Source organism: Rosenbergiella collisarenosi (assembly GCF_018494085.1).
GTDB classification, from domain to species: Bacteria; Pseudomonadota; Gammaproteobacteria; order Enterobacterales; family Enterobacteriaceae; genus Rosenbergiella; species Rosenbergiella collisarenosi.
Genome location: NZ_JABBFP010000010.1, coordinates 1 through 57671 on the forward strand (window position 1 = coordinate 1; position 57671 = coordinate 57671).

Genomic DNA, 57671 nt, shown 5'->3' on the forward strand with positions numbered 1-57671 from the left:
GTAGCCGCTGACGGGACGTTCACTGCGACATTAGAACCTGCACAAACCAACGGCCACACCGTAAGTGCTACGACAACCGATGCGGCGAACAACACGTCTTCAGTCGCCACGACTACAGCACCAGATACCACTGCACCTGCCGCACCAACTAATGTTCAAGTGAGTGGTGATGGTGAAACAGTAACTGGTAAAGCTGAAGCAGGCTCAACAGTTGCTATCAAGGATGCCAACGGCACTACGCTCGGCAGTACAACGGTTGGCAGTGATGGCGCTTTCAGCGTTACTCTTACTCCTGTACAAACTAACGGCCAAACCTTAAGTGCTACGGCAACAGATGCTGCAGGTAATACATCCTCAGCGGCATCAGCCACGGCACCAGATACGACAGCACCTACCGCGCCGACTGATGTTGTTGTCAGCGATGACGGTGTAACGGTAACCGGTAAGGCGGAAGCGGGATCCACGGTTGCTATTAAAGATGCCGCTGGCAACACGTTAGGTGGTGCAACGGTAGCCGCTGACGGGACGTTCACTGCGACATTAGAACCTGCACAAACCAACGGCCAGACCTTAAGTGCTACGGCAACAGATGCTGCGAACAACACGTCTTCGGCAACAACGACAACAGCACCAGATACCACAGCGCCAGCCGCACCAACTGATGTTCAAGTGAGTGGTGATGGTGAGACGGTAACTGGTAAGGCCGAAGTAGGCTCCACGGTTACTATCAAGGATGCCAACGGCACAACTCTCGGCAGTACAACAGTAGCGGCGGATGGTTCCTTCAAGGCAACGTTAGATCCGGCACAAACCAACGGCCAAACCTTAAGTGCTACGGCAACGGATGCTGCGAACAACACGTCTTCGGCAACAACGACTACGGCACCAGATACCACCGTGCCAGCCACACCAACTGATGTTGTTGTCAGTGATGATGGTGAAACAGTAACCGGTAAAGCCGAAGCTGGTTCAACTGTTGCTATCAAGGATGCCAACGGCACAACTCTTGGCAGTACAACGGTTGGCAGTGATGGCGCTTTCAGCGTTACTCTTACTCCTGTACAAACTAACGGCCAAACCTTAAGTGCTACGGCAACCGATGCTGCGAACAACACGTCTTCGGCAACAACGACAACGGCTCCAGATACCACAGCGCCTGCCGCACCAACTGATGTTCAAGTGAGTGGCGATGGTGAGACGGTAACTGGTAAGGCCGAAGTAGGCTCCACGGTTACTATCAAGGATGCCAACGGCACAACTCTCGGCAGTACAACAGTAGCGGCGGATGGTTCCTTCAAGGCAACGTTAGATCCGGCACAAACCAACGGCCAAACCTTAAGTGCTACGGCAACGGATGCTGCGAACAACACGTCTTCGGCAACAACGACTACGGCACCAGATACCACCGTGCCAGCCACACCAACTGATGTTGTTGTCAGTGATGATGGTGTAACAGTAACCGGTAAAGCCGAAGCAGGCTCCACGGTTGCTATCAAGGATGTCAACGGCACAACTCTCGGTAGTGCAACGGTAGACGCAGATGGTTCATTCACTGCGACCTTAAGCCCGGCACAAACTAACGGCCAGACCTTAAATGCTACGACAACCGATGCTGCAGGTAATACATCCTCAGCGGCATCAGCCACGGCACCAGATACGACAGCGCCAGCCGCACCAACTGATGTACAAGTGAGTGGTGATGGTGAAACAGTAACTGGTAAGGCGGAAGCGGGCTCAACAGTCGCTATCAAAGATGCCAATGGCACAACTCTCGGTAGTGCAACGGTAGCTGCTGACGGAACGTTTACTGCTACCTTAAGCCCGGCTCAAACTAATGGTCAGACCGTAAGCGCTACGGCAACAGATGCTGCAGGTAATACATCCTCAGCGGCATCAGCCACGGCACCAGATACGACAGCGCCAGCCGCACCGACTGATGTTCAAGTCAGTGATGACGGTGTGACGGTAATTGGTAAAGCTGAAGCAGGCTCAACGGTTGCTATTAAAGATGCCGCTGGCAACACGTTAGGCGGTGCAACGGTAGCCGCTGACGGGACGTTCACTGCGACATTAGAACCTGCACAAACCAACGGCCAGACCTTAAGTGCTACGGCAACGGATGCCGCGAACAACACGTCTTCAGTCGCCACGACTACAGCACCAGATACCACTGCACCTGCCGCACCAACTAATGTTCAAGTGAGTGGTGATGGTGAAACAGTAACCGGTAAGGCGGAAGCAGGCTCAACAGTTGCTATCAAGGATGCCAACGGCACAACTCTCGGTAGTGCAACGGTAGGCGCAGATGGTTCATTCACTGCGACCTTAAGCCCGGCACAAACTAACGGCCAGACCTTAAATGCTACGGCTACCGATGCTGCGAACAACATGTCTTCGGCAACAACGACAACAGCACCAGATACCACAGCGCCAGCCGCACCAACTGATGTTGTTGTCAGTGATGATGGTGTGACGGTCACTGGTAAGGCGGAAGCGGGCTCCACGGTTGCTATCAAGGATGCCGCTGGCACCACGTTAGGCAGTGCAACAGTCGCTGCTGACGGAACGTTTACTGCGACCTTAAGCCCGGCACAAACTAACGGCCAGACCTTAAATGCTACGGCTACCGATGCTGCGAATAATACGTCTTCGGCAACGGCGACAACAGCGCCAGATACGACAGCGCCAGCGGTTCCTAGTGAGGTTCAACTCAGTGATGATGGCATCACCGTGACTGGTAAAGGAGATGTTGGATCGATTGTTACTGTAAAAGATGCTGGGGGTAACATTCTTGGCAACGCAGCGGTCGGTAACGATGGCACTTTCTCTGTTACTTTAGTTACCCCCCAAACTAATGGGCAGGTGTTGAGCGTTGCTGCCTCCGACACGGCGGGCAATACCTCCATTGCAACCTCTGTTACTGCGCAAGATACAACGGCTCCAGCGGCGCCAACTGGAGTTGTATTAAGCGATGATGGTGTAACCGTTACAGGTAAAGGAGAGGTCGGTTCGATTATCACGGTTACCAGTATAAATGGTAAAGCCCTGGGAACTGGTAAAGTGGACAGCGATGGAACCTTCTCTGTCACATTAGACGCCGCACAAACGAATGGGCAGATGCTCAGCGTTGCAGCTTCTGATACAGCCGGGAATACTTCCGAAGCGGTTTCGGTAACGGCTAAAGATACTACGGCCCCAAGCGAACCTACTGATCTTGTAATAGATGACAGTACTTTAACGCTGTCAGGGAAAGGAGAAGAAGGGACAACCGTTAAGGTTTATGACAGTAACGGCAATGTAGTAGCCAGTGGGACAGTCAATGACGATGGAACTTTTGAGGTCAAATTACCCGAAGGGCTATCAGTGAATCAGGACTTATCTGTGACGCTAACTGACTCTTCAAATAATGAATCAGATAAGGGGACAGTTAACTACTCAGACAACAGTGGCTCTGGAACAGGGGATCAACTTACCGCCAATGCTGATACGCACTCAGCAACCGTTACAGCTGTTCAAGATAATCTCACAGGGACCTCAGGAAACGTTGTTCAGTTGGTAGGGTTAACCGCGCTAAGTGTCATCAATGTTTCACTGTTCTCGTCTAACAGCTTTAATTTTAAGGTTAACGATAATACGTCTGAAGATGTCACTCTGGATGTGAGCGGTAGTGTGGCCTTAAGCGCGGTTGCGGGATTAACTTCGCTACTATCGCTGTTAGGGTTAAATAGCTTTAATGCAGACCTTTCAGTGATTAATACAAGCACGGGCGAAGTAGTCCAAACCTTATCGAATGCCATTTCGATTAACTCTGGATTAGTAAATCTGACTTATAGCGGTTCAGTCTACGTACAAGGTTTGACATCAGGGACCTATACCGTCGCAGTATCGTCCGCGAACGCAACGTCCTTCGTTGGTCGATTACTATCGCTGTTGGTGAGTGCGAATGTTGGCACGGTACTCAGCGTCAATATTACTGACTCAGTACAGTATGTGTTCAGCGAAACCAGCGGAAATGTATTAACTACAGATACGGCTGGAGACGTTGCGGATACAGGAACCAATATCCATGTAACGAGTGTTGTCGCCAACAGTGTCGATGGATCAAGTGCGGTAACGGTGGCAAGTAGTGGGTCAACGACTATCACTGGAGAGTACGGTGTTCTCACTATCGCCGCGGATGGTAGCTATAGCTATCAACCGACTAGCGCGACGAGTGATATCGGTAAGAACGATATCTTTACTTACACCATCACCAATGCGTCAGGACAGACTGCAACAGCAACCTTAACGCTGACTATCGAGGGAACCCATTCTGTAGCGGTCAACGATAGCGTTTCACTGAACGATACGACAGCTTATGCAGCAGGTACGGCCGGACAGACCTATACAGTTTCTTCACTAACGAATAATACCGCAACCGTATCGTTAGGGAGTTCAGCCACTAAGACTGCAACCACTAGCTTTACTGTCTCTAACGACACATTACTTGAGAATGCGGTAGTAAGTATCGGCTTCACTAAATCGAATATACTTAATACAACGTCAGTTGCGGGGACAATAACTATCAATCATTTAGTTACTAATGATGATGGTACAACGACCTCCACATTGGTATATACGGGATCGTGGTCTGCAGGTTCGGCAATATTAGCGCTTGCGAGTGGATCGACATCAGTCTCGTTATCTTCGCTGGAACTAAGCGAAGGAACTTACAGCGTTTCGTTGAGCTATACCTCAACCGTGGCAGGTGCCCTATTTACAGGGAGTTCGACGGTGACGCTCGCAGCGGGGGTTAGTGGCACCACTGTCGATACCAGTCATCAATTAACCACCGAAGCGACTACATCGGGCAATATCCTCGACGGTACCGACTCGGATAATGTCGGCGATACCTTCGGGAGTGAGTATAAGTCCTTAACGATTACCGGAAATAACGCTTCAGGCACTGCCGTGTCCTATACCGTAAGTGGCGGAGATAAATCGATTACCGACACGAGCGGCGGGGCGGTGAGTGGCGATTCGGTTACCTTATACGGAAAATATGGCACCTTAGCGTTATCGAACGATGGTTCTTATACCTATACCCTTAAAGCGGGCGTTGATACTTCGACTATCACGTCTAAGGAGACATTCAGCTACTCACTGAATGATAGCGATGGCACTTCCTCGACGGCTAATTTAACCATCGATTTACACCCTGTTATTACCGGTAGCGCCAATGCCGACACTATCTCTAGTACGGCTTATGACGATACCTTCACGACAGGGAGTGGTGCAGATACCGTAGTTTACAAACTACTCACCGATGATAATGCCGGAGGAAATGGCAGTGATACCTGGACCGATTTCTCAGCGACCAACGGCGACCATATCGATGTGTCGGCGCTACTTGTAGGCTGGGATGGTAAGTCGAGTTCATTAGGAAACTATGTGTCTGTCAGCCACACCGGCAACAACACCGTCGTGTCGATCGACCGTGATGGCACAGGCAGCCATTACAGTTCAACCACACTGGTTACGCTAGAAAACGTTAATGCCACACTCGATGAGTTAATCGATCACAATACGTCGTCGTAATGATTAAGCGGGGGGCAACCCCCGCTTTTTTGCGTCTGCAATAGCCCAAAAGTTTAAATCTAAGCGCAAGAGAGTCGTTTTATGAAGAAATTTTGCTTGGTCACCTTGAGGTGTATGGTAGTCAGGGGAGCGATGGGGATCAGCATTATCACTGGCCTTCCGGCGATGGCGGATGAATCGGTAATCAGTGCACAACAGATGGTCGGTGATGAGAAACTCCCTGATCTATATAGTGTTACGCCGAATGGAACCGTTTCTAACGGTCAGCCGCTGGACATGTCCGCCGCAGTCGCGATGGCCGTCAATTGGCATCCGACCATTACGCAGGCAGTGGGGAAGCTGTTTGAACAGTCTGCGAATGTGGATGTTGCTAAAGCGAAGTACTATCCGCAAGTGAATGCTGGAGTAAATAATGGCTACAGCAATACTTATACTAACAAGGGATATTCTCCCTCAATCGATATTTCTCTCTCTCAAATGTTATACGATTTCGGTAAGGTCTCCAGTTCTGTTCGGGCCGCCAATGCTGCGGTTGCTCAGCAACAAGCCGAAGTGATGTTAACCATCGATCAAGTCGCCCACGATACCGCTTCTGCGGTGGTTCAAGTCCAGGGTTATCAGCAGTTGGTTACTATGGCCACTCAACAGCTCGACTCCTTAAAACAGATCGGGGACTTGATCAGGCAACGTAATACCGAGGGAGCCAGCCCGCTATCAGATGTGGTGCAAACCGATACCCGTATCGAGGGCGCACAAGCAACACTGATGCAATACCAAGCCTCTTTACAACGCTGGCAAGCGACCCTCGCGACTTACATTGGCGTGGAAGGGGTTAAGCGGGTGACGCAGGATGTTCCCGAATCACTGACGCGGGCCTGCGCGGTGCAACATCCCAATTATCAGCTAGTCCCAGCAGTATTGGCGGCATGGGCCGGGGCGAACCAAGCACAAGCCAATGTCGATAACGCCAATGCTCAGATGATGCCCACCATCTCCCTAGAACCTGAAGTGACGCATTATCTCAATGATCACTATTCAGGGAGTGCGGATCTGGATAAAACTCAGTATACCGCTTCGATTCGCATGCAAATGCCGCTCTACCAAGGTGGGGGATTAAATGCTTCTCGCGACGCGGCTGAACAAGCGCTTTCGGCGGCGAATGCAGCGATTAAAGCAGCCCAGTTAGAGGCCTACCAAAAATTAGCCACCTCCCAAGATGAGGCAACTAACTTAGGCCAAACCTTGGTGATCCAACAGCGGCAACAAGCGTTGGGTGAGAAAACATTGGGGCTTTATCAGGACCAATATCTGCAATTGGGGACAAGGCCGCTACTCGATCTACTCAATGTCGATCAGGAGATCTATCAAGCTCAATTTAGCCAAGCACAAACTCGGGCACAACTGAACAGCCTTCAACTCGATTGCCTATTTAGCACGGGTATGATGCGTTCTGTGTTCCGTCTTGATAACCGTCGAATTCAGGGAGTGGATATTCGCCCATGATTAAAGAACATACACAACCCCAACGCGACGAATGGGTCGAAGCCATCACGTTAATCGCAAGACATTACCGGCAATCCTTTTCGCCGGGTGCACTAGATGCCGCCATCCCTTGGCTGTCCGAACAAAGCTTACCCATAAAACTACAGCATCTTTCCCGCCTGGCAGGCTTGAAGTTTACTCTGTTAGACCAGTCAGAAAAGCTAATCTCCGGACTGCGCTTACCGTTGGTAGCTACGCTTAACAATGGCTCGGTGGTCGTCATCGAAAGCTTTGATGGGGAAGATTGTGTTGGTGTGCGTTTTATGGAAGAGGGCGGTTTAGTCAGCCAGATCAGTATCACCGAGTTATTGACGCAAACTGAATCGGTGGTCGCTTTCCGCCCCATTGCGCCGGTTAAAGATAGCCGCACCGTCCAATATTTTTCGACCTATACGCCAGATTGGTTGAAAAAGCTGATCATTAAAGATTTGAAACCCTATTTACATGTGATGCTCGCCTCGTTCGTTATCAACTTACTTGCCCTCTCTGGCATATTATTTTCGATGCAGGTCTACGACCGCGTAATTCCCGCGCAATCATATCCGACACTCTATGTTCTCTTTGGTGGGGTGATGATTTCAGTTATCTTCATGTTTATCTTGAAGTTGGCACGTGGGCATATTACGGATTTATTAGCTAAACGCGCGGATATCCGTGTCTCCGATCGGGTATTTGGCCATGCCTTACGCTTAAAAAATTCGGCTATTCCACGCTCGACCGGCAGCTTTATCGCGCAAGTTCGTGAAATCGAGCAAATACGGGAGATGGTGACCTCCCGTACTGTCTCGATTTTAGTCGATTTACCGTTCTTTCTATTATTTCAACTTGTGCTAGTCATTGTTTCGCCGTGGTTAAGCTGGATTGCGCCGATTGCGGTTATCATAATGTTAGTCCCAGGCCTGCTCTATCAAAAGAAACTGGCGCGTTTAGCCCAGCAGAACCTCCAAGAAGTTACCCTGCGTAATGCTATTTTGGTTGAGAGTTTACAAGGGATACAAGATATAAAACTGATGCAGGCAGAGAGCCGCTTTCTGCAGCAATGGAACAGCTATATCAGCATTACGGCAGAGTCCGGCGTTAAAACGCGTCAATTGACTCACAGTCTTGTCGCGTGGGGAACGACCATCCAAAGTCTGGTGTACGCGGCTGTCGTCGTCGTTGGGGCCCCACTGGTGATTAGCGGTGATATTACTACCGGTGCGATGGTCGCGGCGTCCATGTTATCCACACGTATGATCGCTCCGATGACCGCCCTTTGTGGTGTACTCGCGCGTTGGCAGCAAGTCAAGGTGGCAAAGCGCAGTCTCGACCAGCTAATGGCACTGCCTGTCGAAGATCACCCGGATGAAATGAAGGTTCACCGTGCATTGCTTCATGGTAACTACGAACTGCATCAAGCCTCTTTCAGTTATGGTCAGGAACATGATGTTATCCCTTTACAGGTAAATAAACTCACTATCGCAGCCGGTGAAAAGATTGCCTTATTGGGTCGCATGGGTGCAGGGAAATCGACGTTATTACAAGCGCTGAGTGGTAACTTAGAAAAGGTTTCTGGACAAGTACGTCTCGACGATTTAAGCCTAGAGCATATTGATATGGCCGATATACGCAGAAATATTGGTTTGCTGACGCAAGAAGCACGCCTATTTCATGGGACTATCCGCGATAATTTGATCCTAGGCCGACCTAATAGTGATGACGAAGAAATCTTTGAAGTATTAGCCATCACCGGTGCCATCGACTTTATTCGACAACTCCCCCTCGGCCTAGAGCACCCGATTATGGAAGGCGGAACTGGGCTTTCTGGTGGTCAGCGTCAATCCTTATTGCTATCGCGTACCTTGCTGCGTGATCCTAATATTGTGCTACTAGACGAACCTACTGCATCGTTCGATGAGCCTTCCGAAAAACACTTTATCGAACGATTGGAACAATGGATCGGCCATCGCACGTTAATTATCGCGACACATCGAGCTGCCATCTTATCGCTCACTGAACGAGTCATTGTTTTAAAGGAAGGGCGTATCGCTATGGATACCTCGCGTGAAGAGTTATTCAAAACGAAAGGGAAAGAGACTAGCCCGCAAGGAGCTGCGCTATGAGCCAATCATCCACCCCGAATAAAGGCTATTTGCCCTATGATCCCACTGAAATATTAAGTGGTGGTGATATGGACGAAGCGCATATTGTAAAGTCAGCATATCTCATTGCGATCCTCGCCATCCTAGTGATTATTTTTAGTATTTGGGCCTGGTTTGGTCAAGTCGATGAAGTTTCAACAGGAACCGGCAAGGTGATCCCTAGCTCCCGAGAACAAGTGCTGCAATCGTTAGATGGTGGGGTACTGACGGAATTACCGGTCCAAGAGGGTCAGCGTGTGAAATTAGGACAAGTCGTCGCGCGTTTAGATCCGACGCGTAGCGAATCTAACGTGGGGGAGAGTGAGGCGAAATATCGTGCCTCATTAGCTGCGAGTATTCGTTTGGACGCAGAGGTCAATAACCGGCCATTAGTCTTCCCTGCAAGCTTGCAGCCTTATCCTGATCTTTTAGTGGCAGAGACACATCTTTACCAGAGTCGCCGTGAGCAGTTCACCCAATCGATGCGTCAGCTACAAGATTCGATGTCATTGATTAATCGTGAATTAACCATTACACAGCGCTTGGCGAAAACCGGAGCTGCGAGTAGTGTAGAGGTACTAAGACTACAACAGCAGCAGTCTGATATCGCGTTGCGTATCACTGACCTTAAGACTCATTATTATGTCGATGCGCGCGAGCAGCTTTCAAAAGCGAATGCAGATGTTGCATCGTTAGCGGAAGTTATCCGCGGCCGTAGCGACAGTGTGAGTCGATTAACGCTGCGTTCACCGGTACAGGGAATAGTAAAAAATATTAAAGTTACTACGATCGGGGGCGTTATTGCACCGAACGGTGAGTTAATGGAAATTGTCCCGGTTGATGATCGTCTATTAATTGAGGCCAGAATTTCGCCGCGGGATATCGCCTTTATTCATCCAGGTCAAAAAGCGATGGTAAAAATAACGGCCTATGATTACGCGATTTACGGCGGCCTTCCTGGTGTAGTAGAAACTATTTCACCGGATACCATCCAAGACGAACAGAAGCCGGAGATATACTACTACCGCGTTTATATCCGTACCGATCATGACTCATTGGTTAATAAACGTGGGAAGCATTTTGCTATAAGCCCCGGAATGATCGCCACCGTAGATATTAAAACTGGCGAGCGGACGGTGATGGATTATTTAATTAAGCCTTTCAATCGAGCCAGAGAAGCATTGCGCGAACGTTAATCGATTTGCCACTTAATAAAGGATGAACTCAATATGGCATTAAGTGATTTATTACAACAGGCGCACTTCGAGATGATGAGTGCTAACGCGCCCGAGCACGTTGCTCCTCATCCTACTTGTATACTTTTCTTCAGTCTTTGCGATGGGAAACAGCGCGCCTACACTCATATTTCGACAGGCAATACCTTTAATCAAGCTTGGACATCTGGCTCGCAATTTATTCAGCGTTATCGGCAGAAGCACGATCTCCAAGTCTGTTGGTTACGAGTCGAACGAGTCGATCATATTGAAGAGATGAGCTGGGCAGGGTTACAAGAAAAACTGGGTAAAACAAAGCGCAATTATTTCCGGTTCGGATTGAGCTTCGATCCGAACTTCACGCACGCCATCCTCGAACATGAGTTGGCAGCGAATGCCATACTGTATGACGGCAAGGTGGGGGTAGCTACACCCAATGCGACCAACCTTGAAAGCTATGCTCAGCGCCGGTTCTCGTGTTCACTATCCTGGCCAACCGATCCACAACAGACGATCTGGCGGTTTAAAACTCAAGCGGTGTTCTGTGATGCTTCCGGGGCTAAAACGATTGAGCGTGAAGGAAAAGAGTCTGGGTTTAGAAAAATCGCGGAGCCTTGGCAAGCCCATGTCCCAAATCTTATCCATCACTCTGCTCAGTATCTTGCGACGCAAATTAAAGCTAGCGGTGAGTATCACTATGGATGGTTTCCTTGCTTTGACCGGAAGATAAAATCGTATAACGCGCTGCGCCATGCCAGTTCGACTTATGCTCTCATTGAAGGTTGGGAGGTCACCCAACAACCGCAACAGCGGCTAGCAATAGATCGTGCATTGGCTTATTTAACCCACGAACTTATCCAAAAAAAGACCTTGGCAGATGGTCGTCAGGCCGCATTTTTAGTGGATGTTGGGGATGAGATTAAGCTAGGCGGCAATGCCGTCAGTATTTTAGCCTACGCAAAATACACTGAAGTTACCGGGGATAAAACCTACCTACCGTTGATGGAAGCCCTGGCGGAAGGGATACTACTGATGCAGGATGATCAAGGTAAGTTCGTCCACGTCTTGGAAAACCATGATCTGTCAGTGAAGGAGCCTTTCCGTATCATTTATTATGATGGAGAAGCAGCCTTCGCATTGATGCGCCTCTATAAATTGTCGCCACAGGCACGATGGATTGAGAGTGTTGAGCGAGCGTTTGAGTATTTTATTGAGAATAAACACTGGCAGTTTCATGATCATTGGCTCAGCTACTGTGTCAACGAGCTGACTCTCTATCGTCCTTTGGATAAATATTTTAAATTTGGCTTAGATAATGTACGGGATCATTTGGATTTTATTCGCCACCGCGTGACGACTTATCCAACGCTACTCGAGCTAATGATGGCGGCGAACGCGATGATCGACCGCATACACTCCTCCACTACGCATCAGCATTTATTGCAGGACTTTCCACTGCAGGAATTTAGCGAAGCGTTAGAGTATCGGGCGCGCTATTTACTCAATGGCTTTTTCTGGCCAGAACTGGCGATGTTTTTTAAAAATCCGGCGAGAATCGTTAATAGTTTCTTTATTCGTCATCACAGTTATCGTGTGCGTATTGACGATGTCGAACATTATCTGTCGGGTTATGTTGCTTATGCGAACTATTATGCTCAGCAGCAGCAGCAACAGTTGGTGAATGTAAAAAAGCCTGATTCCCACTCTCGGATACCGGTTTTCTTATTAGAAAACTTACGTGAAGTGGGAAATGGTATTGAAGTGGCAGCGCTACGGCGTGCCTCATTATTTTGTGAGCAATTACAGCGCACACCCTGGATCGTAACGCTTCAATACAATCCATCGTTGTTGAAGACACTCGACCAGCTACGTGAGCGAGGTCGACTGCCCGTAGAGGTTCCGGTTAAAAACCTCTATCTGGGGATGATTGATTGCTTCGAGAGCGGTGAAGTTAAGGCGCTATCCGGCTTCTTCGGTGACTATAAGCAGCAGGTGGAGGCGACTGAAACCTGTCCATTGGGTAAGAGAAGCTATTGTCTTGTTCAAGGGACAATTAAAGTCGACGACTTTGTTGATCGAGCGGGAAATGTCTTATTGCGCAGACACTGGCATATTCATCGAGAGATGTGGCAGCTGACTCATATTGAAGTGCATGACTCCCAGCAACGATTATTCAATACTGAAGAGCAATTCGCTACGTGGGCACTCGAGAAGCAACTCCCGCACGCGGGATGCTGGCATTTTATTATCGATAAAAATCGGGCATGGCGAGATTTTGTCCTGTCTACACCCCGGAACAGAATGGATTGCCACCTATCCGCGGTGATCCACTCTTCGCACTTATTGGGTAATGGGCAGATAAAGACGACCTATCGGCATCTTCTTGAGTCACCAGACTGTGTCAATACACTGATTATCTTAACGCAGGAACAGTACCAAGACTTATGTGTGCTGGGCATCCCAGCTGAAACCATGCAGGTCATCCCCAACCATCTGGATAAGACGATTTTAGAAGCCAATATTAAGAAGATACCTTCAAAACGGGTGATTTACTTGGCGCGCTACTCTCCGGAAAAACAGCATGCATTGTTGCTCGACGTGTTCGAACAAGTCCTTAAAACCGTGCCTGATGCAGAACTCTACACCTACGGGGTCGGCGGCTTACAAGACGAGCTTGCCGATCTTGTTAGAAAGAAAGGGCTAGATGGCTCGGTAAAAATTAACGGCTTTACGGCCGATATTGCTGCGGTACATCAACGAGCATGTTGTGCCGTATTGTGTTCAAATCAAGAAGGACATCCTTTATCTGCGATTGAGGCAATGGCCTTTGGTACTCCTTTGGTCAGTTTTGCCATTAAATATGGCCCACGTGATATTTTGCGTGAACAAAACGCAGGATTACTGGTAGACGCTGGAGACAAAGAGGCATTGGCTACCGCACTGATTCGTGTACTGCAAGATTCAGAATTGCAAACACGTTTACAGAGCGGAGCGAAAGCCTGTGCACAGCGTTATTCGAGCTCTTGTATAGCGGCCTCTTGGCAACACTGGCTACATGCTAGCGATTGTCTACCTGCGTTGAATGCAGAACAGGCTTAAGTACTATGACGCGACACTGTTTTATTATCCGACATGCAGGCCAATCTGAACGATTAGCATTATTATTACCACAATTTCGACAACTCACGACGGCGGATTACTACGTGTTTGAGGAGCGGTTCACCGATCCTCAATCGGTAACACAGCGAATCTCGCCCGAACATTGGCAGGTAGGTCGAGATTACTTATCTGATCATCAATTGTATGCAGTGAAGCATACCGGTTGGCAGTGCGGCGATTATATAGCCTATGCCGCGCGTGATTTATTGCCCGAGTATGATTATTACTGGATCATGGACGACGATATCGCGATTAACATGCCGTTGGATGTATTTATTCGTCGTACTGCGGAATTAACGCAAGAGTGCTTAGCGTGTGAGTTTTCACCTCGCGATGAATCGTGGATGTGGTTCTCATCTGTGGCAAATCTCCTTTCCCAGGAGGTCTATGGCATGTTGTACTGTCTAGTGAGGTTATCGGGCTCTGCCATTGACCAGATGAAGGCTCATCGTCGTAAGATGCTGCCACAAGGTGCGGGACGTCTCGACTATCCCAATGACGAAGCATTTACGGGGACGTTATTGATGCATCTTGGGGTAAGTTGCGCAGACTTAAAAAAGGTTTTACCGGAACTCTTCCAGCCTTATTTCACCTTAACTCGTCCCGTTCTCTTGGCCGAGCTGGCGGCGGAGCATACTCAAGGGAAGGTACTGCACCCCATTTGTGATACGACGCGATGCTGGCAAAAGATAGCCACACGAGTCAAGCAACAGCAGTTTTCTTCGCTACGCGATCGACTCTATACTTGTTACCTGAACTTACCCGAAGACATTTTGGATCAGTATTTCGATCAGCGTTTTCTCACCTTACTTTCACAAGCCTTCGATAGACAGCCCTTATTAAATTTTTCGCGAATGATCATAGATTTCCCCGCGCAGAAATTCCCGACATTTTCTCGGTATTGGTTTTATCGCAGTTATATCTTGGTGGTAGAGCTAGAGAGTGAGTGGGGACGATACGCTATCGATATTCAAGCAGATCATAAAGTGTTTATGATACCGCGTAATAAAAAGGCTAGACAGCGACTTAAACAGTCTATTTTTGGCTCAGAAGGTAAACAAGAACTTTATCGGCACGATCAATGGTTATTTCCGCAATTAACAACATCGCTTTTTTGTGAAGATCAGGATTTCAGTTTAGCGAGTTTAAGTACGCTGATAGAGAAGATTGATACTCTTATCATTGGACCGAGTTTGGAGGATTCTACATGCGTAGATTAATCGCATTGCTACCCCTAGTGGTCTCTAATGTAGCTTGGTCGCAGGAGAGTAGCGATTTTCTTGCGCCTTCTCCTTGTGTGACGGGGACGCAGCTTGCCGCACATACTTTACCTGATAAATATCAACAAGGTATTTTTACGCTTTATTATACGACGGTGGGTGATGATGCGTTGTCCGATCCCTCACGGCGAAGTTCACATGCACCGCCCTTAAGAATTTTAGATATTGCGCGACAATTACAAGCCGCTCAACAGTTTTATGTTAAGGATTTACAATTGCGAACGCCTTTGAGCCAACCTATTTTTCAGCGGGCTCAACAGATCAGTGTGTTTATTTTGAACTTGAAAGGGAATGGGCGTGCGTTCGATAAAGTCGCCCATGAAACTTTTGCTAATGGCGAACAGACACCTTGTGGCCTTAAAATTATGCTTTCTAATCGGCTCGATCCTAAAAATAATCCAACTCCGGCGCATGAGCTATTTCATCTTTATCAATACGGTTATGCGCTATTTAAACAGCGTTGGTATCTGGAGGGGATGGCAAAGTGGATGGAGACAGTTTTCAAACCCGATGAGCCGGTTAGTATGGCCATGACCGCCCCCGTCAACTGTAGTGCGTGGTATTCTCAGAGCTATAATGCCGCGATTCTGTGGCAGGGTCTTGCTCAGCATTATCCAAATATACCCGTGACAACGGGGAAAATAACCTATTCAAATCGGCAACCCGTATTTAAAAAGACCTTATTTAGTGGTGGGGCGATGGCCAACTCATTGCTCACTGCGTTGAGCCAGCAAAGTCTACGTCTTACTCAGCACTATCATCGGCCTATGCGAAACTGGAGCGAGAAGCAACAGCATCAGTCGCAAGACAACGACACGATCTGCCGCGTGCTCAATCAGTTACTGGTCAAACGCTAAAGCTTGAGTCGTCTTTTACGACGAGTCTATCGGTAATTATATTCAGGATGAACTCGGCGCACCCTAAGTGGGCGTTGGCTGGGGGATTACTGCCCTTAAAATTATCCTCTCTACCGATAACGACTATCATTGAGTATTTACGGCACAGTGAGGCACTTATGTCACTTTTTACGACGACTTCATCGATCAATGCGAATCTGGCAAGAAAATTAATTGAGGCCGGGGAAGAAAAGCTTCATGAAATGGGTATCGCATCGAATATCGCGATTGTCGATACTCAAGGCTTTCTAATTACTTTCTTACGGATGGACGGCGCACAACTCCCTAGTATTGAACATGCTATAAATAAAGGCTATACCAGTGCCTTGTTTGGTGCGGCGACCGCCTCGCTGAGTAAAGACGCTGAGCCAGGCGGCTCGCTCTACGGGCTAAATATTACCTTAAATCAACGCGTGATTGTCTTCGCGGGGGGAGAGCCACTTCTTCATGATGGCCTGTTAGTCGGAGCCGTTGGGGTGTCTGGGGGGACGGCTGAACAAGACCAGCAAGTCGCGGGCCATGTGGTGCAGGCGTTTAAGGACTTGGTCTGCTAGCGTCGTCGTTACATAAAACAAGACTCTACCCGCAAAAGTGTATATTGCGGGTAGAGTCGAGGATAAGCGCGTGCAACAATCCACACTCACCAAGTAGAGAAGTTTTACATCCGCTCGACGGTCTCGATACCGAGTAAATCTAAGCCACTCTTAATTGTTCTTGCGGTGAGCGCTGCCAATTTTAAACGGGACTGGCGAGTATTCTCGTCTTGTGCCGTAAGTATTGGACAATGCTCATAGAAGCTTGAGAACAGTACTGCGACATCGTACAGGTAAGCGCAGAGTACATGCGGTGTTCCCTCGCGCGCGACCTGATGCAGTGTCTCTTCGAACTGCAGTAGGCGTGTTGCAAGCCCCGCTTCGCGGGATTCTGTCAACGCCAGAGGGCCTTGCAGCGTTTGCTCATCGATACCGGCTTTGCGGAAGACCGAAAGTACACGCGTATAGGCATATTGCAAATAAGGCGCGGTGTTACCTTCGAAAGAGAGCATATTGTCCCAGTCGAATACGTAGTCAGTCGTACGGTTCTTAGACAGGTCGGCATATTTTACTGCGCCAATGCCAATTACCTCGGCGAGACGGTTTAGGGTCTGCGCATCCATCTCGGGATTTTTCTCTGTGACCAGGGTCAACGCGCGCTCATGCGCCTCATCGAGTAGATCGGCTAAGCGGATGGTTCCCCCAGCACGGGTCTTGAACGGACGCCCATCTTTGCCGAGCATCATGCCAAACATATGGTGTTCTAGCGGGACTGATTCTGGGACGTAGCCCGCTTTACGAACGATCGTCCACGCTTGCATCAGGTGTTGATGCTGGCGTGAGTCGATATAATAGATAACGCGTTCAGCCTTTAGGGTTTCGTAGCGGTATTTGGCACAGGCAATATCGGTGGTGGTATAAAGGTAGCCGCCATCTTTTTTCTGTATGATCACGCCCATCGGTTCACCTTCTTTATTGGTGAACTCGTCGAGGAAGACGACGGTGGCGCCTTCGCTCTCTACGGCTAATCCTTTTTGTTTCAGATCGGCGACAATACCCGGCAACATGCTGTTATAGAGACTTTCACCCATCACGTTTTCGGCGGTTAAGCTGACATTTAAACGATTATAGTTGTGCTGATTTTGCTCCATAGTGATGTCGACTAATTTACGCCACATCTTTAAGCAATACTCATCGCCCCCTTGCAGCTTAACGACATAGCTACGCGCCCGCAGAGCAAAAGCCTCGTCTTCGTCGTAGGCGATTTTCGCTGCGCGATAAAACGCTTCGAAATCTTGTAGCGCAATGTCAGCCGAGTGGTCCGCTTGTTGTTGCTCAAGATAAGCAATCAGCATCCCGAACTGCGTTCCCCAATCCCCTAGGTGGTTGGCACGGATGACATGATGACCGAGCTTCTCTAGCGTACGCACGGTGGCATCACCGATGATGGTTGAGCGTAAGTGGCCGACGTGCATTTCTTTCGCAACGTTCGGAGCCGAATAATCGACGACGATGGTCTGTGGCGTAATAGGTGCAAGGTTCAGATGCGTCGAATTTAATGCTTGTTCAACTTCATTCGCCAACCACTGCGGATCGAGGAATATGTTGATAAAACCTGGTCCGGCAATTTCAGTCTTGCTGGCAATACCGGTCAGTGAGAGGTGCTCGACCACTTTTTCTGCAAGTTGTCGAGGAGGCATACCGAGTCGTTTTGCTGCCGCCATGATGCCATTTGCTTGGTAATCACCAAATTGAGGCTTAGCGGATTGACGGATAAGGGGTTCGCTATCGGCGGGAGCGCCGGCAGCCAACATTGCCTGACTAACTTTGTCGCAGAGAAGAGCCTGAATATTCACCGAGGTACCTTTATCTATAGAGCGTGTGAAAAACCACACAACACGCGATGCCGAAACATCAATACGTAATAAGTTAATGGCCGAGCAGTATACGTAAAAAAGGCTTGTACGTCAGCCACCATCTGCGTGTATGAGTAAGGGGGGAGGGGATTCGTACCTTTACGACTTTACAGGCTAGGTCCTGGCGGTGAAAATAGCGCTACAGTAGATAATGATAGTAGGCTCTATGCATCCTCTTTTTTCAGCGCTTCCTGAATTAGCTGACGACCTTTCTCGATTCGAGCACGACGTCACAACCTTTGCCCAACAACTAGGGCTTAACCTCGCTGGCGTAGAGATCGATCATATCTCGTTACGTTGTCACCAAAATCAAACCGCTGAGCGTTGGGCGAGTCAACTCGCGCAGCACGGACGCTGTTTTTCTGATGCGGTGATCGCTGGACGTCCAATCCATCTCTATCAACTGCACCAGCCCCTAGACGTATTCAGTCATTCTATACAGATTGTTGAATTACCTTGGCCCGGCGAGAAGCGCTATCGCCATGAAGGGTGGGAACATATCGAAATCGTTCTCCCTGGCACCCCAGAGGAGCTAGGCCAACGCGCGATGGCGTTGATTGATGATAGTGGCTTATTGATTCCGGGTGTGAGCGTGAAGACGCGACGTCCAAAGGTCAAGGACGGCGCATTAGACAATACGACACTCGCAATCACTAACGGTGAAGTGACCCTGAAATTCCATACATGGTCTATCGATAAGATTGTCGCCAGCGAGCAGTAGCATCGCTGCGAGTTAGAGACTATCGATGGCAGACGTCAAACGCGTCAGTGCAAGGTCAAGTCGCGAGCGTGGGCAGCCGAAATTGAGGCGCACCGCTTGCGGATCACCGAATGGCGCCCCCCCAGTGAGCCCTAGGCCATGGTGTTCGAACCAACGCTGCGGATCAGTAAGTTTCAAGCGTGAAGCATCTATCCAAGCCAGAAAACCGGCATCAGGGGTAGCGACTTGCAGGTCGGGAAGCGTGGCAATATGAGCGACCAGCCGATCTCGGTTTAGACGTAAGTAGTCGCGCTGTGCGGCTAACCATGCTTCGCCCTCTTGCCAAGCGGCCAATGTTGCAACCACACCGAGGCTATTTGGGACTGGAAGACGCTGAGCAATCGCGCGGCGAAGTCGTGCGCGTAAATCATCATTGGGGATGATGGCCACGGCACAGCCAAGACCTGCGAGGTTAAAGGCTTTCGCCGCAGAGAGTAGCGTGATCGATCGCTGTTCGCAGCGCGTGGAGAGTGAGGCAAAAGGGATATGCCTAGAGTGTGGGTCGAGCTGTAGGTCGGCGTGCACCTCATCGCTACATACCCATAAATCATAAGTGTCGGCATAGTCAGCAAGACGCTGTAACGTCTCACGGTCATAACGCTTCCCTCCAGGATTATGGGGATTACAGATAAAAAGTAATCGCTCCTGAGTCATTAAGGCGGGAAGCGGCATCGCTAAGGGATTATCGTTTTTGAAAAGAGGAATGGGGAGCAGACGCTGCTCCCGTCCTGCCGCCCGTGCACTATGAGTGAAAGGAGGGTAAATCGGTGTGGTACAGACAGAGGCTTGATCGGTACTGAGCAGACTCTCTTGAAGCAGAGAAAATATCGGTTTAATACCAGAGAGCGGAACAACCCAGTCTGGATCGATAGACCATTCATATTGACTAGCAGCCCACTGCGCGGTGGCTCGAGCGAGGGCGCCTTGATCATCGGCGTAACCAAATACACCATGAGCGACACGCTGTTGCAATGCCTCTTGGATCGCTGGAGCAACGCGAAAATCTGTGTCCGCTATCCAGAGCGGAAGGATGTCACGATCTCGGTATTTGAGCCATTTTTCACTATCTGTGTGATATCGCTCGACTCTTTCATCAAAATTGAATGACATCCGAACTCCAGGCAGGTATGTAGATAGAGGCGCTATGCACAGTAGCATATCCATCAGGCCTGACAAAGGAATCGACTATGGCGATTTTAGAAATATGCTGTTACGGGGTAGATTGCGCGCTTGCCGCAGCGCAAGCCGGTGCCGATCGTCTCGAACTCTGTGCTGCGCCACAAGAAGGGGGAATAACGCCTTCTCTTGGAACCTTGCGTGAAGTCCGTTCGCAGGTTCACATCCCCGTCCACCCCATCGTCCGGCCGCGTAGCGGTGATTTTTGTTATAGTGAGCAAGAGTTTAAGGTAATGTTATCAGATATCGCTCAAATTCGGGATATGGGCTTCCCTGGGGTAGTAACGGGTATTCTCTGCCCTGAAGGACTCCTCGATAAAGCCAGAATGCAAAAAGTCATGACGGTAGCCAAAGGCATGGCAGTGACTTTTCACCGTGCATTTGATCTGTGTAGCAATCCCTATCGTACCTATCAGGAGCTGGAAGAACTTGGCGTTGCACGGGTATTGACGTCTGGACAGCAGCAATCCGCAGAGGCGGGTATCAGTCTATTGCAGGCGCTAAATGCACTAGGTCACGGGCCGATTATTATGGCGGGGGCTGGGGTACGCTTATCCAACCTACCAAAATTTCTCGACGCCGGGATTCAAGAAGTTCATAGCTCAGCGAGTCGACAAGTCCCTTCTGCAATGCGTTACTGTAAGGCTGGCGTGTCGATGTGTTCAGACAAACTCGCCGATGAGTATCTCCGCACAGAGGTTGACCCCGATGTGGTCGAGGCGATGCAGACCCTGATCCGCTTGCAGGGTGACAGTCTACCAGCACCGCTCGCCGACTATCACCCAGGTCGCCTAGACTACCTCTCCGGGCTTACGGGCAATTAGCACCGCACGCAATGGGGCATGATAGCCTTCAACCGTTCTTTGCGGATCCTCCGGATCGAGGAACTCGGCCAAGGACTCGCTAGTCATCCAAGAGGTACGTCGTTGCTCAGTAAAAGGCGTTACAGCCTGGTCAACAATACGGACATCGACGAATCCCGTCTTCTCTAACCAACTTTTCAGCGCCAACGCAGAGGGTAGAAAGTAGACATTACGCATCTGTGCGTAACGTTCGCCGGGGACTAGCACTTGATGTTCATCCCCTTCAGTAACTAGCGTTTCTAGGACCAGTTCGCCGCCACCAACTAGTTGGTTTTTTAACTGATGTAAGTGATCGAGCGGTGAGCGGCGGTGATACAATACGCCCATCGAAAAAACGGTATCAAAGGCTTCAGAAGTCGGTAACTGTTCAATACCTAAGGGTAATAGATGCGCTTGCTGTGAGTTACCAAGTAGCTTTCTTACTGCTTCAAATTGACAGAGAAACAGTTGCATGGGGTCGATCCCGACCACCATTTTTGCCCCTTGACCCAGCATTCGCCACATATGGTAGCCGCTGCCACAACCGACATCGAGGATCAGTCGATCCTTGAGGGGACTGATATGAGGTAAGACGCGATCCCACTTCCAATCAGAGCGCCACTCGGTATCGATATGTGTGCCATAAAGCTGGTATGGGCCTTTACGCCACGGCATTAACTGGCGAAGTAGCGACTCGATGCCTTGCCGTTGACGAGGTGTTAAGTCGGTATGCTCCGCATAGACCTGCTCGGCAAGGTCTAGGGAGGTCGGCGTTAAGGCCGGTAGATACTGAATCGCTTTATGCCACTGGCGAAAATGGCCATGTAAATTTTCACGCTGCCACTGTCCCAGCTGTGCAGGGATTGTTTCTAACCAAGATGCTAAGGGTCCGGTCGCGATTTGTTGGTAAAAATTGCCAAAATCAATCATTTTATAGCCACTAACGATCCAAAATTAAAACACTGAAACCAGAGTTCAGCATGGGCGAAGCCAACGTCCCGAAGACGCTGCTGGTGGGTCTCGACGCTGTCGGTTAGCATAACATTTTCGAGCATGCTCCGTTTCTGACTGATCTCCAACTCACTGTAGCCATTCGCCCGCTTAAAATCTAAATGCATATCAAACAGTAATTCACCCATCTGCTGATCGGCAAAACTGAACTTTTCCGAGAGAACCAGCGCGCCTCCAGGACGTAGCCCACGCCAGATTTTGGCGAGCAGCGCCTCGCGCTGTTCCGGCGGGATAAACTGTAGCGTAAAATTGAGAATAACCAGTGAGGCATTTTCGATCTCGATACCCTGAATATCGGCTTCGACGACGTTAACCGGGGTCTGCGCACGAAACGCGTCGAGATGACGGCGGCAACGTTCAACCATGGCGGGGGAGTTATCGACCGCAATAATTTCACAGCCATCGACCGCAATATTCCGTCGCACCGAAAGCGTTGCTGCGCCAAGCGAGCAGCCGAGATCATATACGCGGCTATTTTCCGTGACATAACGACCCGCCAGCATCCCGATCATGGAGATGATATTGGAGTAACCCGGGACGGAGCGCTGGATCATATCAGGGAAAACTTCAGCTACTCGTTCATCAAAAGTCCAGTCGCCTAATTTTTCAATTGGCGCGGAAAATAAACTATCGCGGTGAGACATAACGGAGTTCGATAACCTTGCTGTAAAAGCGGTATTGTCGCAGAAACTCCGCAGCGGCGCATCAATAAGACAATTTTTTAGCGATTTTCGACAAGCAAAAGTGTCAATTGCACAGATATCGAGCGCTATTACACTCATAGACTTATCCTCGACATTATTTTTCAGTATAATGCGAGCCATTTTGCAGCAACATCGCCAGGTAGCAGGTACCTAACGTTAAATGCCTTCCGGGCCCAAAAGGATAATCAATGCGTACACTATATTGCGGACAACTTAATGTGTCCCACATCGGTCAACAAGTGACTCTCAGCGGTTGGGTGAATCGTCGTCGTGACCTCGGGAGCTTAATTTTCATCGATATGCGTGACCGCGAAGGGATTGTTCAGGTCTTTTTTGATCCGGATGAGCAACAGGCGTTTCAACGGGCTTCCGAGCTTCGTAACGAGTTTTGCATTCAGGTCACCGGAAAAGTGCGTGCCCGCGATGAGCGCAACAAGAATGCCGAGATGGCGACCGGAGAGGTGGAAGTATTTGCAACGGAATTGACCATTATCAACCGTTCGGAACCCTTGCCGCTCGATAGTAATCATGTCAATAGCGAAGAAGCACGCCTTAAATACCGCTACTTAGATTTACGTCGCCCTGAAGTCGCGGCACGCTTTAAGACGCGCGCAAAAGTTACGGCTTTTGTTCGTCGTTTTATGGAAGAGAATGAATTCCTCGATATCGAAACACCGATGCTCACTAAAGCAACGCCAGAAGGGGCACGAGATTACTTAGTCCCAAGCCGTGTGCATAAGGGCGAATTTTATGCACTCCCTCAGTCGCCACAGCTATTTAAACAGCTGCTGATGGTATCGGGATTCGATCGTTATTATCAAATCGTTAAGTGTTTCCGCGACGAAGATTTACGCGCAGACCGTCAGCCAGAATTCACGCAAATCGATGTTGAAACCTCGTTTATGACCGCCCCACAAGTTCGTGACATCATGGAACGCCTGATCCGTGAACTATGGTTAAATATCAAAGGGATTGATCTCGGTGAGTTCCCACAGATGACGTGGGCGGAAGCGATGCGTCGCTTCGGTTCCGATAAACCCGATCTGCGTAACCCAATGGAATTGGTGGACGTTGCCGATTTACTGAAGAACGTAGAGTTTCAAGTATTTTCAGGTCCAGCTAACGATGCCAAAGGCCGTGTCGCGGTATTGCGCGTTCCCGGTGGTGCGCAACTGACGCGCAAGCAACTCGATGATTATACTAAATTCGTCGGCTTATATGGCGCGAAGGGTATGGCATGGATGAAAGTCAACCAGCGCGACGCTGGCCTTGACGGCGTGCAGAGCCCGGTTGCGAAATTCCTCACCGCTGATCTTATTGAGCAATTGTTGGACAGAACCCACGCACAGTCGGGCGATATTTTACTCTTCGGCGCAGACCAAGCGAATGTCGTGGCGGATGCGATGGGTGCATTACGTCTTAAAATCGGCCGTGAGTTAGCGTTAACCGACGAAAGCCGCTGGGCACCGCTGTGGGTGGTTGATTTCCCTATGTTCGAGCAAGACGAAGAAGGCCGCCTAGCAGCGATGCACCATCCTTTTACCGCGCCTCGCGATCTGACGCCTAGCGAGTTGAGTGCTGCGCCAAGTGATGCCATTGCGAATGCCTATGACATGGTCATCAACGGCTATGAAGTTGGTGGCGGTTCTGTGCGGATCCACACGGGTGATATGCAGCAAGCGGTATTTAGCCTCTTAGGAATTGGTGACGACGAGCAACAAGAGAAGTTTGGCTTCTTACTTGATGCATTGAAATACGGCGCGCCGCCGCATGCAGGCCTAGCGTTTGGCTTGGACCGTTTGACCATGCTATTGACCGGAACAGATAACATCCGTGATGTGATTGCCTTCCCGAAAACGACAGCCGCCGCCTGTTTAATGACCGATGCACCAAGCGAGGCTAACCCGAGTGCCCTGCAAGAATTGGCACTACAGGTCGTAAAGAAAGTTAAGACCGAGTCGGCGTAATGGCTTACAAGCACCCGGTTTCAGTATTAGTGGTGATCTACGCGAGAAACACTAAGCGGGTGCTATTGCTACAGCGTCAAGATGATGCGCAGTTTTGGCAATCGGTCACGGGTAGCCTAGAGCAGGGAGAGCAGCCTTCACAAGCTGCGCTTCGCGAAGTGCATGAGGAGACCGGATTTATCTTTGATCCAGCCCATGACCGCTTTATCGATTGTCAGACGCAGATTACCTTTGAAATATTTGAACAGTATCGCCACCGTTATGCACCGGGTGTGACACATAACCAAGAACATTGGTTTAGTTGGGGGGTCGAGACCGAAAGAACGCCGCGACTCACCGAACATACGGCGGCACAGTGGCTTCCTTGGCAACAGGCTGCGGCATTAACCAAATCGTGGAGCAATCGCCAGGCCATCGAACAGTTGTTCGCCGAGTGAAAATTCTATTGGAATACGCAACGCGCGTATTCTGTTTACCGTTATTTGTTTGAGAGAAGAAGATTATGGCTGGACATAGTAAATGGGCAAATACCAAGCACCGTAAAGCGGCACAAGATGCAAAACGCGGGAAAATTTTCACCAAAATCATCCGTGAACTGGTGACGGCAGCGAAATTAGGCGGGGGTGATCCCAGCTCTAACCCGCGCTTACGTGCCGCGATGGATAAAGCCCTTTCTAACAATATGACCCGTGACACCATGGATCGCGCTATTGCGCGTGGCGTCGGCGGCGATGATAACTCCAATATGGAAACTATCATCTATGAAGGATACGGTCCCGGCGGTAGCGCTATCATGATCGAGTGTTTGAGCGACAACCGTAATCGTACGGTATCGGAAGTCCGTCATGCTTTCACTAAGACCGGGGGTAACCTTGGTACGGATGGCTCTGTCGCTTATCTCTTTAGCCGTAAAGGCGTTATCGCTTACGCTCCAGGTCAAGACGAAGATGCGTTGATGGAAGCTGCACTCGAAGCGGGCGCGGAAGATGTCATGACCTATGACGATGGCGCGATCGATGTCTTCACTGCCTGGGAAGAGCTAGGGGCGGTAAAAGATGCCTTGATTGCGGCGGGGCTGACGCCAGACGAAGCAGAAGTCACAATGATCCCGTCGACGAAAGCAGAGATGGATAGCGAAACGGCTCCTAAGCTGTTGCGTCTGATCGATATGCTAGAAGATTGCGATGATGTACAAGAAGTTTATCATAACGGCGAAATTTCCGACGAAGTTGCTGAGAGCTTATAGGTGCGGCTTATTAGCCTAAGCGGTCGAGCATGGCGATAATTCTTGGCATCGACCCAGGGTCACGTATTACGGGATATGGTGTGATACGGCAAGTCGGTCGTCAGCTCACTTACTTGGGCAGTGGCTGTATTCGAACGAATACGCCCGCCTTGCCTGAGCGTCTACGACTAATCTATGCCGGGGTAAGTGAGATTATCACACAGTTTTCGCCCGATTATTTCGCCATAGAACAGGTGTTCATGGCGAAGAATGCTGATTCGGCACTGAAGTTAGGTCAGGCGAGAGGGGCGGCGATTGTTGCGGCGGTAAATCAAACGTTGCCGGTGTTCGAGTATGCGGCTCGTCAAGTTAAACAAACCGTAACGGGAACCGGCGCAGCCGATAAAGCGCAGGTTCAGCATATGGTTCGCACCCTCCTCAAGCTTCCAGCCAACCCGCAGGCCGATGCCGCGGATGCTTTAGCCATCGCAATAACCCATTGCCATATTAGCCAAAACGCGTTGAGCATTTCCGATAAGGCACTTGTGCTGACTCGTGGACGATTACGCTAAAACAAGCGCGAGGCTGGATATCCATCCAGCCTTTTTTATGGTATAAACGCTGCATTGACTGTCGCTAACGCATTGAAAAGGGTATTAGTATGATCGGACGTCTTAATGGAGTCATCATAGAGAAACAGCCACCGCTGGTGCTACTGGAAGTTGGCGGTGTCGGTTATGAAGTGCATATGCCGATGACGTGCTTCTACGAGCTCCCCGAAAAAGACCACTCCGCCATTATTTTTACCCACTTCGTGGTTAGGGAAGACGCCCAGCTCCTCTTTGGTTTTAATCATAAACAAGAGCGCACACTGTTTCGCGAATTGATTAAAGTTAACGGTGTCGGCCCTAAATTAGCGTTAGCCATTCTTTCTGGTATGTCAGCCCAACAGTTCGTGAATGCGGTAGAGCACCAAGAGATTGCTGCGCTAGTGAAGCTACCGGGGGTGGGTAAGAAAACTGCCGAACGTTTGGTGGTGGAAATGAAGGATCGCTTCAAAGGAATGCACGGCGAGTTATTCAATACCGAAAGCGAGTTTACCCTAACCGCGCCTGAGTCTGATCAGGTATCGAGTAACGACGCCGAGGCAGAAGCTGTTGCGGCTCTCGTTGCGCTCGGTTATAAGCCACAAGAAGCCTCAAGAATGGTGAGTAAAATCGCAAAAACGGGTGCTGACAGTGAAACCTTAATCCGTGACGCCTTACGCGCGTCGCTATAAGGACCATTATGATTGAAGCGGATCGCCTAGTCTCTGCAGAAGTGACTCATGAAGAAGAACGTTTTGACCGTGCTTTACGCCCGCGTCTACTGGATGAGTATGTGGGCCAACCCCATGTGCGCGAACAGATGGAGATTTTTATCCGAGCGGCTAAAATGCGTGGCGATGCCCTCGATCATCTGTTGATTTTCGGCCCTCCAGGCTTAGGAAAAACCACCCTAGCGAACATCGTAGCGAATGAGATGGGGGTAAACCTGCGCACCACATCGGGTCCAGTATTGGAGAAGGCGGGGGATCTCGCCGCCATGCTCACCAACCTCGAACCTCATGATGTACTATTCATCGATGAAATCCACCGCTTATCACCCGTGGTGGAAGAAGTTCTCTACCCAGCGATGGAAGATTATCAGCTCGACATTATGATTGGCGAAGGGCCTGCGGCTCGCTCGATAAAAATCGACTTACCTCCCTTTACGCTTATTGGTGCTACCACGCGTGCAGGGTCGTTGACCTCACCGCTGCGGGATCGTTTCGGTATCGTGCAACGTCTAGAGTTTTACCAAGTGCCCGATCTTCAGTCTATCGTGAAACGTGCGGCAGAATGTCTAGGGTTAGCGCTTAGTGAAGAGGGCGCGCTAGAGATCGCGCGCCGCGCGCGTGGTACTCCACGGATTGCCAATCGTCTACTGCGTAGAGTCCGAGACTTTGCCGAAGTCAAAGCAGCGGGAGATATGAGCGGTCAAGTGACCGCGAGCGCTCTAGATTTGTTAAACGTAGACAGCGAAGGCTTTGATTATATGGATCGTAAGCTATTGCTTGCGATTATCGATAAGTTCAGTGGCGGTCCCGTCGGTTTAGATAACCTTGCAGCGGCGATCGGCGAAGAGCGGGAAACGATCGAAGATGTTATTGAACCTTATCTTATCCAACAGGGTTTTATCCAGCGCACGCCGCGCGGGAGGCTGGCAACCCAACACGCTTATCAACATTTCAATATGATCGATCAGTTTCGTAAAGACTAAAGATTGCATCATTGCGTGTGCAGAAGAGGCGTCCTAGTAGGGCGCCTCTTTTCATTAATCCCAAATTATCATTCCAGTGTGCGCAATAAGCTCGCTAGACGACGATCGAGCTGCTCTAGGTCGTCAGCGGAGAGCGCTGCCAGAATTAACCTCTCATTCTCCACATGCTTTTCGACGGCCTCATCAATAAGCTTTTTACCTTCATTACTCAATTGTACGAGCATACTGCGTGCATCGAGCGCGTTTGGGAGACGGATGATGAACTCCCGCGACTCGAGCCTTTTTAATCGATGAGTCATCGTCCCTGAGGTCACCATTAGGGTTGAAAACAGATCGGTAGGGCTTAGGCAGTAGGGGGCTCCTGCTCGACGCAGAGCCGCTAGCATATCGAACTCCCATGAGGAGAGCGAGAATGTCTCGAAGACCATCTCTAGACGTTGTTCGAGTAATGCAGAACAGCGCTTAATCCGGCCTATCGGTCCCATTGGACGACAATCGAGGTCAGGCCGTTCATCTTGCCATTGCTTTAGAATGCGATCGACAGCATCACTTTGTTCCGCGTTAATATTGGGCATGTATCTTGATCTCAAGATAATTATCGAATAGCATCATTTTATCTTGAATTGAAGGTAATTACAAAATGATGCCATCTCAGCGTTCTCCAATGTATTTTTTTGATTGTCTACTCACTGCACTGGCCCCCGCTATTTGGGGATCGACCTACATTGTAACGTCTCAACTTCTTCCCCCCGATAGACCGTTTACGGCAGCACTGATCAGGGTATTACCCGCAGGCCTGTTACTCTTGCTTTTCTCTCCCCACCTACCAGCTTGGCGGGATTGCGGGCGGTTGCTGATCTTGAGTGCGTTGAATATCGGTATTTTCCAAACCCTACTATTTCTTGCGGCATACCGTTTACCTGGAGGGCTGGCAGCGGTATTAGGTGCCATTCAGCCCTTATTTGTTATGGTACTGATGTGGGGGGTGGATAAGAGGACGCCTAAAGTGCTGACTTTGTTAGCCGCTTTCACTGGCGTAGCAGGCATGTCCCTACTTCTGCTGTCCTCGAGAACAATCTTCGATACGTTGGGAGTCATAGCGGCGCTGGTTGGGGCTTGTAGTATGGCAGCGGGAGTCTGGTTGGCAGGACGCTGGAAAATTACACTGCCCATAACTTCGCTGACTGGTTGGCAGTTGGTTTTGGGTGGGCTGGCACTCGTACCTGCAGCATTATTTATCGATGAACCTCTTCCGACGCTGACGACGCTTCACTATTTGGCTTATGCGTGGTTAAGCCTAGCGGGGGCCTTGATCGCTTACGGACTCTGGTTTCGCGGTATTAAGCGGCTACCCAGTGTCGCGGTAGCATCGTTGGGTCTATTAAGCCCTATTGTCGCGGTGCTATTAGGGTGGATATTCCTGTCGCAAAGCCTAACACTGCTCCAACTCACCGGCTTAGTTATTGTGCTGGGCAGTGTCGTCGTTGTTCAGCTTACCGCCAGAAAATAAGTCGCGACTTATTTGTAAGGCTTTAGCATTAACGGTGCGAGGCCAAGAGTAGAGGGCATTTATCGTCGTTCATAGTCGTCGAGGCGTAGAGGGGCATGATTTATTGCCTCGGGTTATCCGAGGCAATAGTTTTATTGTGCCAATTTTTTTAAGCCGCTAAGGATAAAGAGCGCACTGGCGGTGAGGACGACAGAGGGGCCTGCGGGAGTATCGTAGTACGCGGAGAAGGTGAGACCTCCTGTGACCGCCAGCATACCAATCAGCGTAGCGAAAAATGCCATCTGCTCCGGTGAGCGGGCGAAGCGTCGCGCAGTTGCCGCGGGGATGATAAGGAGCGAGGTGATGATGAGTGCGCCGACAAACTTCATCGATACACCGATGGTCAGCGCGGTGACGAGCATTAACAGCATTCTGGTTCTAGGCAGATTAACGCCGTCTACCTGAGCGAGCTCAGGGCTAACCGTCATAGAAAGTAGCGAACGCCACTGAGAAAACAGCACAGCCAACACGATCACAACGCCACCTGCCATCATCCATAAGTCCGCAGGCATAACCGATAACAGATCACCAAATAAATAGGCCATCAAATCTACACGAACATTGGACATCAGACTGACGACAACCAGCCCTAATGAGAGGGCACTATGTGCCATGATACCGAGAAGAGTATCAATGGCAAGGTGAGGGCGATGTTCGAGGACGACCAATAAAATAGCGAGAATTAAGGTGACAGCAATCACCGCATACCGAGGGTTAACATGCAAAAGTAGCCCGAAAGCGACTCCTAATAATGAGGCGTGCGCGAGGGTGTCTCCAAAATAAGACATTTTACGCCATACGACGAAAGCGCCCAGCGGACCGGCGGTCAGGCTCAATAACATGCCCCCTAACCAACCCGGTAGTAGTAGTTCAATCATGAGCGGTCATTTTCCTTACGTAAGACAATCCGTCCTGTGAGGTCGTGACGATGATTGTGATGATGTCGATAGATTGCCAGCTGTTGAGAAGCGCGGGGTCCAAACATAGCGGTGAATTCTGGATGTTGTGAAACGACTTCAGGAGGCCCTGAACAGCAAACGTGATGATTAAGACAGAGTACATCATCGGTTTTCGCCATTACCAGATGCAGATCATGTGACACCATGAGTACCGCACATCCTAATTCTTGACGTAACTGGTTGATTAAATCGTATAGAGCAACCTGTCCGTTCACATCAACACCTTGCGTAGGCTCATCAAGCACTAATAACTCCGGCTTGCCCAACAACGCCCGTGCGAGCAGGACGCGCTGCAATTCGCCACCGGAGAGTTTTTGCATGGTCGCATCACGCAGATGAGCGGCCTTGACACGCTGTAACGCCGCATGAATATCAGCATGTTTCGCTTGGCGCGCTAATCGTAGGAAGCGATCGACCGTTAGAGGTAATGTAATATCTAGGTGCAGTTTTTGTGGAACGTATCCAATACGTAATGCCGATTTTTTTTCAATCGTCCCGTTTGTCGGGCTAATTAAGCCCAGAATTAACCGTACTAGCGTTGATTTTCCCGCACCGTTGGGGCCTAGCAAGGTTAAAATCCTACCGGAATGTAGAGAAAGTGAAATATTTTGTAGGACATGTTTTTGACCGAACGAGACGTCGATATTGTTTAAAGTGACTAAGTTCGATGACATGGTTATTCAGTTTTCATTTCAAAAAGAGATGTTATATTATCACATATTAATCACAGGTTAATAGCTGAGATGCCTATAATGTTTAAAACAAAAAATCAATTTTCAAAATTAATGCTGGGTCTTTCCATGATGTGGGGAGTAAGCGGTGCGTCCCACGCCGATGTTGTCGCGTCGATTAAACCTTTGGGATTTATTGCCGCCGCTATCGCGCAGGGTGTGACGCCGGTGACTGTTGTAATGCCTGATGGGGCTTCTGAACATGATTATGCTCTGCGGCCTTCCGATGTTCGGCGGATTAAAAGCGCTGATCTTTTAGTGTGGGTCGGGCCGGAGATGGAATCCTTTATAACGCGAAGTGCATCGCAGCTTCCAGACAATAAAAACCTTGAACTGACGGCTTTACCCGTGATTCAATCACACTTAGTTGCTGAGACGGGTGATGATCACGATCATGCTTCGACGCACGCTGTTGCGCTAAAATCTGTTAAATCTTCTGAAAGGGAACTGTCTGATAGCCATTCACATCAGGGAACTCATAATATGCACATCTGGTTGTCACCAGAGATGGCATTACTGAGTGCTACGGCTATTCACGATCGCTTAGTTCAGTTAATGCCCGCACAGAAAGCAACATTAGACAGTAATCTGTCGCAATTTATAGCAAACTTGCAACATGCCGATGAAGGTATACGCCAGCAGCTTAATACGGTGAAAGATAAAAGGTATTATGTTTTCCACGATGCCTATACCTATTTTGAGCAACATTATGGCTTGTCGCCGCTAGGTTATTTTACAGTTAATCCTGAAATTCAACCTGGGGCACAGAAGCTTCATGAAATACGAACACAGCTGACTGAGCATAAAGCGCAATGCGTTTTTGCTGAGCCGCAATTCAGACCAGCCGTCATCGATGCGGTTTCCCGCGGAACAGGCGTACGAAAGGGTACTCTTGATCCTTTAGGAAGCAACATCAGCTTATCACCAGACAGTTATGTGAAATTCCTCTCACAGCTGTCGAGCCAGTATGTGAGCTGCCTGAAGCCAATGAACTAATGAGGAAATTTTACAGTGCAACAGATTGCTCGTTCTGTCGCTCTCGCGCTTAACACATTACCCCGTCCCCATCGTTTTATGTTGGGGTCATTGACCGCTATGACGCTCGCGGTTGCCGTTTGGCAGCCGCTGATCCACCAACATGATGATAGTAAAGAAACCTTAGTCCGTAAAATCGAAATTGAAGCCACTCAGCACTTAACGGGTACTGACGCCTCTGAACCCGATGATCAGACGACGCCACTGCCTGACGACGACCTTCCTCCTGATCAGAAAGAAAACGATGGCGCGCAAGATGCCAAGGAATATACGGTCGCGGCGGGAGACACGCTTAGTAGCGTATTAAATCAATACGGTATCGACCTCTCAAACATCAATGCATTAGTGGGAAGTGATGGCGGGCTGCGCAACCTTAACGTTGGACAGAGCCTTAATTGGCAAGTAAATGCTGACGGTGACCTAGAGACCTTCGATTGGGAGATGTCTCGCCGTGAAACGCGCCATTATGCGCGTCGCCAAAACGGCACTTACAGCATGACACGACAGTTGCAGCAAGGCGAATGGCAAGACCAAACCCTTGCGGGCACAGTGAAAGGGAGCTTCGGAAATAGCGCTCAGCAAGCGGGGTTGTCGGCGAGCGAGGTTGCCGCGGTCATAAAAGCATTACAATGGCAGATGGATTTTCGCAAGCTGCGCAGTGGTGATCAATTTAGCACGATCTTCTCGCGTGAAGTGCTACAGGGTAAGCGCATGCAAAGCCAGCTACAAGCTGTGCGTGTTCGCTCCGGCGGTAAGGATTACTATGCATTCCGTGCAGAAGATGGAAAGTTTTACGACCAGAATGCCTCGGGATTAGCCAAAGGTTTTTTACGTTTCCCCACGGCTAAAACGTATCGAGTCTCATCGAATTTTAATCCACGTCGTCTCAACCCTGTCACTGGACGAATCACGCCCCACCGTGGCGTCGATTTTGCAGTGCCGATTGGCACGCCGGTATTGGCGACTGGCGATGGAGAGGTTGTCGTGGCCAACGCTCAAGGTGGAGCAGCGGGCAAATATGTTGCGGTTCGCCATGGTAGACAATACATGACACGCTATATGCACCTCAGTCGGGTATTAGTTAAACCGGGACAGAAGGTTAAAAGGGGAGACCGTATCGCCCTATCGGGTAATACTGGGCGTTCGACCGGCCCCCATCTACATTTCGAGATTTGGATCAATAACCAGGCGGTCAATCCCCTTACAGCGAAATTACCGCGAATGGAAGGGCTAACGGGTAAAGATCGTAAGGCGTACCTTGCCCAAGTTAAGGCTTGGCAGAGTCAACTCACCTTTAAGTAAACGCGTAAATTGACAGGGGCAGGCATAGAGCCTGCCCTTTTTTATCTCTAAAGATGCCGATAAGTGGGGTAAAAGGCTATTGCAAATCTCTTGCCCATCACTATCATTAGCCACTTATTTCAAGAGGCGAGTGCATGACTAAAGAAACGCAGCATCATTCTGAGTTTATCCCTGTATTCAAACGATCCTTTTTACAACCACGGTTTTGGGGGAAATGGATAGCGATTGGTCTGGCAGGAGGGCTCGCCTATCTTCCCTCTACGCTACGAGATCCACTACTCGGTAAGCTTGGAAAATGGGTCGGGCAACGCGCTAAAGGCGCGCGTCGGCGCGCGCAAATTAATCTTCACTACTGTTTTCCTGAACTGTCCGTTGAGGCACGAGAAGACATTATTGACGAAATGTTTGCTACCGCTCCGCAAGCTATGGTGTTGATGGCCGAGCTAGCGCTACGCGATCCGGCACGTATTCAGCAGAAGGTTATGTGGCACGGTAAAGGTATTATCGAACAGCTACAACAGTCGGGAGAGAAGGTTATCTTTCTCGTCCCACACGGTTGGGCGGTGGATATCCCGGCAATGCTACTCGCGGCTGAGGGGCAGAAAATGGCGGCGATGTTCCATAACCAAAAAGATCCCTTAATGGATTATATTTGGAACCGACTGCGTCGACGCTTCGGTGGGCGTATGCATGCCCGTAACGATGGAATAAAACCCTTTATTGCATCGGTAAGGCAAGGCTATTGGGGCTATTATTTACCTGATCAAGACCACGGTGCAGAGCATAGCGAGTTTGTCGATTTTTTTGCGACTTACAAGGCAACCCTGCCGGCGATAGGGCGGTTAATGAAAGTCTGCCGAGCCAAGGTCGTGCCGCTTTTTCCTGTCTACAACAGTACTCGACATCAGTTGGAGATCTTTGTGCGCCCGCCAATGGACGATCTGCTTACCGCCGATGATCGCACGATTGCTCGGCGGATGAATGAAGAGGTAGAATTTTTTGTCGGACCTAACCCAGAACAATACACCTGGATCCTTGAACTTCTGAAGACTCGCCAGCCGGGTGAGGAAAGACCTTATCGCCGTAAAGAGCTATTTCCTTACAAAAAATAACAGCCGCTATAGCGGCTGTCAGTATTACTCAACGGTAAGTACACGTTGAGTATTAGTGGTGCCAGTCGCTCCCATCACATCACCTTGTGTCACGATCACCAAATCGCCAGAGTGTAGGTAGCCTTTGTCTTTAAGGAGCTTAACTGCATCGTGTACCGCTAATAAACCATCGGTATAGCCAGAGATTGCGACAGGGGTTACACCACGATAGAGCGCAGTGCTGTTTAGCGTATCTTCGTGACGGGATAGCGCAAAGATAGGTAAACCGGAGGTAATTCGAGAGGTCATTAATGCCGTGCGGCCTGACTCTGTCATAGTGATGATCGCCGTCACCCCTTTCAGGTGATTGGCGGCATACATTGCAGACATCGCGATAGCTTCTTCAATATTATCAAATTGAATATCGAGACGATGACGCGAGACATTTACCTTAGGGATCTTTTCCGCACCGATACAGACGTTCGCCATCGCTTGTACGGTCTCCGCGGGATATTGCCCAGCAGCGGTTTCAGCAGAGAGCATGACCGCATCCGTGCCATCCAACACCGCGTTGGCCACATCCATGACTTCTGCTCGAGTCGGCATGGGATTCGTGATCATCGATTCCATCATCTGCGTCGCCGTGATACTGGCGCGGTTTAGTTGCCGAGCTCGGCTAATCAAATTCTTTTGGATCCCGACTAACTCAGGGTCGCCAATTTCGACCCCTAAATCACCGCGCGCGACCATCACCACGTCACTTGCCAAAATGATATCGTCCATTGCGGCTTGCGACGCGACGGCTTCTGCACGTTCGACTTTCGCGACAATCTTGGCGTGACAACCTGCTGCCTCAGCAAGTTGACGGGCATAGCGAAGATCTTCGCCACAGCGTGGAAAAGATACCGCGAGGTAGTCGACGCCGATTTTTGCTGCGGTATGGATATCGGCTTTATCTTTTTCAGTCAGCGCATCTGCGGAGAGTCCACCGCCCTGTTTGTTGATCCCTTTATTGTTAGAGAGCGGGCCGCCGACAGTAACCTCAGTCAAAATATTATCGCCTTGCACGGCGGTTACGCGTAATTGTACACGACCATCATCGAGTAGTAGGGTATCGCCCGCGACGACATCTTGGGGCAGAGCCTTATAGTCGATCCCCACTTGCTGATGATCCCCTTCGCCTTTGGGAAGCGATGCGTTGAGAGTGAAGGGGTCACCGATATTAAGAAATATTTTCCCCTCGCGAAAGGTTGAAATACGAATTTTAGGGCCTTGTAGGTCACCGAGAATTGCCACATGTCGGCCTAGTTTTTTAGCAATTGCTCTAACATTATTGGCGCGGACCAGATGGTCCTCAGCCGTCCCATGAGAGAAGTTAAGCCTTACAACATTGGCGCCCGCCGCAATCACTTTCTCAAGATTATTATCACGATCAGTGGCAGGGCCTAACGTTGTAACAATTTTTGTACGTCTAAGGCGTGGTGACATGGACAACTCCAGTGAGATCATCAGTTATTAACGCGGCCCGTCCATTATGAACGGGGTCCACTTGCAATATCGCAGAAAACGATAAATGCTCGCAATGATTTTAGGGTACAACTTTAGGCACTAGTTTAACAACCGATTAACGTCTCGATACGAATCCCCAAGGATTTAGCACAGCAAAGTGTTTACCTCACTACGCAAAGCACAGTAAAGTGAGCAATAATATGAACTTAATGAACTCCTTAGCGGGTTTTCGCTAATTGAAGTCAGAACGAGGAGAGTAAAATGGCGTCAACGCACACAGTCCAGGCTTGCGATCTGGTAATTTTTGGAGCCAAGGGTGATCTGGCACGCCGTAAGTTATTGCCTTCGTTATACCAGCTGGAAAAGGCAGGGCAAATCAATGACGACACTAAGATCATTGGTGTAGGCCGTGCTGAATGGGATAAAGCCACTTATACCCAAGAAGTTGATAAAGCGCTGAAAACCTTCATGAAAGAAGAGGTTGATCAAGAAATATGGGCCAAACTGAGCGCGCGTCTCGATTTCTGTAACCTTGATGTCAATGAGTCTTCTCACTTTACTAAGCTGGGTAAGCTCCTCGATCAAAAAAATCGTGTTACCGTCAACTATTTCGCGATGCCACCTAGTACGTTTGGAGCCATCTGTAAGGGCTTGGGCCAAGCTAAGCTTAACGCCAAGCCAGCGCGTGTAGTGATGGAGAAGCCGTTAGGAACCTCCCTCGAAACTTCTCAAGAGATCAATGATAGTGTTGGCGAATACTTTGACGAGAGCCAAGTATTCCGTATTGACCACTACTTAGGAAAAGAAACGGTTCTCAACCTGCTGGCGCTACGTTTTGCTAACTCTATTTTCGTCAATAATTGGGATAACAAAACTATCGACCACGTGCAGATTACCGTGGCAGAGGAAGTGGGTATCGAAGGCCGCTGGGGCTATTTCGACCAAGCGGGGCAGATGCGCGATATGGTGCAGAACCACCTGCTGCAAGTGTTAACGATGATTGCGATGTCACCTCCTTCTGACCTGACAGCAGCAAGTATTCGTGATGAAAAAATCAAAGTATTACGCTCTTTGCGCAAGATAGATCACACTAACGTGCGTGAAAAAACGGTACGGGGCCAATATACGGCAGGGTTTGTTCAGGGCAAGAAAGTACCAGGCTATTTAGATGAAGAAGGCGCTAATAAAACCAGCTCGACAGAAACGTTTGTGTCGATTCGCGTCGATATCGATAACTGGCGTTGGGCGGGTGTACCTTTCTATCTACGTACTGGTAAACGCTTACCGGCGAAATGCTCTGAGGTCGTGGTCTACTTTAAAAACCCTGAGATGAATCTGTTTAAAGAGTCTTACACGCAACTGCCACAGAACAAACTGACCATTCGTCTACAACCAGACGAAGGGGTAGATATCGAAATTCTGAACAAAGTACCGGGACTCGATCACAAACATAAACTGCAAACTACTAAGCTTGACCTGAGTTTTTCGGAGACGTTTAACGAAAGTCATCTTGCAGATGCTTATGAGCGCTTATTACTTGAATCAATGCGCGGTATCCAGGCGCTATTCGTTCACCGTGATGAGGTCGAAGCGGCTTGGACTTGGGTCGATTCAATCATCGAAGCATGGGAAAAGGATGGCGAATCAGCGAAGCCTTACCAAGCGGGGACTTGGGGCCCTGTTGCGTCTGTCGCGATGATCACGCGTGATGGGCGTTCATGGAATGAGTCAGAAACGCCTCTAGAGTAAGCTTATCCCGCCAGCTTTAGCTGGCGGAGTAATTGTTATTTTCCATCAGTTACGTTAATGGCCGCGGCACTTGCTAATGCGGCCGCTATAGCGTCCTCGATAGTCTCTTCCATCGCCAATGCCACGCCTAAGCGTCTACGCCCTGTGATTTCAGGTTTTGCGAAAAGCCGTAGTTGCTGACCGGCATTTAAGGCTGTTTCTAGCCCTGAAAAGGCGATCGTATTACTCTGTAGTTCAGGGAGAATAACCGCAGAGGCTGCCGGGCCATACTGACGTATTTTGCCGACAGGCAATCCGAGGAATGCCCTAACGTGCAGCGCAAATTCTGACAGATCCTGAGAAATGAGGGTCACCATTCCGGTATCGTGAGGGCGTGGAGAAACTTCGCTGAAAATAACCTCATCGCCGCGAACGAAAAGCTCGACCCCGAATAGGCCAAATCCAGATAGTGCTGTCACCACTTTACGTGCGATGTCTTGCGCCCGCTGTAGGGCCAGCTCACTCATCTGCTGCGGCTGCCAAGACTCTCGATAATCACCATCTTCTTGCCGATGGCCGATTGGCGCGCAGAAATGAATTCCATCTATTGCACTGATCGTGAGTAGGGTGATTTCGAAATCAAAATCGACTAAGCCTTCAATGATCACTCGACCTGCCCCTGCGCGCCCACCTTGCTGCGCGTAGTCCCATGCTGTTTCGCAGTCCTCACGTTGGCGAATAAGGCTCTGGCCCTTACCTGAGGAGCTCATAACGGGTTTAATAAAGCAAGGCAGGCCGATCTCGGCAACGGCCGCGAAGAAATCCTCTTGTTGACTGGCAAAACGATAGGAGGAAGTCGGTAGACCCAATTGTTCCGCGGCTAACTGACGGATCCCCTCACGATTCATGGTGATCTGTGTCGCGCGCGCGCAGGGGACAACGGTTAAACCTGCCGCCTCTAATTCGACGAGCTTCGCCGTAGCAATAGCTTCGATTTCTGGCACAATAAAATCAGGACGCTCTTGCTTAATGAGGGCTTCTAGCGCTTCCCCATCCAGCATATCGATGACATAGGCACGGTGTGCAACGTGCATCGCTGGGGCATTCTCATAGCGGTCAACGCCGATGACTTCAATACCAAGACGTTGGCATTCAATGGCAACTTCTTTACCTAATTCTCCGCATCCCAATAACATGACTTTGGTGGCATTTGTACACAATGCGGTACCGAACTTGCGCATAATAGTTTCCTAAACTGAGTTAACCCACTGCCGAGAAGTGTAAACGAAAACGATTGCGTTGGCACGAACAACGCTTAGGTCGACGCTAGGTCTGTAGTCAGAATCATGCGATACTGATACCCCCACACTTTACTCGGTAGTTATCGCCATGATTAATCCTCCTCAAGCGCGTCGTGTTCCCTTTATTCATCAGATGCATGGCGAAGACCGCCTCGACCACTATGCATGGCTTAGAGACGACGAGCGTAGCAATCCTGAGGTCATTGATTATCTCGTTGCGGAAAATACATGGTGTGAACAGCAGCTAGCACCTTTGGCTGAGCTTGAAGACGCGCTATATCAAGAGATGACCGCCAGGATCCCCGGTAACGACCATTCCGTCCCGTTTCTAAAGGCTGGCCATTGGTATCAGCAGCGCTACCAGCAAGGCGAAGACTATCCGAGCTGGGTATGGAGAGAAGATAACGCGCATAGCGAATGGCAAACGCTACTAAATTGTAGCGAACGTGCTGTGGGGGCTGAGTACTATGAGTTAGGCGCCTTAGAAATTACTCCCGACCATCGTTACATGGCAGTGACTGAAGATTATCTCTCAAGGCGCGAATATGTCATACGTATTCAGGACTTAGCGCAAAATACGTGGTTACCGACAGGAATAGAAGGGGTCTCTCCGTCCATCGTTTGGGCAAACGATGGTCAAACTCTTTTTTACATTAAGCAAGACCCTCAAACCCTACTACCATGGCAAGTTTGGCGGCATCAATTGGGGGGTGATCCGAGCGAAGATTGCCTGGTTTACGAAGAGCAAGATGATAGCTTCTATGTCAGTCTAACCAGTAGTAGTTCCGAACAGCGTCTTTTTATTCTTTTAGATAGCTCGACCACCAGCGAGGTCTGGGTACTGGATGCGGACAACCCTTGTGCACGGCCACAATGCCTGTTACCCCGCCGCGATGACCATGAGTACAGCGTCGATCATTTCCAAGATAACTATTACATTCGCTCTAATCGTGAGGGGATTAATTTCGGGGTCTATCGCTGTACCGACGCCCAGACCGCGGAAGAGCATTGGCAACGGGTCATAGCTCCTTGCGCAGAACGCGTGATCGAAGATTTTCAGCTTTTTAGAGAGTGGTTAGTCACCGAAGAGAGAGAACAAGGCAAGCGAGTATTATGTCAATACTCGCTCGATGGCACACAGCGTTTTACACTGCCTAAGCAGGCAGAGAATGGCGTGGTATGGATCGACCATAACCCAGAGGCCGACACTTCTCGCCTGCGCTTTGGTTACAGTAGCTTCACCACACCGACGACACTTTACGAGTGGGACTTAGCGACTCATCAACGGCTACTCCTCAAGCAAGTACAGATCCCTCATTACGAAGAAGCGGCTTACGAAAGTGATTGGCGCTGGTTAGCGATGCGGGATGGGACTCAGGTACCAGTCTCTCTAGTATGGCGTAAGGATAAGCTTAAGCCGGGAAAAAATCCGTTATTAGTGTATGGCTATGGCGCTTACGGGGCATGCTTAGATGCTGATTTTGGATTGACGCGGCAAAGCCTCCTCGATCGAGGGTTCATCTATGCCATGGTACACGTTAGAGGCGGTGGAGAGTTAGGTCGCGCTTGGTATGATGCGGGGAGATTGCAGAATAAGCTCAATAGTTTTCATGACTTTATCGATGCGACTGAACAATTGCTTCAGCAAGGCATGGGCGATCCCGCGCGCTGCTATGCGATGGGGGGAAGTGCAGGGGGCTTATTGGTCGCAGCAGTCAGCAATATGGCGCCGCAACTCTTTCACGGCATTCTTGCTCAGGTACCTTTTGTCGATGTAGTCACCACGATGTTAGATGAGTCTATCCCCTTAACGACTGGGGAATACGATGAGTGGGGGAATCCTAATAACGAAGCGGATTATGCGGTCATTCGCGCCTATAGTCCGTACGATAACGTCCACACGCAGGCTTACCCACACTTATTCGTGACCACTGGCTTACATGATTCACAAGTACAATATTGGGAGCCCGCTAAGTGGGTGGCTAAGCTTAGGGAGTTGAAAACAGACGATCATCAGCTGTTACTGTATACCGACCTCGATGCGGGGCACGGCGGTAAGTCTGGGCGCTATCAAGCTTATGTCGATATCGCCCGAGAATGCAGTTTTTTAATCGGATTAGCGCAGGGTGAGTGGCCTAAGTCTTCAGCTTAGGTTCGTAAGGCAAGCGTGACAACGTCACAGAAATTTGACGATAAGCCGTCAGTTTCTCTTGAAAGTGTGTCTTTAGTGCAGCGGGCTGCTCATTCTCTATGTGGACGGGCACTACGGGCATATTGTAGCGCTCTTTAAAAGCGACTCCCGCTGCGGCGAGTTCGGTATTAAGGCGATCTTTGTCTTCAGGGCTGAGTTCAGCGAGATTATAGGTCATGGTACGGGTACCTCCTTCTTGGCAGTAACGGTAGGTCGTGTCCGCTATTCACTGCCACTTGATTACGTGATTTGCTACACTATGCGACGAGTCATAGGACGCATTTATTATTACGAATTTAAGGCTGTATTCCAATGAAAAAACTTTTTGCTGTTCTGCTATTGGCCATCGTGAGTGGGCAATCCTTCGCATCGGAAGTCATCACCGTAAGCCGACGCGAAATGGGTAAGGACTTATGGCCCCTAACCCGAGGAGAGATCATGCTTAGTTGTGAAAAAAATGGAGGGTTATTCGCGATTAATGATAGTACGTTGATGCAATACCCCCTGAACGCTATTGCACAGCAGGATGTGGACAAAAAATTAAGTCAGGGCCAACCTATTACCCTGATACAGGCTGATGATAAGCAGCATCCTGGTCAAAAAATGGATCTCACCCCGTTAATTACGCGCGCGCAAGCGTTATGTAAACAGTGATCACCCAACCCTAATCCTGACGGTAGAATTAGGGTTGAGAAACAGCACGGCTATCTTTGTCGTAATCTTGACCCAGCGCAAGTGATGCTCAGTTATTACTCTCCAGACTTCCCACTAAGCCAGTAGAATCCACGCATTGCCCCTATACCTATTTAATGTAATGTTTTCTACACTGCGAGGTGCTTATGCTTTCCAAACTTGATGGCAAAATTATTCTCTGGGCGACACTATTAGCCGGTTTTATGAGTTCATTAGTAAAGTGGGGGTCTGAAGTGAATATGCCACCGCGTGTGGCGGGGGAAATATCTCCGCCGGGTGCGCATATTGATGCATGGCTTGGGTGGGCAGGGATCAATCAACACTCGCTGGATTATCTCTACCAAGGTAATTCGGTATTAGGGGCTGTAACGCTCTACCACTGGCTGTTCAGCTTTATCTTCGCGTTTGTCTATGTTGCCGGCGCCTATTTTTGGCCAAAAATACGCTGGGGGTTGGGTGTGGCCTACGGTGTGGTGATAACCGTAGTGATGCATGGCTTTCTTATACCCGCATTGGGCTTTCGCAATCCCATTTATGACCAAGGGCAAACCGGATGGTTATGGAATCTCAATGGCTACGAGCTGTGGAGTGAGATCTTGGGCCATATTTATTGGTCGGTGAGTATTGAAGTCTGCCTAATCGCGGTATTAGCGTGGTTTGCACAGCCGATAAAGGGGACGTGGCGTCGTTAGCCTTGTGTTGACACCGAATTCTCAATACATTCGGTGTCAGCGACTTCGGTTAAGGTTTTGTCGCAGGAGCTACTGCCGGGTTTTCAAGTTTTTCCCCATTTTTCTCTTTCTCTTTGATCTCTTTTTGTACCCACGCGCGATCAGAGTCCGTTAGCTCGGAAGCGTGGCTATTGCTGCTGCTCAACAGCCAATAGAGCATCGCTAACTGTGTCAGCCTTGCACCACCACTGCCGCGAGTATTTATCGCATTCTTGAGCCGCTGCGAAGGCGCCTGCTGACTGAGTGCACGATATTGGTCTGCGCCGGGAATCGCCTTTTGACCCGCAGCGGTTGACGAAGTAGGTGCCGTTGACGATGGGGTCTGCGTAGGTTGAGTTGGCGTAGAGGTCTTATTAGCCATGGGACGCTTAAACATTTTCGACGAACCTAAACCACGAGACGAAAAGGACCTTGCTTCACTCAAACTCGAAACAGTCATTAATACTACGGGAAGGAGGATCAGTAAAGAACGGGTAATTTTTTTCATTATAGTTCCCAGAAGAGAAAAGAAAGTGGCATTAAATGAACACGTTAGGGTGAGGCGGCGAAATTATATCAAGACCCTAAACGATAGTCGGTAGCGCGAGTGTAAAGATACACAAGTAACTTAGAAACATCGGCATAAAATTGACATAACTTCAGTTAAATTGACAGTTTACTGCCCCATCCAGAAAATTCAGGCTGAGGCGAGGTGGGAATTAGAAAAGTGGGCCGTTGCGAACCAGCTCTCTCGGCAGGCTATTTTTAACCCGTTGATTAATGATTTTAGCCAGCCCTATAACCTGTCCCTGGTAGCTCAGCAAGCATTCACCTTTGCCTAAGGCGGTGTCGGGGTAAATATCTCTTCCTTTGTACCATTCAGCGGCCTGTTCAGCCGTAAGCGCTAAACTCGAAGAAGCTGCCTTGGCCAAGGCGGTTACTGCCTCGTGATGCCACCGATAACCTTTGTTATGAGTCTCTGCTAAACGAAATCCCAGACGTGAAAATTTAACTTTTCCTATCAGGGGTTCTACGCGCTTAGGAAACAGCCATAGCTCTTTATCACGTTGCCATAGGTAGAGGGTCTCAGGCCATTCGATGCCCACGTCCTTGGCGTGCTGTGCAACAAGTTGTGTTAGCGAACGTGATGCAGGTTGGAACGGCAGTTTGCCGACCTTATAACCTGGGTGCGGGAGGCGATCGACTCCGGCTGTTTTACGTAAACTGGCGACAAAGAATCCTTCGCTATCAAAACGCTGCGGGAATACATGTAAATACCCTTCAGGGGTTACCACAGATTCTGCGCCGGGGAATAGGTCGTGCAAAGATTCGATCTGTACTGCCTGAGGGTACTGCGCAAGTAAAGAAGCGATAACCTGTTGGTTCTCAATCTGATTAAGTGTGCAGGTCGAATAAATCAGACGGCCGCCAGGTTTTAGAGCATGGAAGGCACTCACCAACAGCTCTTGCTGTGTCTGTGCGATCGATAGCGTGCTCTCAAGGCTCCAATGGGCAAAGGCATTGGGATCCTTACGGATAACGCCTTCACCTGAACAGGGAGCGTCTAATAAAATAGCATCAAATTGTTCAGGGAGTGCTGCACCGAAGACGCGCGCATCAAAATGGGTTAAAGCAGTATTAGTCACCCCACAACGGCTAATGTTGGCATGGAGGACTTTCACTCGACTCGCCGCATACTCGTTCGCCAGGATCAATCCATTGTTCGCCATTTTCGCCGCAATCTGCGTTGTTTTCGACCCTGGCGCCGACGCCATATCCATCACGTCAAGTGGAGACTCTTGGCCTGCGAAAAGTGCTTGAACAGGAAGCATCGAACTGGGTTCTTGAATATAAAATAGCCCGCTAAGGTGCTCCGCATAACTCCCTAAGGGGAGTTGTTGATCGTCAAGCTCAATCCAAAAGCCTTCAGCGCACCAAGGGACCGGGGTGAGTTGCCACGGGTGATTAGCCGTTAGCGTTAGAAAGTCGGCAACGCTTATTTTTAACGTATTCACACGAATAGCGCGTCGCAGCGGGCGTTGGCTGATAGAGATAAACGCTGCGAAGTCATCGTTATCAGGAAGTGCTTGCTGTATTAGCTCAAGAAATTGCGGAGGGAAATCGATAACGTCTGCGCTCACAATGGGATCCATAGGGGATGAAAAGCATAGTGTAACATGATCACGGGCAGAGATTCTGCCCGTGAGATAGCGATTATTCTTGGCGTGGAAGGGCGGTCCCCCATTTTTGCCAACCGTCAGGCGCTTCATTACGTAACAAGAAATGTTTATTTGACTCGGCTTGCGGCGCTAAAGGGACTGTTGGTGGTGTAGCGAATTGTATGCCTCCACGAATAAATTGTTGGAGAGTACCTGTCTTCACAACGCCGCCGGTAAGGCCGAAATCTAAAGAGTAGCCAGAGGCTAGCCAAAACACGGAATTATTACGGATTAGGTGTTGATAACGAGTACTGATCCGCAGCGCAATCTGTACACGGTCGGCTAAATTACCCAGAGTAGTTCCTGTGACGGTGCCGACTTCTACACCTCGATAGAGTACTGGGGTGCCGACGGTTAACGTTCCTGCATCGGGGGCATCTACATAGACATTTAGTCCATCCAGATAACGCGAATCGGTAATGGTATCTTCTTGCAGCTCGAAACTACGACGAATAGAGCCTGTACCCGGGTCAACGTTCACGTAGGGCTGCAGTAATGATTCTAGATGATTGACGCCTGTTGAGGATATTTCTGGCGACACCACGGAGAATTGACTGCCGCTGCGTGCAAAGTGTTGATCGTACTCGGGGTAGAGTACCGCCTTAGCTTCGACCTGATGAAGATCCTTGCTTAAAGCAAGGCTTTCAATTTGACCGACATTGATGCCGAGATATTTAATCGGCATCCCTTCGGCTAACTTACTGCCATCAAAGGTGTGAAAGACAATTTGACTGCCTACCGCATTGGCCGCATTTCGGCTTGCAAATAACTCGCGATAGTTGCCATGTTCTTTGTTAACCCCAGTGAGGTTGTCAAAACTGATGGCTCCTTTCAATGCTCTATTCAAAGGCGTCGCCTGAACGGTTATCCCGCCAGTATTGAACTGAACGCGTGCGCCGCCTTCCGCCCAAAACACAGTCGATGAGGTAATAAGCTTTCGGTACTCTGGAGCGATATGTACCGATACAATAAAGTTGTCGGCATTCGGCGTGATATCGACAATTTCACCGACTTGGTAGCGACGGTATAGGACGACACTACCTGCCTGAATATCCGGTAAGCTTGAGGCCTTGAGCTTTAAGGTGACGGAGGGCTTATCACCCTGAGTGTTGTCGCGGGCTGCATCATCGTCAGCGTAAAGAGGATAACGAGCGCTAGGCTCACCTTTTCCGCCCGTGTTGATACGTATCCCACCTTGAATCCACTGCTGTGGTGGCGCACCTACCAATTTTATTCCATCCAGTCCCATCCGAATACGGATTTGGCTGTCCGCGATAAATTGAGTGTCTGCGTGGATAAAGTGTCGATACTGTGGCTCTACCGAGACGTTAAATACGACACCCCGTTCCGTGAGAGTGCGCTGTGCAACTTTACCAATCGGAACACCGCTGAGGATCAGCGGTTGCCCGACATCGATCCCATAGCTTTCAGGCGCGGTAAGTTCGACCGTTAAGCTATTTGGAACTTGTAGCAGTGACTCACTAGCCGCTAATACCGTAAATTCTGTTGCGGCATCGCCTTCGCCTGGAATCAGTTGCAAGGTGGTTCCTGACAAAAGTGAACCGACGGAAAGATTTCCTCCCTGTAAGCTGGGTTGGCGCATCTCAATACGCGTACCAGTACGCATCAAACCCACCACACTAGGGTCCACCGTTAATTCTCCAGTGACGTGTTGTTTATCGGTGAGGTTAAGATGAGTAAGTGTGCCGACTTGTAATCCTTGATACATCAACGCAGTTGAACCTGCGGTCAAATTTTCTGCACTTGGGAGTTTTAAGGTAAAGTTAACACCGCGTTGGCTCTCTGCGAGGTTGGGATAGAGTTCGTAGCGTCCTTGGTTTTGAGCAGGCTCGGAATCTGCTGGCGAGTCGAACGCGACCGCACCGTTAATTAAGGCAGGGACACTGGTCAGGTTAACATTAACGCCAGATGCCCCTAATTTTGCTTGTAAACCAGAGACATTCCAGAACCGGCTATTTTTTTTGACCAGCTGTGTATAACGACGTTCGATCAAGACATCAATGAGGACGCCTTTGCCTTGAGGGGCGAAACTGTAATCATAGACGCGGCCCACCGGGACTTTCTGATAATAAACTTGCGACCCGGTGTTAAGCGATCCTAAGTCTGAGGCGTGAAGCTGAAGAATGAGCCCACCGTTATTGACGATGTTTTTAGGTTGACTATCTGAGGCAGTAAAATTATCGGTACTCTCGCCGTTCCCTGGCATCATGCCAATGTAGTTGCCACCCACCAGCGCATCGAGCCCTGAAACCCCCGCTAGAGAGGCTTGGGGCGTGACCAGCCAAAATTTGGTGTTGGCACGTAAAGCATCTTTCATACTGCTCTTGATGCTGGCTTTGATTTTAATGACACGATAATTATCGGTTAACACAATATCTTGCACGGTACCGATCTCCACACCTTGATAACGAATAGGCGTGCGACCTGGCACAATCCCATCGGCAGTGTGAAAATTAATGGTAATGGTCGTGCCGCTTTCTTGGTAGTTTTTCCACAACAACCATCCTGTAATCAGGATAGCCACAATGGGTAAAAACCAAAATGGTGAGAGACGGCGCTTGTTTTTTACCGTGGCGCTAATCGGTGTATTCGGCGTTTCCTGTTGCATGTGCATCCCAGAGTAAGCGGCTATCGAGCCATTCTACGGAGAGAATGGTAAGAAAAACAGCGGAACCAAAATAAAGCGCGGCAGGTCCCATCGTAAAAGCAAGTAACTGGTCGCGATCAACTAACGACATCATGAGCGAAATCACAAATAAATCGAGCATTGACCAACGCCCGATCCACTTCACTGCTCTGAATAAGCGAATGCGGGTTTTGAGGCCTTGTTCGCACTTGGTATGAATGCTGATCAGTAAGGCAAGGAGCACGATAACTTTACTGACAGGGACCAATATACTTGCCGTGAACACCACCACAGCAATAGGAATATTGCCGCTTGCGAGGGAAACGATACCTGAAAATATCGTATCCTCTTGGCGTGCACCATTAAGATAGATAATTGAAATGGGCAGCAAATTCGCCGGGAACAGTAAAATTATCGAGCTTATCAGTGCCGCCCAAGATTTCTGTAGGCTATGCGGGATACGCGGGCTCATTTTGATATGGCAACGCGGGCAACGCCCACGTTGATCGCTCAACCCACTATGATGACAGTAGGCACAGCATTGTACCTCTTCAGGAGCCAATGCTTGGCGAGGTTGTGGATAGAATTTATGCCACAGGCGCTCAATATCAAGATGAATGATGAGTAAAATATAGAGTAGGGTCAGGCTAACGAAGGCGACCAGTCCATACCCTGCAAAGAGATCGGCATAGTCCTTCACCTTGATGGCCGCAACGATTACCCCAATGATATAAATATCGAACATTATCCATTCTTTGAGTTTATCGAGCGCCAGTAACACGGGTCGTAAATTCATACCGAACCGCTGACCGACAAATAGATAGAGAATGCTTATCACCAGCGCTAACGGCGTGCCAATGATACAAAAGCAAACCATAGCCGCGGTGATAATGTCGCCTTGTTGCACCATTTGCATGACGCCAGCAAGCATACTTGCGCTAATCGTCATACCTAGCAGACGGATTTGGATAAGAGGCAGCGTCCAAGCCAGTGGCATTAGGCAAAGCATTAGGCAAGCAAGACAGCAAATCTTCGCAAAAGACCAATCTCGACCTTTAGCAATCTTAGCTCGACAGTAAGGGCAATAGCCGGTTTCACCCGGACGCAACAGTGGGCGATGGAAGACGTGGTCGCATTCGACGCAGCGTTGTAAATCGGTATAGGTCTCAGGCGTTCTGATAGCCGTGATTTTCATAGGTTATGGGTATTTATTGTTATAAAGCATAAAATTTTCATTGTTCGGTAAATGAGTCTGCTATAGTCGTTGAAAACGTAATGTATCAGAAGTTCCCTGAATAAGAACATAAGCATAGTAGAGCGTAATGCGATGTCTATGTCTTTCACTCACTTTGGATACGCTTGCGGATATTCACTTATACTTGATGGTTGAAAAATGAGTAAGTCAGAGTTTTATCAAGATCTGTCGCGTGATCTCAGTGCGTTAAATAGCGGTGAACGGGCTTTTTTACCTATATTGGCAAATTGTAGTGCTTTGTTGTTTGAACGGATGACTGGGCTAAATTGGGCGGGGTTCTATCTGCTTAGCGAAGAAGAGACTTTAGTGTTGGGCCCATTCCAAGGCAAATTAGCCTGTGTCCGTATTCCTGTTGGCAAGGGGGTATGTGGAACCGCTGTCGCGACCGGCCAAATACAGCGTGTTGCAGATGTTCATCAGTTTAGCGGCCACATTGCTTGTGATTCTGCCAGTAACAGTGAAATTGTCTTACCACTGTGTGTTGACGGTGCTATCGTAGGGGTGCTCGATATCGATAGCCCCCATTTTTCGCACTTTGATCATGAAGACGAAGTCGGTCTTGAGAGTGTCGTTAAGACACTTGAGGCCTTACTCTCAGCCACTGAAATTTCTCTTTTTTTACAACAATTAAAAGGTAATTTCGCTGAGGCATAGCAATTAGCGCTGTAGTCATTATAATGTCGCGTGTTCATGCCTGCGTTGGTCGGCAAAACCGTTGTAATCAGGAAATTTCATGGAAAATCAACCTAAGTTGAGTAGTAGTAAAGAAGTCATTGCATACCTTTCGCAGCAATTTCCAAGCTGTTTTATTGCTGAAGGCGAAGCAAAACCGTTAAAAATCGGTATTTTTCAGGATTTAGTCGAGCGTATTCCCGCGGAAATGAATCTCAGTAAGACTCAGCTTCGTTCAGCACTGCGTGTCTATACGTCAAGCTGGCGTTACCTTTATGGGATTAAAGCTGGGGCGACTCGTGTAGATCTTGATGGTAACGCGTGCGGGACTCTTGAAGAACAGCATGTGGAACATGCTCGTCAACAGCTTGAAGAAGCAAAGGCTCGAGTTGCTGCACACCGCGCTAAGCAACGCAGCGAAGCGAAAGCCGATGACGCGAATAAAGCTGAACGTCGTCCACGTAAACCGGCACCACGCAAGCCTGCTGCTCAAGGAACAACCTCTCCAGAGGCTAAACCTCGCAAGCCTAAAAGCGAACCTCGTCAGGCTCGCCCCGTCGATGAAGGTAAGCCGGTGACTGATATTTCAGTACTTAAAGTCGGCCAACCCATTCGCGTTAAAGCAGGTCTAAGTGCCGTCGACGCGACTGTGCTTGAAGTCTCTAAAGAGGGAGTTCGAGTTCAACTAGCGTCAGGACTGGCAATGATTGTACGCCCAGAACATTTGCAGTTCTGAAACGGAGAGTGACCCAGGCATGAACACCAGTTTTAAAGTAAGTTTACTTGTTGCATCCTTGTTTGTGGGGCAAGCGTTTGGCGCTGATGCTATCACTCGTGAGGATCAAATTCCTCAGTTGCAAGAGCAACCGCAACAAGTCACGGTAAGTCAGCGTGTTACGGCACGCTTTACTCAGTCACATTACCGTCAAATCACCTTGGATAGCGCGTTTTCGACTAAAATATTCGACCGTTATCTCAATATGATTGACTATAGCCATAATATTTTACTGAGTAGTGATATTGCACAATTTGCGGATAAGAAATCGCAAGTTGGCCAAGAACTGGAGTCTGGGAATCTCGACACGTTTTATCAATTGTTTAACCTCTCTCAGCGCCGTCGTTTTGAACGATTACAATATGCGTTAAACGCGCTGAATAAGCCGATGAATTTCGCCTCTCATGACTCTATTGACTTAGACCGCAGCAAAGCGCCGTGGCCGACGTCGACAGAGGAACTCAATAAGTTGTGGGATGCAAAAGTTACCTATGACGAGCTTACCTTAAAGCTCACTGGTAAAAACGATCAAGAAATCCGCGATACGCTCACTCGGCGTTACAATGCCGCGCTACGCCGCGTATCGCAGACGACGAGTGAAGATGTTTTCCAGACGGCAATGAATGCCTTTGCCCATGAAATCGATCCTCATACGAACTATCTTTCACCTCGTAACACGGAACAGTTTAATACCGAGATGAGCTTATCCTTAGAAGGGATAGGTGCAGTACTACAGATGGACGACGATTACGCCATGATCAATTCCATGGTAGCGGGCGGTCCTGCTGCGCGCAGTAAAGCATTGACGATCGGTGATAAAATTATTGGTGTAGGGCAGGTTGGCCAGCCAATCGAAGACGTAGTGGGCTGGCGTCTTGATGACATCGTAGAGAAGATCAAAGGGCCGAAAGGGAGTAAAGTTCGCCTTGAGATCCAGCCAGCATCTAAGGGCAGTAAAACACGGATTATCACCCTAACGCGCGCGCGTATTCGGTTAGAAGATCGTGCGGTGCAAGGTTCGGTACATCAAGTCGGTTCCCATAAAGTGGGCGTATTGGACATCCCTGGTTTCTATGTCGGGCTAACTGACGATGTTAAAGTCCAGCTACAAAAACTGCAGAAACAGCACGTGGACAGTATCGTTATCGACCTACGCACCAACGGTGGCGGGGCATTAACCGAAGCCGTTTCATTATCCGGTTTGTTCATTCCATCGGGCCCAGTTGTACAGGTACGTGATAATACCGGCAACATCCATCAAGATAGTGACGATGATGGCGTAGTTTATTATAACGGCCCATTAGTTGTGCTGGTGGATCGTTTTAGCGCCTCCGCGTCGGAAATATTCTCAGCGGCGATGCAAGATTATGGTAGGGCATTGATTGTTGGGGAACCGACCTTTGGTAAAGGTACCGTTCAACAGTATCGTTCGCTGAATCGTATCTATGACCAGATGTTACGTCCTGATTGGCCTGCATTAGGGTCGGTACAATATACGATTCAAAAATTCTACCGTATCAATGGTGGCAGCACTCAACGTAAGGGTGTTACGCCAGATATCTTGATGCCAACAGGTGTTGAGGCGATTAAAACCGGTGAGAAGTACGAAGACAACGCATTACCTTGGGATAGTATTAAAGCAGCAACTTACTCTCCAATGGCGGATCTAAACTCCTATGTTCCGTTATTACGTCAAGAGCATGATGCGCGTATCGCAAAAGATCGTGAATTCCAATATATCATCAAGGATATTCAGCGTTTCGATGCAATGAAAGATAAAATAGATATTGTTTCACTTAATCTTGCAGAGCGCCAAAAAGAGAATAAAGAAGAGGACAATCTTCGGTTAGAGCGTATCAATGCTCGTTATCAAGCGGAAGGGAAAAAACCTATTGCTACGCTTGATGCGTTACCTAAAGATTATAAAGAGCCCGATCCTTATCTCGACGAGAGCGTCGCGATTGCGAATGATTTAGCGAGTGCAGAGGCTAAGAATCCTCCAACCCCGATTGATAGTAAGAAATAATTAATTTTTTTCAAACCCGCTTCGGCGGGTTTTTTTGTGGCCTAAACGTCGATGTCAGTAACTACAGATAAACCGAAAGAAGTGTATGACAAAATGTAAAGTTATGTCTTTTCAGTTAGATATAGGCTACAGCCTCTTGAAAACTGCTTGTAACAGCCTAGGATAGGGCTCATTAAGCTTGGATTCTGTTTTAAGGAAATATAAATATCTATGATGCGTATCGTCTTGTTTCTCTGTACCAACCTCGCGGTAATGGCGGTATTTGGTATTATTCTGAGTCTGACGGGTATCCGTTCTGCCAGTATCCCAGGTCTTATGATTATGGCCGGCCTATTTGGGTTCGGTGGTTCCTTTGTTTCCTTACTGATGTCGAAATGGATGGCTTTACGCTCTGTGGGCGGAGAGGTCATTGAACAACCGCGTAACGAAACTGAAAGATGGCTGATGCAGATTGTGACGCAACAGTCTCAGCAAGCGGGGATTACTACGCCTCAGGTTGCTATCTATCATGCCCCTGATATTAATGCGTTCGCTACGGGGGCAAGAAAAAATGCTTCTCTTGTAGCAGTGTCTACAGGGCTTCTGCAAAATATGAACCGCGATGAAGCAGAGGCCGTTATCGCTCACGAAATAAGCCATATTGCTAACGGTGACATGGTCACCATGACGCTTATTCAAGGGGTGGTGAATACTTTCGTGATCTTTATTTCACGCATTATCGCGCAGGTCGCGTCGGGCTTCCTCAGTTCGGATCGTGAAGAAGAGGGTAGCAATGGTAATCCACTGGTCTACTTTGCTGTTGCAACAGTGTTGGAGCTCGTATTCGGTATTTTGGCTAGCATAATTACGATGTGGTTCTCACGTCATCGTGAATTTCATGCTGATGCAGGCTCAGCAAAGCTCGTTGGGCGTGAAAAAATGATCGCTGCATTAGAACGTTTGAAAACGAGCTACGAGCCGCAAGAGCCGGGTACAATGATGGCTTTTTGCATCAACGGTAAGCAAAAGAGTCTTAGTGAACTGTTTATGTCGCACCCCCCCCTCGACAAGCGTATTGAAGCGTTGCGCCAGGGTGAATACATCAAATAAGGATATATTCACATTTCTATCCTATCACTGGTCTTCTTCAATAGGGGACAGCGCTCATGCGCTGTCTCCGAAGAGTAGAGGTAGTCTGCGTTAATCAGTCCTTTTCCCGTCAAATACTCACAGCGTAGGTTAAACCCTGTCTCGCTTGCCTCTCGGTTGGTGAGAATCCCATAATCTGAAACAAACATTATTCCCCAGCCCGTCAATAAAACGAGTAACAGACGCGTTAACATGTTTTGATTATTTCCCATGCGTTGCTTTCAGATGAAAGTTTAGGATGCCAACCTCTAGTAAACAGATCGATAAGAGATAACTGAAATTCCTGCATGAATAATCCTAATGACCGCATCGTGTAGAGAGAGTAGAATGAGCGATTACTTTTACAAATAACGGTATTAGGCTAAGTGAATGAGTGAATTGATTGCGGGCGGTGGAAGTTATATGTTACCAGCATTGTTCGGGATTGCTGTTGTTTTTTTCTGCGTAGTAGTGTTCGTTTCGATGCGAAGAGCAGTGCGCGCTAATGATCATATTGCCTTACTTGAAGCGTTGCTGCGCGAACAGCGTAAGCAGACGAAAATGCTAAGTCAATTAATCGAATTAAGTTGTGAACCTGAACCTATCGAAGAAGAAACCGTTGATCAGCAAGAAGTCATTGAAGAGCCGACTCATCTGACGTTTAGGGCCGAGCGATAATCTGTAAGCGAGAAGTATTGTTGCATGTTGCTATAGAAGTAAACCTGTAGTGAAGACTATTTTTCAGCCGCCTAATTAGTGAATAATTTCAAATATGCTTATCATTAAAGTTTCATTAAAAAGCCCTTGCCATCGATAAAATAATATGTGATAACAATTAGTAGGATAAACGAGAACGCCCCGTTGTTGTCTAGTTTTTTGGTAAACAAGTTCGAGTCAGTTAAGGTTGCTTGATCTTAATCTTGTCTGTTGCCATTTAAGAAAAAACACTTCATCCAGTATTTCTCGATTTTCTGAATTAACTGCCTCTGGGCAACTATTATTTTAAAGGAATTGGTAAAATGGCAAAGATTAAAGGTCAGGTTAAGTGGTTTAACGAATCTAAAGGTTTCGGTTTCATCACTCCTGCTGATGGCAGCAAAGACGTATTCGTACACTTCTCTGCAATCCAAGGTAATGGTTTCAAAACTCTGGCTGAAGGCCAAAACGTTGAGTTTGAAATTCAAGATGGACAAAAAGGTCCAGCTGCAGTAAACGTTACTGCTATCTAATTGTCGGTTTACCGATAGATACTGAATCCCCGCTTATGCGGGGATTTTTCTTTGGTTTATACCTTGAAACGGCTAAACTTCTCGGCTCAGTAAAATCTTGGAGCCTATTTTGTATATTTGTCCATTATGCCAATCCGCCCTGACTCCTGATCAGCAAGGCTATATATGTTTACAGCGCCATCGCTACGATCGAGCTAAAGAAGGGTATGTCAATTTACTCCCCGTACAGCATAAAGGCTCAAAAGATCCAGGGGATAGCCCTGCGATGTTGCATGCGCGCCGACAATTCCTAGATGAGGGCCACTATCAGCCACTACGCGACAAGGTTGCCGCACTTCTTGACGAGCATCTACCTATCAGCTCGCCATCGACCATCGTTGACCTAGGATGTGGTGAAGGCTATTACACGGCGGCTTGGGTGAATGACCACCGAGAAGTCTATGGCGTGGATGTCTCGAAATATGCGATAAAATCCGCTGCCAAGCGTTATTCCGGAATTTATTTTAGTGTTGCCTCAGGGTATCGACTACCTTTCGCTTCAGAATCGTTATCTGCTATCGTGCGAATTTATGCACCCAGTAAAGGCGAGGAGTTGGCGAGAACATTATCCAGTGGTGGACTGCTGATCACCGTGACCCCTGCCGCCCGTCATCTTTACCAATTTAAATCCTTAATCTATCAAGATGTACAATTACATGACGAGCGAGAAGAGCAGCTTGAAGGTTTTGAGCGCTTATCGGAAAGCACATTACATTATCCCTTAACACTCTCCGCGCAGAGCGCAACGCAGTTACTCCAGATGACTCCTTTTGCCTGGCGCGCGAGTGAGAGCGTTTGGCAGACGCTTGCGGAGTGTGAGAGCTTTACCTGCGAAGCCGATTTTAGGATCATCGTATGGCGTAAGCGTTAGCTCGCGCTGAAATCGTCAAAGTGTAAATGTAAGCAAACATTTTGACGAATACTCAGCACCTGATAAAGTAAGGTTTCATATAATAGCTAGGAGTATAGGGTTAATCCCACACTATGGATCGTCACCGAGGTCTTTTTCCATTTCTTATCCTGCAGTCCTTCATCTGCGCTCACTTACCGTCTCATCGGGGTTCTAATACTGTTCGTATTACTAAAAGCGAGAGGAAAGCTTAATGGAGTTTCTGCTAGATCCATCGATACTAGTCGGCCTATTGGCCTTAATCGTTCTAGAAATTGTATTAGGAATCGATAACTTAGTGTTTGTCGCGATCTTATCCGACAAGCTTCCGCCTGCTCAACGCGATAAAGCTCGAATCATCGGACTTAGCCTAGCGCTGATTATGCGGTTATTATTACTCTCCGTCATGTCGTGGTTGGTCACACTCACAAACCCTCTCTTCCATATTGCGCAATTTTCGTTTTCTGCGCGGGACCTTATTATGTTAGTGGGTGGCCTATTTTTATTATTCAAAGCCACGACAGAACTGCATGAGCGTTTAGAAAGTTCGGGAGAGGTTGAGCAGGGAAGTAAAGGCTATGCCGGATTTTGGGCGGTAGTTATTCAGATTGTCATTCTCGATGCGGTATTCTCGTTGGATGCGGTGGTAACGGCAGTCGGCATGGTGAGCCATCTCTGGGTGATGATGACAGCGGTAGTCATTGCGATGATTTTAATGCTCATCGCGTCTAAGCCGCTGACCCGCTTCGTCAATGCGCACCCGACCGTCGTGGTGCTCTGCCTGAGCTTCTTGCTGATGATTGGCCTAAGCTTAGTTGCGGAAGGATTCGGTTTCCATATTCCGAAGGGTTATCTCTATGCGGCAATTGGCTTTTCAATTGTTATTGAGTTCTTCAATCAGATTGCGCGTCGTAATTTTCTTAAATCCGAAGCACGCAGACCAATGCGTGAACGGACGGCAGACGCTATCTTGCGTCTAATGGGTAGCCGTTATCGTACGCCTTCTCAAGAGACCTCGGGCGAAAATACGCAAGATAATACGCAGGGTTCACGTGCTTTCAAAGACGAAGAACGCTTTATGATCAACGGCGTATTAACTCTCGCCTCGCGTTCAATTCGAAGCCTAATGACACCCCGTAACCAAATTTCTTGGGTCGATGCCGAGTCGTCGGTAGATGATATTCGGGTGCAGTTATTGGATACTCCCCATAGCCTCTTTCCCGTCGCGCGGGGAGAACTGGATGAAATTGTAGGGGTAGTAAGGGCGAAGGAATTACTTACTGCTCTCGATCATGATGTCGATGTCGCCAGCTTTGCGGCACGTACGCCTGCCATGATCGTGCCAGAGACGCTTGACCCTATTAACCTTTTGGCTGTATTGCGTAAGGCGAAAGGGAGTATCGTCATGGTCACGAACGAATTCGGGGTCGTACAAGGCTTAGTCACACCTTTAGACGTACTTGAAGCGATAGCCGGTGAATTTCCTGACGAAGATGAAACTCCGGATATCGTTGCCGAAGGGGAAGATTGGATCGTGAAAGGCGGTACGGATCTCCATTCGCTTGAACAGCGTTTAAATGTTTATGATCTGGTTGATGAGACGCATTCACACGCCTCAATCGCAGGATTGTTGATTGCCCAGGCAGGCCAACTTCCCGTGGAGGGCGAAGTTATCAGCCTAGGTCAGCTCGACTTTACTGTGTTGAAAGTCAACGACTATCGGCTTGATTTGGTGAGAGTGTCTAGACGTCAAGATATCCCTGAGGGTGAAGGGACTGTCTAACAGAGATA

The 57671-nt window shown here is 48.9% G+C and carries 47 protein-coding genes; 32 read left to right on the forward strand and 15 right to left on the reverse strand.

All coding sequences use genetic code 11. The features are described from left to right. The 8 genes from HGT70_RS13635 to HGT70_RS13670 all read left to right on the forward strand — a co-directional run. Positions 1 to 5577: Ig-like domain-containing protein (locus tag HGT70_RS13635; RefSeq protein ID WP_214196206.1), on the forward strand; the 5577-nt coding region annotated here is incomplete at its 5' end. A gap of 81 nt (positions 5578 to 5658) precedes the next feature. Beyond that, entirely contained in the window at positions 5659 to 7080 is a 1422-nt protein-coding gene (locus HGT70_RS13640; RefSeq protein ID WP_214196207.1) for a TolC family outer membrane protein, read from the forward strand. Next, the gene (locus HGT70_RS13645) at positions 7077 to 9221 is read left to right on the forward strand and encodes a type I secretion system permease/ATPase (RefSeq protein WP_214196208.1); all 2145 of its coding nucleotides are present in this window, start codon (positions 7077 to 7079) and stop codon (positions 9219 to 9221) included. The genes HGT70_RS13640 and HGT70_RS13645 overlap by 4 nt, the downstream gene beginning before the upstream one ends. 68 nt (positions 9222 to 9289) lie before the next feature. Further along, positions 9290 to 10435: an HlyD family type I secretion periplasmic adaptor subunit gene (locus HGT70_RS13650; RefSeq protein ID WP_244968945.1), complete on the forward strand. Its 1146-nt coding sequence runs from the start codon at positions 9290 to 9292 to the stop codon at positions 10433 to 10435. A gap of 33 nt (positions 10436 to 10468) precedes the next feature. Further along, positions 10469 to 13552, forward strand: a complete 3084-nt coding sequence (locus tag HGT70_RS13655) for a glycosyltransferase (protein ID WP_214196210.1) — start codon at positions 10469 to 10471, stop codon at positions 13550 to 13552. 5 nt (positions 13553 to 13557) lie between these two features. Beyond that, positions 13558 to 14832, forward strand: a complete 1275-nt coding sequence (locus HGT70_RS13660; RefSeq protein ID WP_214196211.1) for a hypothetical protein — start codon at positions 13558 to 13560, stop codon at positions 14830 to 14832. After that, positions 14820 to 15749: a hypothetical protein gene (locus HGT70_RS13665; protein WP_071429823.1), complete on the forward strand. Its 930-nt coding sequence runs from the start codon at positions 14820 to 14822 to the stop codon at positions 15747 to 15749. Before HGT70_RS13660 ends, HGT70_RS13665 begins: the two co-directional genes overlap by 13 nt. A gap of 158 nt (positions 15750 to 15907) precedes the next feature. After that, positions 15908 to 16342, forward strand: coding sequence for a GlcG/HbpS family heme-binding protein (locus tag HGT70_RS13670; protein ID WP_214196212.1), 435 nt, complete (start codon positions 15908 to 15910; stop codon positions 16340 to 16342). Between the two features lie 104 nt (positions 16343 to 16446). Here the strand turns inward: HGT70_RS13670 and argS are convergent, their stop codons facing one another. Next, on the reverse strand, positions 16447 to 18177 hold the full coding sequence (gene argS, locus HGT70_RS13675; RefSeq protein ID WP_071429825.1) for an arginine--tRNA ligase: 1731 nt from the start codon (positions 18175 to 18177) through the stop codon (positions 16447 to 16449). Between the two features lie 226 nt (positions 18178 to 18403). On the opposite strand from argS, the gene HGT70_RS13680 reads away from it, so the two are divergent. After that, on the forward strand, positions 18404 to 18958 hold the full coding sequence (locus HGT70_RS13680; RefSeq protein WP_071429827.1) for a VOC family protein: 555 nt from the start codon (positions 18404 to 18406) through the stop codon (positions 18956 to 18958). A 12-nt stretch (positions 18959 to 18970) separates the two neighbouring features. Here HGT70_RS13680 and HGT70_RS13685 read toward each other — a convergent pair whose 3' ends face one another. Then, positions 18971 to 20107 (reverse strand): MalY/PatB family protein, encoded by a 1137-nt coding sequence (locus HGT70_RS13685; protein ID WP_214196213.1) that lies wholly within the window; start codon positions 20105 to 20107, stop codon positions 18971 to 18973. 77 nt (positions 20108 to 20184) lie between these two features. On the opposite strand from HGT70_RS13685, the gene cutC reads away from it, so the two are divergent. Further along, entirely contained in the window at positions 20185 to 20997 is an 813-nt protein-coding gene (gene cutC, locus HGT70_RS13690; protein ID WP_214196214.1) for a copper homeostasis protein CutC, read from the forward strand. Here cutC and cmoB read toward each other — a convergent pair. Further along, positions 20965 to 21945, reverse strand: coding sequence for a tRNA 5-methoxyuridine(34)/uridine 5-oxyacetic acid(34) synthase CmoB (cmoB, locus tag HGT70_RS13695; RefSeq protein ID WP_214196215.1), 981 nt, complete (start codon positions 21943 to 21945; stop codon positions 20965 to 20967). The genes cutC and cmoB overlap by 33 nt on opposite strands. Next, entirely contained in the window at positions 21942 to 22670 is a 729-nt protein-coding gene (cmoA, locus tag HGT70_RS13700) for a carboxy-S-adenosyl-L-methionine synthase CmoA (RefSeq protein WP_214196268.1), read from the reverse strand. The genes cmoB and cmoA overlap by 4 nt, the downstream gene beginning before the upstream one ends. A 248-nt stretch (positions 22671 to 22918) precedes the next feature. Here cmoA and aspS point away from each other — a divergent pair, with 248 nt between their 5' ends. The 6 genes from aspS (at position 22919) to ruvB (ending at position 28223) form a co-directional block, all read left to right on the forward strand. After that, the gene (aspS, locus tag HGT70_RS13705; RefSeq protein WP_071429832.1) at positions 22919 to 24697 is read left to right on the forward strand and encodes an aspartate--tRNA ligase; all 1779 of its coding nucleotides are present in this window, start codon (positions 22919 to 22921) and stop codon (positions 24695 to 24697) included. Beyond that, positions 24697 to 25134 (forward strand): dihydroneopterin triphosphate diphosphatase, encoded by a 438-nt coding sequence (gene nudB / locus HGT70_RS13710; RefSeq protein WP_071429834.1) that lies wholly within the window; start codon positions 24697 to 24699, stop codon positions 25132 to 25134. Before aspS ends, nudB begins: the two co-directional genes overlap by 1 nt. Before the next feature lie 65 nt (positions 25135 to 25199). Continuing rightward, a complete protein-coding gene (locus HGT70_RS13715; protein ID WP_214196216.1) occupies positions 25200 to 25943 on the forward strand; it encodes a YebC/PmpR family DNA-binding transcriptional regulator in 744 nt (247 codons plus the stop codon). Positions 25944 to 25972: 29 nt separating this feature from the next. Continuing rightward, positions 25973 to 26494 (forward strand): crossover junction endodeoxyribonuclease RuvC, encoded by a 522-nt coding sequence (gene ruvC / locus HGT70_RS13720; protein WP_071429838.1) that lies wholly within the window; start codon positions 25973 to 25975, stop codon positions 26492 to 26494. A gap of 89 nt (positions 26495 to 26583) precedes the next feature. After that, entirely contained in the window at positions 26584 to 27201 is a 618-nt protein-coding gene (gene ruvA / locus HGT70_RS13725; RefSeq protein WP_214196217.1) for a Holliday junction branch migration protein RuvA, read from the forward strand. Between the two features lie 8 nt (positions 27202 to 27209). Next, on the forward strand, positions 27210 to 28223 hold the full coding sequence (gene ruvB / locus HGT70_RS13730; RefSeq protein ID WP_071429842.1) for a Holliday junction branch migration DNA helicase RuvB: 1014 nt from the start codon (positions 27210 to 27212) through the stop codon (positions 28221 to 28223). A gap of 68 nt (positions 28224 to 28291) precedes the next feature. Here ruvB and HGT70_RS13735 read toward each other — a convergent pair whose 3' ends face one another. After that, complete coding sequence (locus HGT70_RS13735; protein ID WP_214196218.1) at positions 28292 to 28798, reverse strand: MarR family winged helix-turn-helix transcriptional regulator; 507 nt, start codon at positions 28796 to 28798, stop codon at positions 28292 to 28294. 68 nt (positions 28799 to 28866) lie between these two features. Between HGT70_RS13735 and HGT70_RS13740 the strand changes: the two genes are divergently transcribed. Beyond that, positions 28867 to 29733: an EamA family transporter gene (locus HGT70_RS13740; protein WP_214196269.1), complete on the forward strand. Its 867-nt coding sequence runs from the start codon at positions 28867 to 28869 to the stop codon at positions 29731 to 29733. Between the two features lie 131 nt (positions 29734 to 29864). On the opposite strand, the gene znuB is transcribed toward HGT70_RS13740, so the two are convergent. Both znuB and znuC read right to left on the reverse strand, forming a co-directional pair. Continuing rightward, entirely contained in the window at positions 29865 to 30650 is a 786-nt protein-coding gene (gene znuB, locus HGT70_RS13745) for a zinc ABC transporter permease subunit ZnuB (RefSeq protein ID WP_214196219.1), read from the reverse strand. Next, positions 30647 to 31405: a zinc ABC transporter ATP-binding protein ZnuC gene (gene znuC, locus HGT70_RS13750; protein WP_214196220.1), complete on the reverse strand. Its 759-nt coding sequence runs from the start codon at positions 31403 to 31405 to the stop codon at positions 30647 to 30649. The genes znuB and znuC overlap by 4 nt, the downstream gene beginning before the upstream one ends. Positions 31406 to 31516: 111 nt before the next feature. On the opposite strand from znuC, the gene znuA reads away from it, so the two are divergent. The 3 genes from znuA to lpxM all read left to right on the forward strand — a co-directional run bounded on the left by znuA (position 31517) and on the right by lpxM (position 34911). Further along, complete coding sequence (gene znuA / locus HGT70_RS13755; protein WP_244968947.1) at positions 31517 to 32458, forward strand: zinc ABC transporter substrate-binding protein ZnuA; 942 nt, start codon at positions 31517 to 31519, stop codon at positions 32456 to 32458. Positions 32459 to 32473: 15 nt separating this feature from the next. After that, positions 32474 to 33799 carry a murein DD-endopeptidase MepM gene (gene mepM, locus HGT70_RS13760; protein ID WP_214196222.1) on the forward strand — a complete coding sequence of 442 codons (1326 nt, stop codon included), beginning with the start codon at positions 32474 to 32476 and terminating at the stop codon, positions 33797 to 33799. 134 nt (positions 33800 to 33933) lie between these two features. After that, the gene (lpxM, locus tag HGT70_RS13765) at positions 33934 to 34911 is read left to right on the forward strand and encodes a lauroyl-Kdo(2)-lipid IV(A) myristoyltransferase (RefSeq protein WP_071429854.1); all 978 of its coding nucleotides are present in this window, start codon (positions 33934 to 33936) and stop codon (positions 34909 to 34911) included. Between the two features lie 24 nt (positions 34912 to 34935). Here lpxM and pyk read toward each other — a convergent pair whose 3' ends face one another. Then, positions 34936 to 36378, reverse strand: coding sequence for a pyruvate kinase (pyk, locus tag HGT70_RS13770; RefSeq protein WP_214196223.1), 1443 nt, complete (start codon positions 36376 to 36378; stop codon positions 34936 to 34938). A 282-nt stretch (positions 36379 to 36660) separates the two neighbouring features. Here pyk and zwf point away from each other — a divergent pair, with 282 nt between their 5' ends. After that, the gene (gene zwf / locus HGT70_RS13775; protein ID WP_214196224.1) at positions 36661 to 38148 is read left to right on the forward strand and encodes a glucose-6-phosphate dehydrogenase; all 1488 of its coding nucleotides are present in this window, start codon (positions 36661 to 36663) and stop codon (positions 38146 to 38148) included. Between the two features lie 35 nt (positions 38149 to 38183). Here zwf and purT read toward each other — a convergent pair whose 3' ends face one another. After that, positions 38184 to 39368 carry a formate-dependent phosphoribosylglycinamide formyltransferase gene (gene purT, locus HGT70_RS13780; protein ID WP_214196225.1) on the reverse strand — a complete coding sequence of 395 codons (1185 nt, stop codon included), beginning with the start codon at positions 39366 to 39368 and terminating at the stop codon, positions 38184 to 38186. Positions 39369 to 39519: 151 nt separating this feature from the next. Between purT and HGT70_RS13785 the strand changes: the two genes are divergently transcribed. Continuing rightward, positions 39520 to 41580 (forward strand): S9 family peptidase, encoded by a 2061-nt coding sequence (locus HGT70_RS13785; RefSeq protein WP_425328688.1) that lies wholly within the window; start codon positions 39520 to 39522, stop codon positions 41578 to 41580. Here the strand turns inward: HGT70_RS13785 and HGT70_RS13790 are convergent. Further along, positions 41564 to 41797 (reverse strand): DNA polymerase III subunit theta, encoded by a 234-nt coding sequence (locus tag HGT70_RS13790; protein ID WP_214196227.1) that lies wholly within the window; start codon positions 41795 to 41797, stop codon positions 41564 to 41566. The genes HGT70_RS13785 and HGT70_RS13790 overlap by 17 nt on opposite strands. A 134-nt stretch (positions 41798 to 41931) precedes the next feature. Between HGT70_RS13790 and HGT70_RS13795 the strand changes: the two genes are divergently transcribed. Continuing rightward, entirely contained in the window at positions 41932 to 42273 is a 342-nt protein-coding gene (locus HGT70_RS13795; protein WP_214196228.1) for a DUF2511 domain-containing protein, read from the forward strand. 185 nt (positions 42274 to 42458) lie between these two features. Beyond that, the gene (locus tag HGT70_RS13800; RefSeq protein WP_214196229.1) at positions 42459 to 43004 is read left to right on the forward strand and encodes a DUF1440 domain-containing protein; all 546 of its coding nucleotides are present in this window, start codon (positions 42459 to 42461) and stop codon (positions 43002 to 43004) included. A 49-nt stretch (positions 43005 to 43053) separates the two neighbouring features. On the opposite strand, the gene HGT70_RS13805 is transcribed toward HGT70_RS13800, so the two are convergent. The 4 genes from HGT70_RS13805 to yebS all read right to left on the reverse strand — a co-directional run bounded on the left by HGT70_RS13805 (position 43054) and on the right by yebS (position 49083). After that, positions 43054 to 43530: a hypothetical protein gene (locus HGT70_RS13805; protein ID WP_214196230.1), complete on the reverse strand. Its 477-nt coding sequence runs from the start codon at positions 43528 to 43530 to the stop codon at positions 43054 to 43056. 211 nt (positions 43531 to 43741) lie between these two features. Beyond that, positions 43742 to 45163: a 16S rRNA (cytosine(1407)-C(5))-methyltransferase RsmF gene (gene rsmF, locus HGT70_RS13810; protein WP_422047361.1), complete on the reverse strand. Its 1422-nt coding sequence runs from the start codon at positions 45161 to 45163 to the stop codon at positions 43742 to 43744. 73 nt (positions 45164 to 45236) lie between these two features. Continuing rightward, positions 45237 to 47870 (reverse strand): PqiB family protein, encoded by a 2634-nt coding sequence (locus HGT70_RS13815; protein WP_214196232.1) that lies wholly within the window; start codon positions 47868 to 47870, stop codon positions 45237 to 45239. After that, a complete protein-coding gene (gene yebS / locus HGT70_RS13820) occupies positions 47839 to 49083 on the reverse strand; it encodes a membrane integrity lipid transport subunit YebS (protein WP_071429872.1) in 1245 nt (414 codons plus the stop codon). The genes HGT70_RS13815 and yebS overlap by 32 nt, the downstream gene beginning before the upstream one ends. A gap of 198 nt (positions 49084 to 49281) precedes the next feature. Here yebS and HGT70_RS13825 point away from each other — a divergent pair, with 198 nt between their 5' ends. From HGT70_RS13825 to htpX, 4 genes are all read left to right on the forward strand, one after another. Next, positions 49282 to 49797 carry a GAF domain-containing protein gene (locus tag HGT70_RS13825; RefSeq protein ID WP_214196233.1) on the forward strand — a complete coding sequence of 172 codons (516 nt, stop codon included), beginning with the start codon at positions 49282 to 49284 and terminating at the stop codon, positions 49795 to 49797. Positions 49798 to 49876: 79 nt separating this feature from the next. Continuing rightward, on the forward strand, positions 49877 to 50551 hold the full coding sequence (gene proQ / locus HGT70_RS13830; RefSeq protein WP_071429876.1) for an RNA chaperone ProQ: 675 nt from the start codon (positions 49877 to 49879) through the stop codon (positions 50549 to 50551). A 19-nt stretch (positions 50552 to 50570) separates the two neighbouring features. After that, complete coding sequence (prc, locus tag HGT70_RS13835) at positions 50571 to 52616, forward strand: carboxy terminal-processing peptidase (protein WP_071429878.1); 2046 nt, start codon at positions 50571 to 50573, stop codon at positions 52614 to 52616. Positions 52617 to 52826: 210 nt separating this feature from the next. After that, complete coding sequence (gene htpX, locus HGT70_RS13840; protein WP_214196234.1) at positions 52827 to 53705, forward strand: protease HtpX; 879 nt, start codon at positions 52827 to 52829, stop codon at positions 53703 to 53705. A gap of 8 nt (positions 53706 to 53713) precedes the next feature. Here the strand turns inward: htpX and HGT70_RS13845 are convergent, their stop codons facing one another. Next, on the reverse strand, positions 53714 to 53956 hold the full coding sequence (locus HGT70_RS13845) for a YobH family protein (protein WP_214196235.1): 243 nt from the start codon (positions 53954 to 53956) through the stop codon (positions 53714 to 53716). 157 nt (positions 53957 to 54113) lie between these two features. Here HGT70_RS13845 and HGT70_RS13850 point away from each other — a divergent pair, with 157 nt between their 5' ends. From HGT70_RS13850 to HGT70_RS13865, 4 genes are all read left to right on the forward strand, one after another. Beyond that, entirely contained in the window at positions 54114 to 54401 is a 288-nt protein-coding gene (locus HGT70_RS13850; protein WP_214196236.1) for a YebO family protein, read from the forward strand. A 341-nt stretch (positions 54402 to 54742) separates the two neighbouring features. Beyond that, positions 54743 to 54952: a transcription antiterminator/RNA stability regulator CspE gene (gene cspE, locus HGT70_RS13855; protein ID WP_001062678.1), complete on the forward strand. Its 210-nt coding sequence runs from the start codon at positions 54743 to 54745 to the stop codon at positions 54950 to 54952. Between the two features lie 106 nt (positions 54953 to 55058). Beyond that, positions 55059 to 55862 carry a 23S rRNA (guanine(745)-N(1))-methyltransferase gene (gene rlmA, locus HGT70_RS13860; RefSeq protein WP_214196270.1) on the forward strand — a complete coding sequence of 268 codons (804 nt, stop codon included), beginning with the start codon at positions 55059 to 55061 and terminating at the stop codon, positions 55860 to 55862. Positions 55863 to 56094: 232 nt separating this feature from the next. Then, positions 56095 to 57663, forward strand: a complete 1569-nt coding sequence (locus tag HGT70_RS13865) for a TerC family protein (RefSeq protein ID WP_071429892.1) — start codon at positions 56095 to 56097, stop codon at positions 57661 to 57663. The last annotated feature ends 8 nt before the right edge of the window (positions 57664 to 57671 follow it).

Bases quoted from the DNA above. Each gene is read 5' to 3' on its own strand.
- zwf (WP_214196224.1), top strand. From the start codon at position 36,661: ATGGCGTCAACGCACACAGTCCAGGCTTGCGATCTGGTAATTTTTGGA.
- HGT70_RS13865 (WP_071429892.1), top strand. From the start codon at position 56,095: ATGGAGTTTCTGCTAGATCCATCGATACTAGTCGGCCTATTGGCCTTA.
- HGT70_RS13815 (WP_214196232.1), bottom strand. From the start codon at position 47,870: ATGCAACAGGAAACGCCGAATACACCGATTAGCGCCACGGTAAAAAAC.
- znuB (WP_214196219.1), bottom strand. From the start codon at position 30,650: ATGATTGAACTACTACTACCGGGTTGGTTAGGGGGCATGTTATTGAGC.
- cutC (WP_214196214.1), top strand. From the start codon at position 20,185: ATGGCGATTTTAGAAATATGCTGTTACGGGGTAGATTGCGCGCTTGCC.
- HGT70_RS13845 (WP_214196235.1), bottom strand. From the start codon at position 53,956: ATGGGAAATAATCAAAACATGTTAACGCGTCTGTTACTCGTTTTATTG.
- HGT70_RS13655 (WP_214196210.1), top strand. From the start codon at position 10,469: ATGGCATTAAGTGATTTATTACAACAGGCGCACTTCGAGATGATGAGT.
- nudB (WP_071429834.1), top strand. From the start codon at position 24,697: ATGGCTTACAAGCACCCGGTTTCAGTATTAGTGGTGATCTACGCGAGA.
- aspS (WP_071429832.1), top strand. From the start codon at position 22,919: ATGCGTACACTATATTGCGGACAACTTAATGTGTCCCACATCGGTCAA.
- HGT70_RS13795 (WP_214196228.1), top strand. From the start codon at position 41,932: ATGAAAAAACTTTTTGCTGTTCTGCTATTGGCCATCGTGAGTGGGCAA.
- cmoB (WP_214196215.1), bottom strand. From the start codon at position 21,945: ATGATTGATTTTGGCAATTTTTACCAACAAATCGCGACCGGACCCTTA.
- HGT70_RS13645 (WP_214196208.1), top strand. From the start codon at position 7,077: ATGATTAAAGAACATACACAACCCCAACGCGACGAATGGGTCGAAGCC.
- ruvA (WP_214196217.1), top strand. From the start codon at position 26,584: ATGATCGGACGTCTTAATGGAGTCATCATAGAGAAACAGCCACCGCTG.
- htpX (WP_214196234.1), top strand. From the start codon at position 52,827: ATGATGCGTATCGTCTTGTTTCTCTGTACCAACCTCGCGGTAATGGCG.
- HGT70_RS13715 (WP_214196216.1), top strand. From the start codon at position 25,200: ATGGCTGGACATAGTAAATGGGCAAATACCAAGCACCGTAAAGCGGCA.
- HGT70_RS13850 (WP_214196236.1), top strand. From the start codon at position 54,114: ATGAGTGAATTGATTGCGGGCGGTGGAAGTTATATGTTACCAGCATTG.
- HGT70_RS13680 (WP_071429827.1), top strand. From the start codon at position 18,404: ATGCATCCTCTTTTTTCAGCGCTTCCTGAATTAGCTGACGACCTTTCT.
- HGT70_RS13805 (WP_214196230.1), bottom strand. From the start codon at position 43,530: ATGAAAAAAATTACCCGTTCTTTACTGATCCTCCTTCCCGTAGTATTA.
- HGT70_RS13740 (WP_214196269.1), top strand. From the start codon at position 28,867: ATGCCATCTCAGCGTTCTCCAATGTATTTTTTTGATTGTCTACTCACT.
- znuA (WP_244968947.1), top strand. From the start codon at position 31,517: ATGCTGGGTCTTTCCATGATGTGGGGAGTAAGCGGTGCGTCCCACGCC.
- HGT70_RS13800 (WP_214196229.1), top strand. From the start codon at position 42,459: ATGCTTTCCAAACTTGATGGCAAAATTATTCTCTGGGCGACACTATTA.
- prc (WP_071429878.1), top strand. From the start codon at position 50,571: ATGAACACCAGTTTTAAAGTAAGTTTACTTGTTGCATCCTTGTTTGTG.
- znuC (WP_214196220.1), bottom strand. From the start codon at position 31,405: ATGTCATCGAACTTAGTCACTTTAAACAATATCGACGTCTCGTTCGGT.
- HGT70_RS13685 (WP_214196213.1), bottom strand. From the start codon at position 20,107: ATGTCATTCAATTTTGATGAAAGAGTCGAGCGATATCACACAGATAGT.
- HGT70_RS13735 (WP_214196218.1), bottom strand. From the start codon at position 28,798: ATGCCCAATATTAACGCGGAACAAAGTGATGCTGTCGATCGCATTCTA.
- pyk (WP_214196223.1), bottom strand. From the start codon at position 36,378: ATGTCACCACGCCTTAGACGTACAAAAATTGTTACAACGTTAGGCCCT.
- HGT70_RS13825 (WP_214196233.1), top strand. From the start codon at position 49,282: ATGAGTAAGTCAGAGTTTTATCAAGATCTGTCGCGTGATCTCAGTGCG.
- HGT70_RS13665 (WP_071429823.1), top strand. From the start codon at position 14,820: ATGCGTAGATTAATCGCATTGCTACCCCTAGTGGTCTCTAATGTAGCT.
- HGT70_RS13660 (WP_214196211.1), top strand. From the start codon at position 13,558: ATGACGCGACACTGTTTTATTATCCGACATGCAGGCCAATCTGAACGA.
- proQ (WP_071429876.1), top strand. From the start codon at position 49,877: ATGGAAAATCAACCTAAGTTGAGTAGTAGTAAAGAAGTCATTGCATAC.
- ruvC (WP_071429838.1), top strand. From the start codon at position 25,973: ATGGCGATAATTCTTGGCATCGACCCAGGGTCACGTATTACGGGATAT.
- HGT70_RS13790 (WP_214196227.1), bottom strand. From the start codon at position 41,797: ATGACCTATAATCTCGCTGAACTCAGCCCTGAAGACAAAGATCGCCTT.
- HGT70_RS13640 (WP_214196207.1), top strand. From the start codon at position 5,659: ATGAAGAAATTTTGCTTGGTCACCTTGAGGTGTATGGTAGTCAGGGGA.
- ruvB (WP_071429842.1), top strand. From the start codon at position 27,210: ATGATTGAAGCGGATCGCCTAGTCTCTGCAGAAGTGACTCATGAAGAA.
- purT (WP_214196225.1), bottom strand. From the start codon at position 39,368: ATGCGCAAGTTCGGTACCGCATTGTGTACAAATGCCACCAAAGTCATG.
- cmoA (WP_214196268.1), bottom strand. From the start codon at position 22,670: ATGTCTCACCGCGATAGTTTATTTTCCGCGCCAATTGAAAAATTAGGC.
- yebS (WP_071429872.1), bottom strand. From the start codon at position 49,083: ATGAAAATCACGGCTATCAGAACGCCTGAGACCTATACCGATTTACAA.
- HGT70_RS13650 (WP_244968945.1), top strand. From the start codon at position 9,290: ATGGACGAAGCGCATATTGTAAAGTCAGCATATCTCATTGCGATCCTC.
- cspE (WP_001062678.1), top strand. From the start codon at position 54,743: ATGGCAAAGATTAAAGGTCAGGTTAAGTGGTTTAACGAATCTAAAGGT.
- HGT70_RS13670 (WP_214196212.1), top strand. From the start codon at position 15,908: ATGTCACTTTTTACGACGACTTCATCGATCAATGCGAATCTGGCAAGA.
- lpxM (WP_071429854.1), top strand. From the start codon at position 33,934: ATGACTAAAGAAACGCAGCATCATTCTGAGTTTATCCCTGTATTCAAA.